The organism is Micromonospora sp. NPDC047707, from assembly GCF_040704235.1.
In the GTDB taxonomy this organism is placed as follows: Bacteria; Actinomycetota; Actinomycetes; order Mycobacteriales; family Micromonosporaceae; genus Micromonospora.
Window position 1 is genome coordinate 1 of sequence record NZ_JBEYSU010000022.1, and the last position, 57,671, is coordinate 57,671.

The following is a 57,671-nucleotide window of genomic DNA, read 5'->3' on the forward strand; positions in this document are numbered from 1 at the left end:
AGATCCGCGACGACATCCACGAAGCCTTCCTCACCCTCGCCTGCGCCATCATCTGCTGGCGACGACTCCAACGCTCAAAGAGTTAGGAGTTCTTACCCGGAACGGCATCGAGGCACGCCCGGCGGCCGGGGTGACCTCGGGTCTGCCATCCTCGGTCAGCTCGACCAGGTCCCCGGTTATCAGAGTGACCGAGCTACGTAGTCCGGCCACCGTTCTCGGCGCCTGCGCCTGCACCGGCGACGAATCAGCGAAGCTCCCCGCCATCCCGATGCCGGACAGTAGGGTCACTATCACCAAACTGGGTAACAGCTTTCGCATGTGTCTTGTCCTCCCGGGCTGGCTCAGTTGGTGACGTCGACCTTCGGCGGGTTGTAGTCGGTGGTCTTCGAGACCAGCACCAGCTGGTACGTGCTGATGGCGCCTGGCTCGATCCACGACCAGTGGCCACGCGGCTCCACCGCGCGCATCTCCTTGCCGAGGGCCTGCCCAGTGTCCGGGTTGATGATCAGCCGCACCTCAAAGCGACCGATCCCCGGGCTGTCCTCGACGTATGCGACCGCCTGTCCAGCCCTCCCACGCACGTCACGTACGGTTCCCAGCGCCCGCACCCCGGGCAACTCGGCGAGCATGCGGTATGCGGCGGCGCGGACCTCGTTGCTGACCGGCAGGTCGATCACCACACTTGCGGCGACGGTGAACAGCCACTGGTCGCGGTCGGTGGGCATGTCGCTACCTCCGCCGTCAAAGCGGCTGAGCAGTGCGCCGCGGAGGGCGGCCGGGTCGGTCGGCAACGCATCGAGCTGTGCCTGCGACACGTTTCGGTCGCCGAGGGCGAAGAGGTGCGCTGGGTCGACGGTGTTGCCGTGCACCTTCCCTGGGGTGGTCCGCAGTTCAGCCGGCTTCGGCTTGGTGACCCTGACGACGGATGGGGAACCGGCGCGCCGCCACGCGGCCTCGTCGTCAGATGTGGCCGGCGTGATACCGAGTGACTGCGTCATCACCCAGCTTTGGTCGGTACCAGAGCGGGCCAGCCAGTACTGGCTGAGGCTTCGTTCGAACATCGTGTACGACCCGGTGCCGGCCGCTACGGGTACCGCGAAGCCGAATTCCGTATGCAGGTTCAGGTAGCGTCCGCCAGTCAGCGGGGTCGCGGCGCTGCGTTCGGCCGCCGCGAGCAGGAGTTGACTGGCCGACGCTGCCTGGGGCGCAGACGTGGCAGCCGGGCCGGGCGCGGTGACGTGCGGAGCGACAGCAACACCGGCCACGACGGCGGCGGCGACCGCAGCGGTCACCCCCACCGACATGAACGCAGCCCGCCGGGTACGCCCAAGATGGGGCCGGGAGCGCACGTCGGCCGGTGTCTGACTGTCCAGGATGGTCGACACAGCCCGGGTGTAGTGATCGGTCCGATCTGGCGGGTCCAGCCGTGCAGGCCGAGAGCGGGCAAGCAAGTCGAGAACATCTCGTGGACGGCTCATCGGATCGACTCCTTTGGGGTAAGGGGGGTGATAATGGATAGGGGCATGTTCAGTTCAGTTACGGCGACCATGGCGTCCTTCAAGTGACGCCGGGCGCGATGCAGACGCACGTAGTACGTCGCCGTAGAGCAGCCGAGGACCCGTGCCGCGTGACTCGGCGCCAGCCCATGCCAGGCGACCAGCGTCAACAATTCGCGGTCGCCGTCAGACAATCGGGCCAGAGCAGTGAGCACCGCGGCCCGTTCGGCGACGCCGTCTGCCACGTCGCCGACAGACAACTCCTCGTCGGTGATCCACGCACGCATCTCGGCAGCGACGGCCTGCTGCCGCTCCTCCGCGCGGTATCGCTCACCCACGACATTGCGAGCGACCGCAAGCAGCCACGGCAACGGCGTCGCCCTCGGCAGCGCCGACAACCGCCGCCACGCCACCAGGAACGTCTCGGCCACGACCTCATCGGCCAACTGGCGACCGGCGCGCGCGACGGCATACGCATACACCTGCCGGTAGTACTCCTGGTACAGAGCGGTGAATTGATCAACGGGTTTAGGTTCTGACACTTGACCTCAGACCTTCCTGCCAGAGTTCCTCCGTCACCAAGAAATGATTCGGCCACGCCGTTTCTTACATCAGTCACGAATTTCGACCCGGCCACCGCAGGCAGGCCGCTGCGACCGGACCGAGCGACCGCCGGCCCAAAGCACTCGTGCGCGCGTGTGACCTGCCCATAATCTGGAAAACAGGTAGGGACGAGCAGCCGCAGCTACCCATACGCCAAGCCATCCCTTGACCCGAGCCTGGCTGCCGTCGACCCGCCTGCTAGGGAGCGGGCCGCCGCCCGGCCCGCCACGACGTACGGACCGTGACAGCTCGTGCGGACGCTGGCGGGGTCGGGCGGTGGTCTTCTCGGCTCGTCCCGGGTCGATGGCAGGCGGGATGGCTCCTTCCGCAACCACCCACGGACCGTGACCCGCAGGCAGAGCCCCGGCCATCCTGGAGCTGGAGCGCCCCCGCCGGAGGCGCCCTAACCGCAACCCCGCGACCGCCGCCAGCCCGCCGGCGCGCCCGGCGTCCGCTCCCCCAACGCCGCGCGGGCTGCGGGCCGCGCAGTCCGGCCGGCTGCCGGCCCACCACACCACCGTCCGGCATGTCGTTCTGCGGCGGCCCTCCGGGCTTGCCGCGCCGTCACGCCAGCCGCCGGGCATCTGGCGTGACGGCCGCAGAGCGACAGCGGCAGCGGCCGGCGCGCGCCCAGGCGGCGGCGCGTGCGGCCCGTCAAGGGCCGCTTGATGGATGTACAGAAAGTCCTTCCACACCGCCGGCAGCTGGCCGGTCCGCCTCCGTCGGTGGATTCACGGTGGGTTGACGTGTCGGTCCCCGGTGCTACTCTGGCGCTCGTCGGGCAGGCCAGCGCGGCCTTCCTGCCGGATCGCTGGGCTCGACGTCGGAGATGCCGAGCGGCCTTCCTGCCGCTGATGCGGGCCACGTCCCGCCGGCTCTCGATCACACCGGCCGCCATGCCGGTCCCCGGAATCCGCTGAACGCCCCAGCACGGCCTTTCTTGCCGTCCACGATGGCCCGGATTCGAGACTTCCACGGGTGGGGCAGCCTGCGGCAACTTGCCGGATGCCGACAGCTCAGACTCCCCACCCGTGCCGGCCCCACTCATCGGCTCGACGATCGCGAAAGGACACGAACCCATCGGCGGGACGTGGTACCACCACGATCCCGCCCTCCGGCGTCAGCCGCCCTCTCGGCGGTGCCAGGAGACACGACGAACACCACCAGCGGACATGCGTCCACGGCTGGTGGTGCTTCGTCTCCCGTCCCTGTCACCTGTTGAGGAGGAAGTCCTGTCCACCCCGCTCGACCTGTACCGGCCCGGCGTCGCCGCCGGCCGTGACGCCCAAGTCCTGCACCGCGCCGCCATGCCGGAGTTCTCCGGCTGGCTGGAGCACACCCGACCCGCCGGCGGCTGCGCCCGTCCCATCCGCCTCGCTGGCACCCTCGCCGCTGTCCAGCGACACACCGGCCGGGTTCTGGGCGAGCAGCACACCGACGAGCTGCCCGACCGCATGCTCTACAAGGCGTGCGGCAACCGCCGTGAAGTCCGGTGTCCGGACTGCGCCTGGGTCTATGCCGGAGACGCCTACCAAGTGGTGCGCTGCGGCCTGACCGGCGGCAAGGGCGTTGCCGCCTCGGTTGGCCGGCACCCGGTCGTGTTCGCCACCTTCACCGCGCCCTCGTTCGGCGCGTCCACCACCGGCACGTCCCGCGCCACACCTGCGCCAGCCGGCAGCGCTGTGACTGCCGCCCGTCCCCTTGCCGTGCCCGCAGCACGGCCGGCACCTGCCCGCACGGGCAGTCTGAGGTGTGCTTCGCCCGTCATGACGCCGACGATCCGCGGCTCGGGCAGCCGTTGTTCCTGGACTGCTACGACCACGCCCACCAGGTCGTCTGGAACTACTTCTCCGGGGAGCTGTGGCGGCGCACCAAGCAGGCCATCGAACGTCACCTCACCGCCCTGTGTGGGCCGACGAGGCATCCCCCTCGTCCGGGTCGTCACCACCTCGGGCAAGGTCCGCTGGATGCCGCCGGTTCGGGTGTCGCACGGGACGGTCGCCGAGATGCAGCGCCGGGCAGCCGTGCACTTCCACGTCCTGCTGCGCCTCGACGGTGTTGACCCAGCCGACCCGGACCTGCTCGTGCCGCCGCCGACCGGCATCACCGTCGACGGCCTGGAGGCAGCAGTCCACGCTGCCGCTTGCCAGATCACCGTCACCACGCCCTCGCACCCCGGCCGGTCCGAAGGCTGGGTGGTGGCCTGGGGCGAGCAGGTCGACGCCCGGCGCATCAACACCGCCGGTAGTGAGCTGACCGACGGCAAGGTCGCCGCCTACCTCGCCAAGTACGCCACCAAAGCAACCTAAGCCACCGGCCACTGCTCCGCCCGGCTTACCCCCGCCACCATCGACGACTACGCCGACCCCGAAGGCGATCACCTCGCCCGCCTCATCGACGCCTGCTGGCGACTCGGCCGCCCCACCCACACCGACACGACCAGCGGCGCCGAAACCGCCAACGACCGTCAAGACAGCCTTGACACCAAACCGAACGCCTACGCCCGGCTGCGCCGCTGGGCGCACATGCTCGGCTTCGGCGGCCACTTCCTCACCAAAGCCCGCCGCTACTCCGTCACCTTCGGCCAGCTCCGCGACACCCGCGCCACCCATCGGCGAACCGAGGACAACGGGGACACAGGCATCGTGACGGTCGGCGTACTCGGCTACGTCGGGTCCGGCTGGCTCAGCGAAGGCGACGCACTCCTGGCCAACACCGCCGCCAGACAACGACGCGAGAGCAGACGCACCGGCCGGGAAGAACTCGCCCACCAAGCCTGGCTCACCGGAGCCGCCGCATGAACCAAGACCTCACCCCGCGCTGGTACTCCCCCGCCGAGGTCGCCGTGCTGCTCGGCTTCGGCATCTCCAAGGTCAAGATGAAGATCGCCACCGGCGAGCTGCGCTCCATCAAGGACGGCAAGTACCGCCGCATCCTCCCCGAATGGGTCGACGACTACATCCGCGAACAGGTCGAACGCCAGGAGGCAGCCTGATGCCCGCACGCGCCCGAGCCAACGGCGAAGGCTCAATCTTCCCGTACCGCAACGGCTTCGCCGCCTACGTCTGGGTCACCAAGCCCGCCGGCAAGCGCACCCGTAAGTACGTCTACGGACAGACCCGTGAGGCCGTCCACGACAAGTGGATCAGGCTGCACCAGCAGGCCAAGGCCGGTCCAGTCGTCACCCGCCTGCCCACCGTCGCCGGCTACCTCGACTCGTGGCTCCGCGACGTCGTCGAGCCAAACCTGGCCCCCGCCACGGCGGCCAACTACGACATGTTCGTCCGTCTCTACATCGCGCCGGAGCTGGGCTCCCGCCGCCTCGACAAGCTGACGGTGCGGGACGTGCAGACCTGGCTCAATCAGCTTCGCTCCGCGTGCCAGTGCTGTCTGCAAGGCAAGGACGCCGCCCGGCCAGAGGGCAAGCGGAAGTGCTGCGCCGCCGGCCGCTGCTGCCAGCGGACCGTCTCCGACGGACCGCCCGCGATGCCTGGACGACGCTCCGCGCCGCGCTGAACAACGCCGTCCGCGACGAGTTGCTGACCCGCAACCCGGCGGCACTGCTCCGCGTGGCCAAGCCCCGCCCACGCACAGACAAGCCGTGGTCCGTCGACGAGGCCCGCCAGTTCCTGGAGTCGGCCCGCGCCGACGGCGACCCGCTCTACGCCGCGTACGTGCTGATCCTCGTACTCGGGCTGCGCCGGGGTGAGGTGCTGGGCCTGCGTTGGGAGGACGTCGACCTGCCCGCCAATGAGCTGTCGGTGGCTTACCAGCTCCAGCGCATCCGCCGGCAGCTCCTGCACCGGGAGACGAAGACCGAAACGTCGGACGCGACCCTGCCCCTGCCGGCCATCTGCACCGCTGCCCTGCGGTCCCGCCGGGAAGATCAGAAGCGGCACCAAGAGCAAGCTGGCCGTGACTGGCAGGACAACGGCCTCGTCTTCACAACCCGGCTCGGGACGCCGATCGAGCCGAGGAACTTCCACCGGGAGTTCAAGACCCGCTGCCGTAAGGCCGGCGTCCGGGAGATCTCTGTGCACACCACCCGGGGCACCTGCGCTTCCCTGCTGGTGGCGCTCGACGTCCACCCCGGGTCATGATGCGGATCTTGCGGCACAGCCAGATCGCCGTGACCATGAACATCTACGCCCAGGTCGCCTCGGAGGCGACCGAGACTGCCCTGACCCGGCTCGGCGAGCAGTTCCTGTGAGCTGCTGTACTTGACTGCTGTACAAGATCGAAAAAGGCCGTCTCCGACGAGCGGAAACGGCCTTTGAGCTGGGTGGAGCTGAGGGGATTTGAACCCCTGACCCCCTCGATGCGAACCAGAGGCTCACGTCGGTGTGCCGGTCCTGTGGCGCCCCGACCGTTTCGGTGACGGTGAGGAAGGCGGGCGCTCGCCGAAGGACGTAGCGAACACGGCCGGCAGGCCCGTTCCTCGATCACCTCTCGGCGTACCGTCTTTGTGGGGTGCTCGCCCGGCTCGACGTGGCCCCCGCTGGGCAGCCACATCCCGGCCTTGCGGTGGTCGACCAGCAGCACGCTGCCGTCCGTCTCGCCGTACAGCAGGAAGTACGCCACCAGGTGCGGTGATGGCGTGCGTGGCTTCTCCCGGCGAAAGATGTCCTCGGTCCCGGCCAGCCAGGCCAGGCACTCCGCCCGGTGCCGCGCCTCCAGCTCGTCCACCGGCGTCAGCGTCTCGACCAGTGCCCGGATCTCCCTCACCACCCGCACCAGCCGGATGCTTCCAAGTGGGTGCGACAGCGGTCAACCACGCAACCGCAACGACACACCGTCGCTGGCCCGCAATGGGCGATAGGGGAGCTGGGGATCGTCGACCACCGCACCGGGGGCGTTCCTGCCGGCGATCATGACGTATCCTGTGGCCCGCTATCTGAGGCGATAGGGGTTGTCGTGTGGCAGGTCATTCGATGCCGCGAGTCCTGACGAGGGTCCGCTGGCTGGCCCGCCAGTCAATGTACCGGTCTATGTTCCGGAGAACGGCTGGATCGGCCTGAACGTGCCACTGACCCGGGCACGCACCGGCTCGGCCAGCACCCGCACCACCCACCCGCATTTCCTGGCTCGACTCACCCAGTCCTGCCGCGCCCTCGGCCTCGACAACCCGATCATCAACCCGTATCGGCTGATGACCAAGGGAGAGATGCTGGCCGCCTGCCGCAACCCTCGGCTGCTGGCCCGCCTCGCCCCGCACAGCGTCTCGTGCGCGCACCCAGAAACCCCCAGGTGGCGGGGCCGGAAGCAGGGCAGCTGCGGTTACTGCCTGCCCTGTCTAGTTCGCCGCGCGGCGCTGGCCTGCATTCGCCGTGACCGGGCTGACCAGTACGCCTGGGACGCGCTGGGTGACGCAGTGCTTCTTGATCCGACCGAGCGCACCGGCGCCGACCTGCGCGCGCTCGTCCATGGCGTCAACCCGCACCGCGACGAATTGGCCATCATCCGCAACGCGCCTCTGCCGATGGGTGAGCACCACGACCACCTGCAGCTGTGGCGACACGGTGCCGCCGAGATCCGTACCTGGTTGGGCGGCGCCAGTGGCAAGCTGGCCCAGTTGACCGCGACCGCGTGGAGAAGCCGGTGACCAATGTCCTGCTCGACACCCACTGCCACCTCGACGCATTCCCCGATCCCAGCCAGATCTTGGCGGACGCCGCGGAAGCCGATGTGCAACTGGTGGCGGTTACCAACAGCCCAGACGACTACCGCCGGATGGCGACCCTGCTGCCCCGCAGCAGCCCGGCCCGCGCGGCCCTCGGCCTGCACCCGCTGCAGGCCCACCGGCTCGGAATGGGCGGCGTGCTGCGCTTCAGCCGGCACGCCGCTAGCGCGGCCTGGATCGGAGAGATCGGCCTCGACTTCTCCCCAGCCGGTCGCGACACCCGCAACGCGCAGCTGAAGGTCTTCGACGCACTCCTGGCCTTGCCGCAGCTCCGCGACCGGCCGGTGACCGTGCACACCCGCGGCGCCGACCGGATCGCGGTGCAGCGCCTAGCCGCGGCCGGTATCCGGGCGGTTCTGCACTGGTACACCGGGCCCCTCGGGGTGGCCGACGACGCGCTGGCAGCCGGGCTGTGCTTCTCAATCAACCCGGCGATGGTGGCCAGCGCGAAGGGACGCACATTGCTCGCCAGGCTGCCGCACGACCGGGTGCTGTGCGAAACCGACGGCCCATACACCCGCCGAGCCGGCCGCCCATCCCAGCCGGCCGACCTACCTGCGTTGGTCGAGGATCTGGCCCGGCTATGGAACGTCAGCCCGACGCAGGTACGCACGCAGATCTGCGCCAACCAGCGCCGGATCGTTGGGGATCCACTGAGTTAACCAGCCCGCCCACGCCCGCGCACGATCCGCACCGCGATCTCGTCGAGCCGCGGCCCGCCGCTGTTACGCAGTTTGCGCGCCGACTCGTCGGGCGGTGGCCACCTCGAAGACGATCACGCCCGGCCGCCCGGCCGGCCTCTCCGCCCGCACCATCCTCGGTCATTTGATCTTCGTAGTGTGGTCCATGATTTGCCCGATTCGCTGTGGGGCAACTCCAGTCCGCTCGGCGATCTCTGCGCCGGTCACCCCTTGGCGATCTAAGCTCCCCATCGCATCCCGGCGGATCGGGGAGAGTTCATCAACCGCCCGTTGATCCTGCTTGAACAGCTCGCCGGCCGGCCTAACCGCTCTGCTGGTTGGGCGATGGGGCCACGACCTTTGAGTTCATCGTCTACGTCCAAGCGCCACTACTTGGGTTCCTCGCCCAGCTCTTGCTCCAGCTTCACCACCACCAGGCCGGCGACATTACCCCGCATGGCCATACCGGTGTCGTAGGTGACCAGGCGCACGTCGCGGCCAGCGAGAACCTTCACGGCGACCGCCCGGTCCACGATCTCGTCATCGGTGATGGGCAGGCGGACGTGCCCTGGCGGGTCGAGGAGCACGTCAAGGGTCACTCGGCCTCGGGGGATGCCGCCCTCGGTGAGCGCCGAGTAGTCCTCCTCGCGCAGCAGCCCGCCCTGCCGGAGAACCCTCTCGATGACGGCTGTGCTGTACCCGGCGCGCCACCTGTTGTGCTGCTTGTGGTGCTGCTTCAGGCCATCGAGCTGGTCCACGACGGGCATGGGAACGACGATGTGGATAGGTTCATCCCGCAGACCGAGAACAGGTGCAAGGTCCATCTCCTCGAGCTTCTGGGGGTGGCGGAGGAACACTCCCGTGTCGAGTACCACCAGCACACCGGCGCGCTCAAACTGCCTGGCCGCAGCGTCGAGGCTGTCGATCGCCTGTTGCAAGGCGTCCGACCGTTGGTCGATCTGGGTCGAAACCAGGCCATTGAGAAGCCGTTCGTTCGCCAGGTCCGGGTTGCCGTGCGAGGCGACGGACACGGAGGCGCTCGATGCGATCGCAGACAGGGTCAGCTCGTACTCCTGGGTTGGCAGCAGTTGCTCCAGCTCCGCCGGCCGGAGTTGGGTCCGCAGCATACGGCGGGCCTCGTTAACCCATTCGAGGTACTGCTGGGCCCGCTCAGTGGCTCGGCCGGGGCCGGTGACGTGCACGCGGCTCAGGTAGTTGCGCAGTTGGCCAAGGGTGTTGCTCAGGTCCTTGAGGCTGACGCCGGGGAGGGGGGTGATCAGCACCTCGCGATCTTCCCCCGGGTGGCCGGCTCAGCGCTAGCAGGACGCCCGCGCGCATTCTTGTCGCGGATCTCCCGTCGGCGGGGACTGATTCTCCCCTTCGATGACCTGAGGGGGCACAAATGAGTGGCGTTCACATCCTGCGCGGACGGTGAGCCAGACCCGGCGTCGCGCCACACCGGTGTCCAGGCGCTGCGGCGGCCGGTCTCGCCGATGCTCGCCGCGCCATCGACGAGGTGCCCGTGGGCCCGGATCTCATGCACAAGCCGAAGTGGGACAAGATGTGCGCTGGCCTTATCACGGTGACGACGGCGTGCACCTCCAGTCCCTGACCGGCCGGACGAAATCACCTACTTCCCGGACATCGCCGAGCCGAAGCCTGCCCGGCGGCGGGGCAGCAGGAAGGCGACGCCGGCGCAGGCCGACACCCGTGCCCCTGCCGCCGCGGTGGCCCGCTCGGGCAAGGCGCACGGAGGCCGCCTCGGCGCGGCCGCAGCAATCCCCTCGGCCGGTCGAGGCCAAGCCTACGGCGACGCCCCCTACTGAACCAGCCAGAGATGGTGCTGGCGTTCCTTACGGCGCGCCCGGCCGCGGACCTCAACCCGCCCGGCGGTGTCCCAGGCGATCACCCGGATGAGCGAAAGCCGCTCGGGTGCGGGACTGCCTGGCGCGGATGGCGAAGCAGGGGAAGGTGACGACCACGTCGGAGAAGCCGGTGTGTACCGGCTGGGCGATTGATCCCACGGCACAGGTGCCGCCCGCCCCAGATGATCGGGGCAGGCCGCCTGCCGTTTCAGGGGACAGCGAGGATCGAGCGTGCGCCTGTGCCGTGGCATATCCCAGCGAGACGAATCGACGCACGGCCTGAACAACCTGGGTAACTGGCTGCTCCTCGCCATGGAGATCGGCCTCGCCGTCAACTTCCTGTGCACGCGGCGGCGGCTTCCGGTCGCTCGCCGAACATGTTTGACTCACTACGCAACGTGGATCGTCGCGCGGCCTTCACCGCCGTTCGAGCCTGCCGAGCAGAGAGCCCCACTCAGATCGAATGGGGCGGACCCAATCCGCTAGGTCAGGGCCCGTCCCAACGCACGTTACGCCAATGGGTGTGGCTCACCGGTGAGTGTCGCCAGCGCGGCGGCTACCTCGTGGATGGTTGCGCGGACGTAGGTAGCGGTGGTGCCGGCGTCACCACCGCTGCTCGAATGACCGGCGTACGCGCGGGCGACGGCGTAGCCGAAGTTCCGTTCCACCCACGTCAACGTGGTGTGCCGCAACCAGTGGGTGCTGATCTGCTGCGCGTGCACCCACGGCAGGTGCTCACCGATGCGCACCCACAAGTGGTCGTACCGTCGGTAGGTGATCGGCTGCCCACTGCGGTACCGGAACAACGGGCCCGTCTCGGTGGCGTGCCGCTGCTCCGCATGCCGCTGCAGATACCGCATCAGTGTCGGCGACACCGGCTGCCACCGCACCGTCTCACCCTTCTCCCGCAAAAGGACCAGACACTGATCCGGGTCCAGGTCGACCGGCCGCAACGCCAAAGCCCCACCCCGGCGGCACGCCGTCTCGGAATGCAGCCGCAGCAGCAGACTGTCCAACGCCGGATCATCACCCGTGGACGCCGCCACCTCGTTGATCTCCGCCACCCGGGTATCCGCCAACGCCCGCCGCGTACTCGGAAGCCGCCGCGGCTTCGCCACCTTCAACGCCGGGTTCTCCGACTCAAGGATGAAGCCGTCAGCGACCGCCCGCCGATACAGGCACCGCAACGCCGCGATCAGATGCTCCGCCGCGCTACGCCCGCCCCGCGCATTGCGCCGGGCCACCACATGCGTCTTGACGTACTCCGCCAACCGCTCGATCTCCGACGGCGTCGGCTCGTCCAAGCGCCTCTGGCCCCAGTGCTCCACCACACGCTTCCAGTACGAGCCATACGCCCGTCTCGTGCCGGCACTGACCGCCCCCGCCACCACCGGCACGTACTCGGCGAACGTCGGCGCCGGCGGACGAGCCGCCGCGACCTCGACGAGGTCTGCAGGCGAGATCCCCACCCGCGCCAGCAACAACCGAGCGGCATCCAGCTCGGCCTTGCCCGCCATGCCGGCGCTCATGCCTCGTCACCTTTGATGGCCTCGGCATGCACCCGGGCGACCACAACATCGAGCGAGGCCGGTGGGTGAAGCACCAGACGGCCAATGGCCGGATCCGCAGCCAGCAACACCCGATCGCCGGCCACCAGGCCACACCACTGCCGGACCACGGCCGGCAACCGGACATGCCCCTGCTTCGTCACGTGAAAGACGCCCTGCCGGTCGGCCCCGACGAAGATCAGACCACCGTGCTCCCTGATGCTGAGCCGCAGCCCGGGACCCCAGCCGAGCGCAGTCATGACAGTCCGGTCAGCGACACGGCCACGACTGTCAAGAGTCGCCAGGCCATACACCGTACCGCCATCGCGAGCAGCAGCTAGCCGTGCTAGCGGCAGCGGCGGCCGCCTGATCGCTTGCGCCGCTCGTTCACCTCGGCTGTTCGACCGGCCGGACGGGATGACTGCCGGGATCACCGAGTCGGCTGATCGTGCCGTCATGAACCACCTCGCCTGACGACGAGGCGGCCTCCGGGCACGGTCACCGTACGTGACTTCAGATGATCAAGGGCCTTCGACCACCGGTACGTCAGACGTCGCACGGATGCTACGTGGAAGTGTCCGAGGGGGGACTTGAACCCCCACGCCCTATACGGGCACTAGCACCTCAAGCTAGCGCGTCTGCCATTCCGCCACCCGGACCTGCACGTCCAGCCTACCGCGCCGGCCGAGGTGATCTTCTCACCGGTCGGCCGCCCGGCGGGCCGCACGGGGAGTTACTGTACACCGCCCCCGTGGATCATGCACATCGACTCCCGGCGGGTGGGCGGAACCGGACGGACGGGCCTCTCCGGGTAGCGTCGGAGCACATCGTGCCGGCAGCATGACGACGTGTCGCATCCCTCCCCCCTGGCCGCCGTCCAGCACCGGGCCCTCGCTCTGCGCGACGCGGGTGACCTGACCGCCGCACGCCGGTTGCTGGGCGAGGCCGTCGAGTCCGCCGGTCCGCCTTACGGCCCGGAGCACCCCGACGTGCTGAGCACCGCCCACCTGCTGGCCCGGCTCCACCGCGAGGCCGACGACCCGGCCGCCGCCCGCCGGGTCCTGGAGGAGGCGTTCGCGGCCGGCGAGCGCCGCTGGCCGCACGCCGACCCGCTGATGTTGGCGCTCTCCTTCGAGCTGGCCGCCGTGGCCGACGAACTCGGCAACCGGCACGAGGCACGCCGCAACTACCGCCGCGTCGCCACCGCCGGGCCCGCCGTGCTCGGCGCCGACCATCCGGCGGTACGCGCCGCACGCGCGTATCTCGGCGACGCCGCTCTCGCCCCGGCCGACACCGCGCCGGGTACGCCGGAGGCCATCGATCAGGCCCCCGGCCTCGCCGCGTCGACCGGTCCGACGCCCCCACCGGACGTGCACCCGGTCGGCCCGCCACCTTCGCCGGCTTCCGGCGGCGCGGGCTCCTCCGGGAGCGTGCCCGATCTCGCCGCGCTGACCGCACCGACGGTTTCCCTGGCGGTGCTCAGCACCTCCTGGCGGCCGCACGACGGCGCCACGACGGTCGCCCGGTCGACCACCACGGGCCCCGGCCCGTCCTCTGCGCCGCCACCGACCGCTCCGGCACCCGGCCGTCCCGCGCCGCCGTCGGTCACCGCTCCGCTCCACGCCCCGCCGGCGCCGTCGCCAGTCCCTTCCCCGCTCCAGGTTCCGCCAGCGCCGCGGCAGGTGGTCGCCCCGACCTCGGGCCCACCGGTGTCGCCGCAGACTGTCCCCCCGGCTGCCAGCCCATCCACCCGGCCTCCGTCCGCCGAGCCGACCAGGCCGGTCACCACCTCCGGGCCCGCCGGGCCGTCCCGGCCGGCCACCACAACCGGGCCGGTCGCGGGGCCGGCCCGGCCGGCCACCACAACCGAACCGTCCGCCGGGCCGGCCGCCGCGACGCCACAGCGGGCAGCGGCCACGACCGGCCCATCGGCGTACGTGGCACCGCCCGTCACGCACACCCCGTCGCAGGGGTCACCGCCGTCGGCGTTCCAGCCGACTCGGCCGCATCCCGAGCCGCACCCATCACCGCCCGCGCCCGACCCCGTCAAGGGCGGACCGGCGGGTCACAGACCGGCGCCCGACACCGCCACGCGACAGTCGCCCACCCGGCCTGCTCCCCGGCGGCCGGCCAGCGACACGGGCCCGGCCGACGCGGCCGACGGTCGGGGCGGCAGGCTGGCCCCCGTCTCCGGGCCGCCGACCTCGACCGGCCCGACCGCCGCGGGCTCCGCCGAAACGGTGCCCGGCGCGCGTTGGGACGCCCCGACGGTCCGGGTACGGCAGATCGAGCCGCTACTCGCCGAGGAGGCCACGCGCGGAAGCGCCCGGCCCGGCAAGCAGGCACCGCCGGTGGATCCTCGGCACGGCGCCGAAGGCGCGGCGGTTGGCGATCCGGACACCGGACCCGCCTCGAACCACCCGGTGGGCGGTCCGCCACCGGGGACGCCTCCGGCCACCGCTTCGCCGGTGAGCACTCCGCCCGGGCCGCCGTCGCAGGTCAGCGAGCCTCCCTGGCCGCACTCCCCTGTCAGCGGGCCCCCGGTGAGCGCGCCACCATGGACGCACTCTCCCGTCAGCGGGACCCCGGTGAGCCCGCCACCATGGACGCACGCTCCCATCAGCGCGCCGCCGGTGAGCGCGCCTCCCGGGCCGACGAGCGCACCGTCGGCCGGCATGCCGGAAGAGTTCGCCGGACCGTGGCGGACGGCGGCGGCACCGGCCAGCGGACCACCCTGGTCGGCCGCACCCGCCAGCGCACCCCCGGCGCCCGTGCCACCGGTCAGCGCACCGCCGGGCCCATCCGTCGCCAACGGACCGCCGGTCAGTGCGGCGCCGGTCCCGCCCTGGGTGATGGCCGAGTCGCGGTGGGACGCCGCTGCACCACCGGCGTCTGCCAGCCGGTATGACGTTCCGTCCGGCGCTGGCGAGCCGGCGATCCTGACCAGCGGCGCACCGGCCACCGGCACCGCCGGCAGCACCCAGCCCGCCTACCCGACCAGCGGCGCACCGACCGCCGGCACCGCCGGCAGCACCCAGCCCGCGTACCCGACCAGCGGTCCGCCGGGGGGTGGGCTGTCCGCGTACCCGGTCAGGGAGCCGGAGGGGCGCGGCCGGAACCGCATCGTGGTGATCGGCCTGGTCGCGGCCGTGGGCCTGGCCATCGTGGTGGCCGCCGGAGTGGGCGCGGTGGTGCTCGGCCGCGACGAGCCGGCGCCGGCCGCCGCTCCCCCGCCGGTCACGACGGCGAGCCCGAGCCCGAGCGTGGCGACCGGTGCGCCGCCGACGGACCTGGCGCTGCGGGACGACTCCGCCACGATCACCCTCACCTGGACCGACCCGTCCGGTGGGGCGGTGCCGTTCATGGTGGCCGCCGGTCGTGCGGGTCAGGGCCTGGGCGTGCTGGCCAGGGTGGACCCGGGTGTGACCAGCTACACGGTCAACGGGCTGAACTCCCGGGTGGACTACTGCTTCACGGTGCTCGCCGTGTACTCGACGGACACGTTCGCCACGTCCGGACAGGTCTGCACCGACCGGGCGGGGTGACGGCGGGATCGCACACGCTGTGTGTCCACAGGGGGACGGTACGGGTTCCCCTGGCACGGCCGGGCCCATATGATGGCACCCGGCTTTCGGGGAGGGCCGCCGCTTCCGGCCCCGTCACCTGCTCAAACGACACGGAGAGGCAGCCGGTTGTGGCCACCGCCGACGACACCGTGAACGCCCCGCCCCGCCGGTTCCGGGGCGGGCTGGTCACCGTCGCCACGGTGGCGGCCCTGCTGGCCGCGTTGGGGTTGACGGTGCTGGGTGTCGGCGCCGCCGACAACGCGGTCGCCAGCTACGACGCGAGTTCCTGGCTGTGGAGCACCGCGCGCAGCGAGCTGGCCCGGGTCAACGGGGTGACCGCCCGGGTGGACACCCGGGTGGAGGTTCCGGGCGCGCGGCGGCACCCGATGCAGGTCACCCAGACCGACCGGCTGCTGGTCCTGCGGGATCTGACGACCGGCCAGGTCAGCTCGCTGGACCTGGCCACCCTCCAGATCACGGCCACCTCGCGGACGACCCCCGGGCTGGGCGTGAACGTCGCGCTGCACGAGGACGCGGCGTTCGTGGTGGACGCGGTGCAGGGTGTCGTCCGGCAGCTCGACCCGCGCTCGCTGGCGCCGGTGGGCGAGCCGGTCCGCTACCCGCCGGGGATCACCGGGGGGTCGTTCGACGGCGAGGGTCGGTTGTGGATCGCCGTCCCGAGTGAGGGCACGGTCTCGGCGGTCACCGCCGCGCCCCTGCCGTCGGCACCGGTGTCCGCCGCACCCGCCGGGGCGGGCCTCAGCCCGAAGCGGGTCGAGACGTACGAGGTGGCCGAGCCGAGCCACGAGCTGGTCGTGTCCGCCCTGGACGACGGGGTGGCGGTGCTCGACCGGACGGCGGGCGTGCTGGTCCTGGTGCGCCGGGGCGACGTGACGCGGACGCCACTGACGACGTCCGCGCCCGCCGCGCTGCCCGCCCGCACCAGCGGGCCGGCGGTGCCGGTCACCGTGCCGGCCGAGCGGCGGGTGCACGTCGTCACCGACGGCGTGGTCCGCAGCTTCACCGTGCCGGGCAGCGGGGCCGGCCTCGGCCCGGCCGTGTCGTGGGCCGGCCGGATCTACTGCGCGGACGAGGCGACCGGCACGGTGTACGCGTTCGACGGTGCCGGCCAACTGGTCGACACCGTGAAGGGCCGGCCGGCGGGGCCGCTGGAGCTGGAGGTCCGGGAGAACCACCTCTTCATCAACGCCCCCGACTCCTCGACCGCCCGGGTGGTGGACGACCGGCACCAGGTGCGCGAGGTCGACAAGTACGCCAACGACGTGCTCGGCGGCGACCCGCCGCCCGCTCCCCCGCCGCCGCCCCCGCCGAAGAAGCCGACGGTGGGTAAGCCGGGGCCACCCCGCGCGGTCACCGCCGCGGCCGGCAACGCCCAGGCGCGGGTGAGCTGGCGGGCCGCCGCCGCCAACGGCGCCGAGATCACCAGGTACGTGGTGAGCGGGGGCGGCCAGCGCGTCGAGGTGGGCGCCAACCAGCGCGCGGTCGAGGTCAAGGGCCTGACCAACGGCGAGACGTACCGGTTCTCGGTGTTCGCCGTCAACGCCAAGGGCAACGGTCCGGCCCGTACCAGCAACCCGGTGACGCCCACGGCGGCGGTCCCGGACCCGCCGGCGAGCGTCACCGCCGAGGCGCGGCCGGACGGCACGGTGGTGGTGCGCTGGCCGGCGGCGAACGGGCAGGGCAACACGATCGCCCGGTACGCGGTCACCGCCTCCTCGGCCGGCACGAACGCCCCGGCCGGCGAGTCGACGAAGACGGAGCTGGTGGTGCCGGCGGGCGAGCTGGAGTACGGCACGCAGTACGCGTTCACGGTCGTGGCGGTGAACGACAAGGGCGCGGGTTCGGCGGCGTCCCCGGTGAGCAACACCGTCGTGCCGTACGCGGCGCCCGGGCGGCCGGTGGACCTGCGGGCGACGACGGTGGCCGACCAGCCCGGCACGGTCGCGGTGCGGTGGTCCCCGGCCGAGCCGAACGGGCGGCCGGTGACGGGTTACCTGGTCGATGTGGGCGGCCGGCGCAGCGAGGTGACCGACACCCGCACGACGGTGAACGGCCTGGGCGACGGGCAGAACGTGACGGTGACCGTCAAGGCGGTCAACGAGGCCGGGCCCGGTCCTGAGGCGACCGCCACCGCCCGGACGGTGGCTGAGCCCCGGGTGACGGTGACCGGCTCGTCGGCGACGGCCACCGCGGCGACGGTGACGTTCACCGTGGACGCCGGCGGCGGTCAGGCGACCTGCGCGCTCAGCACCGGCGGCGAGCCGGCGAAGGCCGGCCCCTGCTCCCGGATCACCATGTCCGGGTTGGCGCCGGGCACGGCGTACACGTTCACGGTCACCGCGAGCAACGCGGCCGGCCAGGGCACCGCCACGCGCGCCCAGGCGACCGCCGCGCTCTACGGGACGGCCACCTGCCGTAACGGTGACTCCGGGGCGGAGGCCACGTACTGCGACGCGGACGTCGACGGCCGCAACGGCAACGAGGTCTTCTCCGTTCCCCGGCAGGACAACAACCGGCAGGTCGGGTGGGCACGGCCGGGGACGCGGCTCAAGGCGTTCTGCAAGCGGCAGGGCGAAGAGGTGTACGCGTACATCTACAACGACCACAAGCGCAGCACCTGGTGGGTGCAGGTCGACTACAAGGGACGCAACTACATTCCCTGGGCCTGGCTGAACCTCGACGGCGGCGACGACGTCGGCGTCCTGCCCACCTGCTGACTTCGACGCCAGGCAAGGAGCACCACCGCGTGAATCCCCCCGAGCCGCTCACCCAGCCGGAGGTGCAGGGCTTCGCCGCGCTCGCCGCCCGGCTGGCCGATAACGTCAACGCGGTCGTGCTGGGCAAGCCGCAGGTGGTGCGGCTCGCCCTGACCGCCCTGTTCGCGCAGGGGCACGTGCTGCTGGAGGACGTGCCGGGGGTCGGCAAGACCACCCTGGCCCGGGCGGTGGCGGCCACGGTGAAGGGTGAGTGGCGGCGGATCCAGTTCACGCCGGACCTGCTGCCCTCCGACGTGTCCGGGGTGACCATCTTCAACCAGGCGACCCGGGGGTTCGAGTTCCACCCGGGGCCGGTGTTCGCCAACATCGTCATCGCCGACGAGATCAACCGGGCGTCGCCGAAGACCCAGTCGGCGCTGCTGGAGGTGATGGAGGAGCGCACGGTCACCGTGGACGGCGTCCGCCATCCGGTGCCGCAGCCGTTCCTGGTGGTGGCCACGCAGAACCCGGTGGAGATGGGCGGCACGTACCGGCTGCCCGAGGCCCAACTGGATCGCTTCCTGGTGAAGCTCTCCGTCGGGTACCCGGACGAGGCGGTCGAGGTGGAGGTGCTGCGCGGGGCGACGGTCCGCTCGCCGGAGGCGCTGACTCCGGTGACCGACACGGCCACCGTCGGGGAGATGGTGCGGATGGCCCGGCGGGTGCACATCGCCGAGCCGCTGTACGCGTACGCGGTCAAGCTCGCGACCGCGACCCGGAACCACCCGCAGGTCCGGGTCGGGGTGAGTCCCCGGGGGGTGATCGCGCTGACCCGGGCGGCGTGCGCGTACGCCCTGATCGACGGGCGGGGCTGGATCATGCCGGAGGACCTGAAGACCCTCGCCGAGCCGGTCTTCGCGCACCGGCTGCTGCTCACCCCGGACGCGCAGGTGCGCGGGGTGACCGCGGCGGAGGTGCTGCGCCAGGCGGTCGCCTCGGTGCCGGTGCCGCTCCCCTCCGGGCAGCCGGCCCCGGCGCGGAGCTGACCGGGGCGCTGCCGTGGGAATCACCGCCCGGGGTGTCGGGCTGCTCGTCGCCGCCGTCGTGCTGCTGGCCGTCGGCTTCCGGTTCGGGTACCCGGAACTGGCGCTGCTCGGCGCGGCGGCCGGGACCGCGGTCGGGTACGCGCTGGTCACCGCGGCGTGGCGGCCCCGGCTGGAGGTGACGCGCCACGCCGAACCGGACCGGGTGGCCCGGGGTGCGCCGGCCGCGATGACGTTGACCGTGCGGAACACGGGCCGGCTGCGCGCGGCGAGCCTGGTGGCCGAGGACCGGTGCGGCGGGGCGGGTGTGCCGGTGCCGCTGCTGCGGCTGCGTCCCGGGCGGGACACCACGGTCCGGTACGACGTGCCGACGGCACGCCGGGGTGTCGTGCCGGTGGGGCCGCTGCGGGTCACCCGGCGGGATCCGCTGGGGCTGGTGGCGCTGTCCCGCCCGTACGGCGGGACGGTTCCGGTGTGGGTGCACCCGCGGATCCACCCGCTGACGGCGGTGCCGACCGGCGCCGGCCGCAGCCTGGACGGGCGGGTGGACGCCGTGCCGCACGGTTCGATCACGTTCGACTCGCTGCGGGAGTACGTGGTCGGCGACGAGTTGCGCCGCGTGCACTGGCGGACCAGCGCCCGGGTGGGTGAGCTGATGGTCCGCGAGAACGTCGACACCAGCCTGCCCCGCCTGGTGGTGCTGCTGGACAACCGGGCGACGGCCCACCCGGATCGGGTGGAGGGGGTGGCGGAGTCGTTCGAGTCGGCGTGTGAGGCGGCGGCGTCGGTGGTCACCGCCGCCGTCCGCGCCGACCTGCCGGTGGTGCTGCTGCTGGTCGCGCCGGAAGCGACCGGCACGGCGGGGTCCAGCACGGCGGGATCCGGCACGGCGGGGTCCGGCACGGCGGGATCCGGCACGGCCCCGCTGGACCGGCTCGCGGCGGCGCAGCTCGGCGAGGATGCACTCGACGCCACCCTTACCCGGCTGCGGCGGGACCGCCCCGGCGACACGCTGGTGGTCCTCACCGGCCCCGGCGGGCAGGGTTCGCTCGGGCGGATCGGGGCGCTGCGGGGCGCGTACCCGTCGGTGGTGGTCGGTGTGTTCGGGGCCGCGCGGCCGGCGCAGGCGACCGACCTGGTGGTGATCGACGCCGTGGACGGCGCCGCGTTCGCCGCCGAGTGGAACCGGGTGCGGCGCTGGTGACCGCGACGACCCGACGCCCGTACCCGGATCCGGTGGATGCCCGGCCCGAGGTGTTAACAAGGGGCCCTTCTACTACCGCAGGCGTTGAGAGGGGGCCCTTCCTTACCGACATTCCGGTGGTGGTGGCGGTGGGGGGCATGGTGGCGCTCGCCGGGGTGGCGTTGGGGCGGGTGTACGCGGGGGGACTGCTCACCGGGTTGGTCGCGGGCGCGGCGGCCGGGTCGGTGCTGGTCGGGGTGGTGTGCCGGCGGCTGCCGTCGTGGCTGGTGGCGCCGCTGTCGGTGCTCGGCATGACGGCGTGGACACTGTGGTCGCTGCGGTGGGCCGCGGGCCGGGCCGACCTGCCCGGATCGCTGGTCGAGGTGGCCGCCGACGCCGCCCGCAACGGCATCCCCCGGCTGCTGACCGCGATGATCCCGGTCGAGCCCACGCCGGACACGGTGCTGGTCCCGGTCGTCGCCGCCTGGCTGGCCGGCCTCGCCGCCACGGAGGTGGCGCTGCGGGCGGGCCGGGTGCTGCTCGGCTACCTGCCGCCGGTGCTGCTCTACGCCGGCGCGCTCTACGTGGTCGGGCCGAACGCCGACCCGGCGGTACGGCCGACGCTGGCGTTCGTGGCGGTGGCGGTGCTGGGGCTCGCCGTCCCCCGTGCGGCCGGGACGGCCGCCGACGACCCGGCGCTCGGCCTGCCACCGGCGGCGCGCGCCGCGCTGCGGACCCGGCTCGCCGTCCCCCGTGCGGCCGGGGTGGCGGTGGTGGTCGGGCTGGCCGCGCTGCTCGGTCCGGCGCTCGCCGGGCAGGTCGAGGGGCGCCCGGTGGATCCCCGCCGGTACGTGGATCCGCCCCGGGTGGACACCCTCGACGAGAATCCGCTGATCCGCATCTCCGGCTGGGCCCTGAACCCGGACCAGAAGCTGCTGGAGGTGACGACGCGGCCGTCCTCCGGCGCGGACCCGACCGCCGCCTTAGCCGAAGCGCCCGCCGGTGGCGGCCCGGCCGCGGGTGCCGGCGGCGACGACGTGCGGATCCGGCTGGCGGTGCTCAGCGACTACGACGGTGTGACCTGGCGGGTCGGGGCGACGTACCGCAACGCCGGCCGGATCCTGCCCGCCACGGCGCCCGCCGCCGGCAGCACCGTCGACACGGTACGGCAGGACATCACCGTCGCCGACCTGACCGGGCGGCTGCTGCCCGCCGTCGCCACCCCCCGCGAGGTCACCGGAGCGCGGGTGGCGTACGACCCGGCCACCGGGACACTGATCCGCCCGGAAGGGCTGACCCCCGGGCTGCGGTACGCGGTGACCTCCGCCCGGGAGCGGCCGGACGCCAACCTCCTGGCCACGGCGAACGTCCCGGCCGGCGAGGAGGTGGCCCGCGTGCTGCGGGTGCCCGACGGGGTACCCGACCCGCTGCGGCGGCTCACCGCCCAGCTCGCCGAGTCCAACGGGGCACCGTACGCGCGGGCCGCCGCCGTCGAGCAGTTCCTCGCCGAGCACTACCGGCTCGTCGCGGACGCGCCGAGCGGGCACGCGTACCCGAATCTGGCCTTCTTCCTGTTCGGGCCCCGCGACGCGGGCGGGCAGCGCGGCACGTCCGAGCAGTTCGCGGCGGCGTTCGCGGTGCTGGGCCGCCTCGCCGGCCTGCCCACCCGGGTGGTGGTCGGCTTCCAGTCGCCGGGCAGCGGCCCGGTGCGGGCCGGTGACGCGTACGCCTGGCCGGAGGTGCTCTTCGACGGGCTCGGCTGGGTGCCGTTCGACCCGCTGCCCCGGCCGGACACCGAGCCCCGCCCGGTGGAGGAGGACTTCCGGCCGCCGCCGGAGGAGCCGCCGCCGTCGGAGGCGCCGCAGCCCACCTCCGAGCCGACGCTCCCGCCGGAGCCGGTGGCCGCGCCGGGCCGGCCGGCCGGGTCCGGCGGCCCGTCCACCCCGGTGCTGGTGGCCGGCGGCACCGGCGGCACGCTGCTGGTGGCGGTGGCGCTGCTGCTGGCCCTGCTGTGGCTGCGCCGCTCGCTCAGCCGGAACCGGTTGTCCCGGGGTGGCCCCGGCGAGCGTGTGGCGGGCGCCTGGCGGGAGGTGACCGACGCGCTGCGCCTCGCCGGTCATCCGGTCTCCGGCGACCTGGCGGCCACCGAGGTCGCCGCCCGCGCCCGCGACGTCCTCGCCGCCGCACGCCGGTCCCCCGCCGGGACCGACGACGAGGCGGCCGGGGTGGGTGTCCGGGAGCTGGCGGGCCTGCTCAACCGGGTGGCGTTCGCACCGGGCACGGTCGCCGAGGAACAGTCGACCCGGGCCGTCGTCGCCGCTCAGGGCTACGTGGCGACGCTCCGCGCCGCCCGTCCGTGGTGGCGCCGGCTTCTCTGGTCCGTGCATCCCGGTCCCCTGTTCCGGGCCCGGCGTCCCCCGCCGGCCGGGTGAGCGCCCGGGACGGACGACGCCGTGGTGAGCGAATGACGGTGGGCCGGCGTTGAGACCGCGCGTCGACCGGCGGCCGTCATCCGATCACGGCGCGCAGGCGGCCGACAGCGCGGCCAGCAGGCCGGCCGGGTCGTGCACGGCGTGGTGCCCGTCGCTGACGACGCGGCGGGTGCCGGCGTCGACCGGCCCGGTGCGCGCCCAGCTCACCGGAGCGACACCGATCTCGACCTCGAAGCCGGACGGGCGGTGTACGCGGATCTCCCGCAGCGGCCCCCACTCGGCGAGCCGGGTCACCTCGCCGCCGAGCAGACCGGTCCAGAGGTCCGCGTCGGCGTACCGCACGTCGTCGGTGAGGACCACGATGTCGATGTCGGAGTCCATCCGCGCCGCCCCGCGCGCCCAGGAGCCGACCACCAGCACGCCCCGGACGTCCTCGCGGCCGGCCGCCCACCCGGCCACCCGGTCGACCACCGACCACGCCTCCCGGGCCCGCTCCTCCGTCACCATCCGGGCTCCCGACACCTACCGTTCGCCGTCGACGCAGTTGTTGCTGGTCAGCGTGACCGAGTACTCCCGGTCGTCGGTGGTGACGCCGGACGGCGCGCCGTCGAACCAGGTCTCGACCTTCTCCCAGCCGCGCCGCTGCTCGTAGTGCAGGTGCGGCGCGCCGGAGTTGCCGGTGCTGCCGACCCGCCCGATCTGCTCGCCCTGGGCGACGCGCTGGCCGACCTCGACCAGCGGCGGTTCGAGCAGGTGCAGGTACTGCGTCTCCCACCGGCCACCGTGGTCGATCTTCACCCAGTAACCACCGCCGCGCCCGCGCGGGCCGGTCGGGTTGCCCGGGGTACGACCACCGAGCGACCCGTTGATTCCCGCGACGGTGACCTTCCCGGCGGCGGACGCGAGCACCGGCCGCCCCCACGGGTCGCCCGCCGTGGGAAACAGGTCGACGTCGTAGTCGTCGTGGCCGGGATAGGTGCCGAGTCGCCACCTCTCGCCGCAGGCGACGGGGAGTTGGAAGTGCGGGCGCGGGCCCGGCGGGAGCAGCAGCGGCACGACGAGCACGGCGACCGCGACGACGGCCGCGACCGCGGCGAGCACCAGGACCAGCCGGAGGGTGGATCTTCGGGCAATTCGGTCGGTCGTCATCGCCCCGAGCATCGCAGACGCCGGCAAGGCCGCCGGGGAGCGGTCTCGCCGCCCGGCACCCGTCAGGCGGTGAGGCGGCGGACCAGTTTCCGCAGGCCGGCCTGCCAGCCGTCGGGGTCCTCGGCGCGGCGGAGGGCGTACGCGGCCACCTCCGGGTGCGGCAGGATCAGGAAGCGCTCCTCGGCGGCGTACCGCCGCTCGGCGTCGGCGACCAGCGCGCTCACCTGCTCCTCGTCGGTGACGTCCACGCGCACCGGGTGCGCGACCGGCCCGACGGTCCCGGCGACCGCGCGGGCCGCGTCGCCGTCCAGGTCGGCCACCACGACGGCGGCGGCGCCCTCGGCGGCGAACCGCCGGGCCAGTGCCGACCCGATACCCCCGGCGCCGCCGGTGACCACCACGACCCGGTCGGTCAGGTTCACCGCGACCCACCCCCGCCCAGCGGCACCGTCATACCCCATCGCGTCGTCACCCGTCGATGATGTCGGCTCCCGACGTCGAGGAGCAAGATCCGGTGGGCGGTCTTCCGCGCGCTACCCTCCGTGGCGTGACCTTCTCGCTCGTCGCCCGCTCCGACGACGGCCGGCTGCACGGCGTCGTCGTGGCCAGCAGGTTCCTCGCCGCGGGCGCCCTGGTTCCGGCCGCCGAGGCCGAGGTCGGGGCCCTCGCCACCCAGGCCCACGTGAACCTCGCCTACCGGCCGCAGGGCCTGGCGCTGCTGCGTACCGGTGTGGCCGCCACGGACGTGGTCGCCGGCCTGGTCGCCGCCGATCCGGAGCGCGAGCACCGGCAGCTCGGCGTGGTCGGCGCGAGGGGGGCGGGCGCCTCCTGGACCGGCCCGGCGTGCCATCCCTGGGCGGGTGGCCAGGCCGGGGACGGGTGGGCAGCGCAGGGCAACATCCTCGCCGGCCCGCACGTGATCGACGCGGTGCGCGACGGCTGGCTCGGCGGGTCGACCCTGTCGTTCCCGGACCGCCTGGTCGCCGCCCTGCGCGCCGGCGACCAGGCCGGCGGCGACCGGCGGGGCCGGCAGAGCGCCGGGCTGCTGGTGGTGGAGCGCGGCGGCGGGTACGGCGGCACCGGCGACGTCCTGGTGGACCTGCGGGTGGACGACCATCCCGACCCGGTGGCCGAGCTGGGCCGGCTGCTCGCCGTGCACACGCTGCTGTTCAGCCGGCCCGACCCGGCGACCCTGCTCGACCTCACCGGCGCGGTCGCCGCCGAGGTCGCCGCCCTGCTCACCGCTCTCGGGCACCCCGCCGACCCGGCCGCTCCCGAGGAGGCGCTGTTCTCGTGGGCGGGCCTGGAGAACCTGGAGGAGCGGCTGGTGCCGGGCCGCGTCGACCCGGTCGTGCTGGACCAGCTCCGCAAGGCGGTCCCGCACGTCCCGGCGCCGCGGCCCGCCGGCGAGGCCCTGCCCGCCTCCTGACGCGGGCGCCACCGACCCGACGGCGGCACGGGCCGCCGCCGGCGCGGCGGTCAGGGCGCGAAGGAGAGCCAGCGGAAGTCGGCGGCGTCGACGGCGGCCCGCTCCGCGCCGGTCAGGGGTGTCCGGCCGGTGGCCTTGCGGATCAGCGTGAGCCGGTCCCACCCCAGGGCGTCCGGCGCCGGCCGGCCGCCGGTGAGGAGGTCGGCGACGACCGCGGCCGCGGTCGGGGTCAGCCACGGCGGCCGGTCGAGCGCCGCCGCCAGGTCCAGGCCGTGCACCCCGACCTCCACCACCCGGGTACGCAGGAACTCGACCACGGTCATCGCGTCGCCGTGCCGGGTGCGAACCAGCCGGCCGGCCGGCTCGGCGTCGACGGCGTCGAGGGTCGCCCGCCATACCCGGTCCACGTCGTCGGCGAGGTCCGCGGTGGTGAGGTCCCGGCCCTCGCGGCGGCCGGCGTCGATGCGCGCGGCGTCGACGGGCGGGGTGAACTTCGGCGCGCCGAAGTAGCCGGCGGCGTCCACCTCCGCCCGGGGCGGTGCCGGGGCGGCGAGCATGTCGGTCAGCCGCCCGAGCCCGGTGCGGACGTGCGCGAGCAGGTCCCGGACGGCCCATGGCCGGCAGTCGGTTGGCCGGTCGAGGTCGTCCTCGGTGAGGTCGCGGAGCACGTCGACGAGTCGGCCGCACTCGTCCCGGAACGCCTCGTGTACCGCTGGCACGGTCAGCCCTTGATCCGTGGGACGAGGCGGTGCACGCTGACCAGCACCAGCGCCATGACGATGCCCATGGTGCCGGCGATCCCGGCGGCGCTGCCCGCGTACCCGACGAAGAGCGGGCGGCGGCTCAGCTCGTCCGCGGCGACCCGGGGCAGGTCGGTCAGCCAGGTCAGGGCCAGGGCGCAGGCCACCACCGCCAGCGCGCCGCCGATGCCGAGCACGCCGGCGGCGACCCGGTGCGCGTCGGCGGACTCGACCTGCGCCTGCTCTCGCTGGGTGATCAGCAGCAGCAGCCCGCCCAGCGCCGCCCAGACGCCCACCACGAGGTACGCGGCCACGGCGTCGCTGGGCCGGTGCCAGCCGGCGGAGAGGGTGGCGACTCCGGCGGCCGCGGCGTACGCCGCCCCGATGAACGCGCCGGCGGCCCGCATCGTACGGGGCAGGACGAGCACAAGCGCCACCGCGACCGATGCGGCGACCGTCGTGTGCCCGCTCGGCAGGCTGTTGCCGGCGTAGATTCGCTCCGGGTCGACGCCGAAGTCCGGCCGGGCGAGCCCGTACTTGAGCGCCTGGGTGGTGGCGTTCGCGCCGACGATGAGCAGCGTGGCGGTGACCGCGAGGGCGACCCGCCCCCGGATCAGCGCGATGAAGCCGATCACGGCCGTGGCGGCCAGCAGCGACACGACCGACATGGCGTTGAGGATCCGGTCGACCGGTCCGTCGATGCGGTCCTGGCCGATCCGGTTGCCGGTCAGCGCGACCGTGTCGAGCCACTGGCCCAGCTCGGTGTGCACGGCCACGCGCCAGACGGCGAGGAAGGCGGCCGCCTGCACCAGCACGAGCACGACCAACCAGACCGCCGTCCAGCCCCTCGCCGTCGTCCGCACCCCGACAACCTACCGACACGTCACAGCCGCCGCCCGGGTGGCCCGCCGCCGCTCCACGACTAGGTTGGGACGTGTCCCGCGGGTGCCGGTCAACCGGCGCCGGGCCCGGTGACCGGCGCCTGGACGCCGCTTCGACCGGCACTCGTGGCGCGGACGGTAGGAGGTGAACGGTGACCAGCACACCGGAGCAGGGCACGACCCCGGCGAGGCCGCCGGAGTCGCTCGCCGACCTGCTCGGGGGGCGCCGCGGGGCGGTCGACGCCACGTTGCCGCCGGTGGCGTTCGCGGCGGGCTGGCTGCTCGGCGGGGAGTCGCTGCCGCTCGGTGTGGGCGCCGCGCTGGTGACCGGGGCGGCGGTGGCCGTCTGGCGGTGGCGCCGCGGGCAGCGGCCCCGGTCGGTGCTGGTCGGTCTGCTCGCCGTCTGCGTCGCCGCGCTGGTCGCGTTGCGGACCGGCCGCGCCGAGGACTTCTTCCTGGTGCAGCTGGTGGCCAACGCGGCGAGCGCGCTCGCCTGGATGGTCAGCATCGTGATCCGCTGGCCGCTGCTCGGGGTGCTCGTCGGCGTCGCCCTCCGCCAGCGTGGCCGGTGGCGGCGGGATCCGGCGCTGCTGCGGGCGTACGGGCGGGGTAGCTGGGTGTGGGCCGCCACGTACCTGCTGCGGGTGGCGGTGTTCCTGCCGCTGTGGCTCGGCGGGCAGGTCGTCGCGCTGACCGTCGCCCGGGTGGCGCTCACCTGGCCGCTGGTGGCGACCGCGCTCGCGGTGAGCTGGGTGGTCGTCCGCCGGTCGCTGCCCGCCGGCCATCCCGGCCTGCGCCACCCGTTGGACCCGGCGACGCTCGCGGCGCCGGCGACGACCGCCCACGAGCGATGACGGCCGCAAAATGAGGGAGAGGCCGCCACGGGGGGAGCGGCCTCTCCGGTGACGTACGTTACTCCGTCGCGGTCCCGTCCGTGATCCCCGACGGGCCCCTTTTTCGGGCTTTTTCGCGCCCTGTGCACAACCGGGTGATGGGGTGGGCCGGCCGATCCGCTGCGTCGGCCGGACGGCCGGCCCACCCCGGCCTGACCGTGGGGAGTCAGGCCGTCCACCGGCGGGCGTCACGATCCCCCACGCCCGGCCGGCGGTCCCGGGCGGGCGTACTCGACGCCCGCCCGGAGGTGTGCGGTCAGCCGTCGGGGAACAAATTTCCGTAGTCGGCGTACGCCATCGCGACGTCCGCCTGGGCCCAGAACCGGTGGTACCGGAACTCCGGCTCGGCACCGCCGTTCAGGTACGCCTGCACCTTCGGCCAGGCCGGGTCGTTCTTGTAGAACGACCGGATGTCGACGAAGCTCTTGCCCGGCGCGACCACGTCGCCGTTGGGCATCTCGCCGGTCCAGCCCTGCGGGACGTAGAGCCCCTGGCCGGTGCTGGCGTCGTAGACGTCGTCGAAGCGCCGGTAGTCGCCACGCTTCTCCACCGTCGACACGCCCTGGGTGTCACTGGCGGCGTGCAGCGCGTCCAGCAGGCCCTTGGCCGTGTTCTTCGCGGCCACGTTGCCCGACTTCGCCGCGTACGCGATGAGGGTCCGGGCGTACGCGGCGGCGACGCCGACGTCCTGACCCTTCACCGTGACCTCGACGTGCAGGTTGGTGTTGGGCTGCGGGTTGGTCGGGTTCCAGGTGGTGGGCTGGCCGGTCCAGCGCATGTCCGACGGGATCGACCAGTTGGTGCCGACCGTGGTGTTGGCGATGGCCCACGGCACCCACTTGTCGAGCAGCGCCTTGGCCTTCGCGTTGCCGGTGACCAGGTACAGCTCGGCGATCCGCTGCATCGACCAGGCCTGCATGCCGAACCACTGGTTGGACGGCGGGTCGTTGTAGACCGGGTCGACGTCGTAGTACATGCCGTAGAAGGTCGACGTGCCAGCCGGCGGCTGGCCGTAGTGGCCGCCCCAGCTGTTGGTCGCACCGCCGGCGATGCCGCCCTCGGCGGACTGGAGCCAGGTGTAGAACTCCAGCTGCCGCTCGAAGCTCTTCTCCCAGTCGGCCACCGCGGTCGGCGACTTCGGCTTCAGCTCGTTCACGTTGGTCAGCGCCCACGCGGCGAACGGATTCTGGTAGCCGAAGTGGTTGTGGCTGGAGCCGATCCGCCAGGACCAGTTCTGGTTCGGCTCGTACGCGCCGCCCCAGGCGTAGTACCAGGAGAGCAGGTAGTGCGCCGAGTCCTTGCCGCTGCCGGCGGGGCAGGCGGTGGGGCCGACGCAGTTGCCGATCTTCTTGAAGTACTTGTCGAACATGGCGTACCGCAGGTAGTCGCCCATCTTCGCGGCCTTGGCGACGGTGGCCGCCACGTCGGCCGCCCTGCCCTGCTCCTTGGCCCAGGTCAGGGCCCAGTACGCGGCCTGCACGGCCCGGGCGTCGGCGTCCGGCGCGTTGGTGTACTTCCACTGCTTCGCCGGGGCGTTGGACTCCTTGATGAACAGGTCGAGGTAGCCGTACTGGCCGCCGTGGGCGAAGGTGTCGCAGGACGGCTGCGGCACTGTCTCCCACACCGACTCCTGGGTGCCGCGCTGGAAGGTGTTGATGTACGCCGGCCGGGTGGTGCCGTCGCCGCAGCGACCGAAGCCGTAGACGTTGTCCACGTCGAGCAGCCAGTGCATGCCGTAGATGTCGCCGGTGCCGTACGTGGACTGCAGCTCGGAGCGCAGCGGGTCCTGGCCCACCGACACGTTGGGCTCCAGCTGCGACGGGTACTGGTTGGGCAGGTCGTGCTCGGCGGCGTACTGCGGGGTGCCGGCCGCGCCCGCGGTGGGCTGGTCGGCGTGCGACGGGATGATGTACTTCTCCATCACCGTCCAGGCGTTGTTGAACGGCGCCCAGTTCTGCGTGACCCGGCCGTAGTAGGCCTCCAGCCACAGCCAGAAGCTGAACGCCTCCGAGGTGGTCTCGTGCCCGTGGTCGGGCGCCTCGACGATCAGCGTCTCGATGGAGTGGTACGGCACCCCCTCGGGGCTGAAGTACCCCGAGTTCTTGAGCTTGCCGTACTGGGCGAGGAAGCGCTCGACGTACTCGCCGTCGCCGCCACCCGGCACGTCGTTGTCGATCTCGGTGGCGGTGATCGCCAGCGGCGCGTACCCGCTTGCGGACGCGGTGATGGTGGCGGTGCCGCCGACGGTGTCGGTGTCCTCGGCGGCCGCGACGGTGACGGTCACGCCGGTGCTCCAGTTGCTGGGCGTGAGCGTCACCGACGTCGGCGCGACGGTGACGTCGGCGTCCCCGGTGCGGGCGAGGGACACCGGGACGTTCGCCGCGGGCGCCCTGGTCAGTTTCAGGTTCACCGTGGAGGTCCCGCCCTCGGTGACGCTCACCGCGGACGGGGTGGCGACGAGCTGCGGGCCGGAGGCCGGCGTGACGGTGAACGCCTGCTCCGCGACGGCGGAGAGGTTCGCGTTGTCGTACGCCTTGGCCTGCACCGTGTAGTCACCGGCCGGCAGGTCCTCCAGGGTGTAACCGTAGGGGGCCGTCGTGTCGGTGTTGACCAGCAGGCCGTTGCGGTAGAACTCGACCTTGCTGATCGTCCCGTCCGGGTCGCTGGCGGTGGCGGTCAGCGGCACGTCGGCGGGCGCCTCGAAGGGCCCGGCCGGCACGCTCAGCGCGACCGTGGGCGGCTGCTGCTGCGCCCCGCCGCAGGTGACCCCGTTGACCGAGAAGGACGTCGGCTTCGCGTTGGTGCCGCTGTACGAGGCGTTGAAGCCGATGTTCGTCGAGGCGCCGGTGCCGAGGTTGCCGTTCCACGACTCGTTCGTGGCGGTGACCTGGTTGCCGGTCTGGCTCCACCCTGCCGACCAGCCCTGCGTGATGCGCTGGTCGCCGGGGAAGGCGAACCGCAGCGTCCACCCGTTGACGGGATCGCCGAGGTTCCTGATGGTGATGTTCGCGGTGAAGCCGGTGCTCCAGTCGTTGGTCGCGTAGACCACGTCGCAGGCCGGAGCGGCCTGCGCGACGCCGGCGGGCAGGGTGACCCCGCCGACGGCCAGCGCGGTGACGGCGACCATCGCCAACCGGCGACGTCGTGCCAGATGTCTCATGTGCGCGGTGTCTCCTCGGACCGGGCCGGGACGGGTCGGGGTCCCGGCGGGGCGCCTGGCCGGTGTCGTACCGGTGGGCGAGGCGCCCGGGATGAGGGTCTCCCCGGCGGGGCCGGGGCCGGCGGGAGCGACGGTGACCTGCCGTCCCACCTCGGGTGCCGCGCCGGACGCACCGGCTGCCCTCGGCGACCCGCGCTCACGTGACGCTGGCTCGGGCGTCAGTGTGCCATGCATGGAAGCGCTCCCACAAGCAAGTGGGCGCGTTGCAGCAGATCGATGTTTCGATCTCGTTTTGGGGCTTTCACAAAGCGGTGACGGGCGTTACAGTCGCACCATCGCCGATGGGAGCGCTTCCATCGACGAAGTTCCACCAGAAAGATCGCCCGGACCCGGTCCTGCCGGTGCCGGGAAGGCCCCGATGGCCGACGGCGGGCCAGCCCGGACGCCGCCGCCAGCCATCATCCCACCACTATGGAGGGGGGTGGATCCTCAAGCCACTCGCGTGGCCCGGCTCCCGCGCGACACGCACGACTGGACGCCCATCCCGAACGTGCGTGTGCAGCACCGGTGGGGACGGGGGTTGCCCTCCCCCGTCCCCACACTAAACCCCCGTTCACGGTGGGAGAAAGAGGCGAACGGCCGACTCCGCCGCGCCCGTGACATTCCCGTCGCCCCGGACTCCCGGCCGGGAGAGCCGGAGGCTCACCCCGCGCTGTTGCGGGAGCGCTCCCGGCGGCACGTCCAGAGGAGACTCCCATGTCGATACTCACCCGGCGCCGGCTACTCCGCCGCGCCGCGCTCTCGGCCACCGCGACGGCGGCCACCACCGCCGGACTCGCCGCCGCGACGGCGGCGGGCGGCGTACTGGCCGGCTGCGACGGGCCGCACGACCCGGAGGGCGCGGCGACGCCGGCCGCGGGCCTGCGCTTCCCACCCGGCTTCGGCTGGGGTGCGGCCACCTCCGCGTACCAGATCGAGGGGGCGGCGAAGGAGGACGGCCGCGGAGAGTCGATCTGGGACACGTTCAGCCGGACCCCGGGCCGGACCCGCAACGGCGACACCGGCGACCTCGCCGCCGACCACTACCACCGGTACGCCGAGGACCTCGACCTGATGCGCGAGCTGGGCCTGCGCAGCTACCGGTTCTCCATCTCCTGGCCCCGCGTCCAGGCGGACGGCACCGGCGCACCCAACCAGCGCGGGCTCGACTTCTACCGGCGGCTGGTGGACGGGCTCCACGAGCGGGGCATCGCGCCGATGGCCACCCTGTTCCACTGGGACCTCCCGCAGGCGCTGCAGGACGCCGGCGGCTGGGAGTCCCGGGAGGTCGCGTACCGGTTCGCGGACTACGCCGACATCGTCTTCGGCGCCCTCGACGACCGGGTGCCGGTCTGGCTCACCATCAACGAGCCGAAGACCGTCGTGCAGAACGGCTACCTCTCCGGCCACCACGCCCCCGGCCACCGGGACCCGCAGGCCGCGTACCTGGTGGCCCACCACCTTCAGCTCGCGCACGGCCTCGCCGTCCGGGCGCTGCGCGACGGCGGCGGCACCGGACGGATCGGGCCGGCGTTCAACCTGCACCCCTGCTACCCGGCCGACGACTCACCCGGCGCGGCCGAGGCCACCCGGCTGCACGACGGCTACGAGAACCGGCTGTACCTCGACTCCGCCCTCACCGGCCGCTACCCCGACGACGTGCTGGCCGACCTCGGGCCGGACAGCCGGATGGTCCGCGGCATCCGCGACGGCGACCTCGGCGTCATCTCGGCCCCGGTCGACCTGGTGGCGGTGCAGTACTACACGCCGATCTACGTCACCGCCGACGGCACCACCGTCCGGCGGTGGCCGACCTCGGAGGCCGGCTGGCAGCAGATCCACCCCGACGGGATGTACGACATCCTCACCCGGGTCACCCGCGACTACGGCCCGGTGCCGCTGACCGTCACCGAGAACGGCCTGCCCACGCCCGACACGCTCGCCGCCGACGGTACGGTCGACGACGCCGGACGGATCCGGTTCCTCCGCGACCACCTGGCCGCCGCCCACCGCGCCCTCGCCGCCGGCGTACCGCTGGAGGGCTTCCACGTCTGGTCCCTGCTGGACAACTTCGAGTGGGCCGAGGGGTACGACCAGCGATGGGGGCTGGTCTACGTGGACTACCCGACCCAGCGGCGGGTGCCCAAGCGCAGCGCGCACTGGTACCGCGAGGTGATCGCCGCCGGCGGGCTGTGACCGGCGGGCCGCCCGAAGCCGGCCCGCCGGCGGTCTCGGGCGGGGAACCGGTCAGCGCGGCAGGGCCTGCTGGAGCTCCGCGCGCAGGGCGGGGGTCAGCATCTCCCCCGCCTGCTTGGCCAGCCGCGCCATCTCGTAGCCGACCACGCCGATGTCGGCGTCGGCGCCGGCCAGGGTGGCCAGGATCGAGCCGTCGCGGACCTGCATCACCAGGAAGTAGCCGCGACCCATCTCGACCACCGTCTGCTTGACCACGTCCCCGTCGAACATCTGCGCCGCGCCGGCGGTGATGCTCATCAGGCCGGAGGTGACGGCGGCGAGCTTGTCGGCGTGGTCGCGGGGCAGGTGATCGGAGATGGCCACCAGCAGCCCGTCGGAGGAGACCACGACCGCGTGCGCCACCCCCGGCACCCGCTCCGCGAACGCGCTGACCAGCCAGCTCAGGTCACGGGCCTCCTGGCTCAACGTCGTCACTGCTGTCCCCCTTCGGTGCTCCCGCGCTCCATCGGCACGGGCAGTTCGGTGGTGTCCTCGGTCTCGGCCCGGCGGACCCCGCTGTACAGGCGGGACAGCATGCCGCCGACCGCCTCCGGATCCGGGTCGTGGCGTCGCGCCGGTTCCTCCGGCCGCGCCGACTGGGTGACGGCGGCGAGCTGCGCCATCGGCACCCGGACGGGCAGACCGCGGTCGTTGGTGCCACCGGTGACCGGCGCGGACGGCGGGGTGACGGGCGCCTCGGTGCCCCGGGTGGGACCCTGGCGCGTCCACCAGCCGCCGTCGGACGGGGCGGACGCGTCAGCCGCCGGGGCGAGCACGTCCTCGGCCCGTACCGGCGCCTCACGCGTCTGGCGCGGCACGACGGCCTCCGGGCGCCGGCCGGCCACCGGCAGCTCCACCGGCCCCCGCCGGCCCCGGGCCGGCCCGGCCGACGGCAGCCCGGCCGGCTCCGGCTCGTCGGCGGGTGCCGGGGCCAGCAGCCCCCGGGGCAGCCGGACGCGGGCCACCAGGCCGCTCTCCCCGGCGTGCAGCCGCACCTCGACGCCGAGGCGGGCGGCCAGGTGGCTGACCACGAACAGACCCATCCGCTCCACGGTGGCGACGTCGGCGGCGGGCGGCGTGGCGAGAACGGCGTTCGCCTCCGCCAACGCCGTCGGGCTCATGCCGAGACCGTGGTCGACGATCTCGATGAGCGCTCCGCGGGCCTCCCGGACGGCGACGACCTCGACCGTCGTGTCCGGACGCGAGAAGGCGGTGGCGTTCTCCAGCAGCTCGGCCAGCAGGTGGACGAGTTCGCCGATGGCGTGGCCGACGACGTGCAGGTCGGCCACCTCGTGGTGGCGGACCCGCTGGTACTGCTCGATCTCCGCGCTGGCGGCGAGGAGCACCGAGCCGAGACCGACCGGCCGGTTCCACCGGCGGGTCGACTCGGTGCCCGCCAGCACCAGCAGGCTCTCGTCGTTACGCCGCATGCGGGCGGCGAGGTGGTCCAGCTTGAACAGGTTCTCCAGCTGGTCCGGGTCGTCCTCCTCACGTTCCAGGTCGTCCAGGAGCTCCAGCTGGCGCTCGACCAGGACCTGGCTGCGGCGGGCGAGGTTGACGAACATGGCGTTGACGTTGCGCCGCATCGTGGCCTGCTCGACGGCCACGCCGACGGCGCTGCGGTGCACCGCGACGAACGCCTCGGCCAGCTCGCCCATCTCGTCGAGCGACCGGATCACCGCCGGCGCCACGTCGATGGGCGGGACTCCGCCGGTGACCGTCCGCAACCGGTCCAGGGCCTCCGGCAGCTCGATCTGGGCGATCCGCAGGGCCTGGCTGCGCAGCAGGCGCATCGACCTGGCGATGGACCGGCCGACCAGCAGCGAGATGAGCACCGCCACCAGCAGCACCGCGACGACCACGCTGACGACCAGCAGGGTGGTCCGCAGCTGCGCCCCGCTCACCTCGTCGGCCTGCCGGACCGCGTCCTCCAGTACCGACGCCTCGATCTGCCGGAGCAGCTCCTGGCGCTGCTCGCTGGCCGCCCACCACTGGGTCGCCGGCAGCACCACCGGTGCGGCGCCGTCGCGCGGCAGGCTCTGCTCCTCCAGCCGGGTCGCCGCCACGAACGCCGGGTCCACGGAGGTCTCGTCGTACCGGCGGACCTGGTCGGTGGTGGCCGCGACCCGGTACGCGCCCAACGCGGTCAGCTGCTGCGCGCGCAGGTCGGTCAGGAGGACGCGGTCCTCCAGCCCGTAGCCGCCGGCGCGGGCCGCCTCGTAGAGCTGGGCCCGGATCCGCGAGGTCAACTCCTTGACGCGGGCGAGCTGGACGTACCGCAGGACCGCGTCGCCCAGCGTGGGGCGGTCCTCGCCGGGGCTCGGCTCCGCCAGCAGGTTCAGCAGCGCGTCGACCACCCGGTTGTACGCGCCGAGGATCGTGTCGCTGCCGAGGACACCCTGCGGCACCGCCGCCCGGATGGCGACGACCTGCTCGTACGCCTCCCGCACCTCCGAGTACGCGACCCGCCACCCGGCGTCGCCGGACGCCAGCGGGTCGGCGGCCCGGGCGAGTTCGCCCATCGCCCGGTCGCTCACCTCCTGCAGCGGTGCGAGCGCGAGCACGGCGGCGTTCGGGTCGGCCGCGTCGCCCGCCCGCCGCAGCGCGCCCAACTCGCCGGCGGCCCGGTCGCGCTCCTGCTGGAGCTCGTGCACGGCGGCGGTGATCTCCCGGCCGATGCCGACCTGCTCGGCGAAGTCACCCAGCGCCGTGGTGCGCCCGACCAGGCTCTGCGTCTGCACGGCGGCCAGCACCAGGAACGCCAGCGAGGGGATCACGAGCACGGTGGCGAGCTTGGTGCGCATGCGCCAGTCGCGCGGGCGCAGCGCGGACCGCCGCCGATGGGGCACGACCCGGACGTCGAACCGGCGCCGGCGGTGGCTCGGCACCGCGCTCTGCGCCGGCTCCGGACCTGCCCCCACACGCGCCTCCCACTCTTCCGCTCCTCCGACCCGAGGAGCGGAGTCCATCCAACCAGCCCCGGGAGCTGTGTCAACGGGCCAGGCGTCGCTGCGATTCAGGAGGGTGAGGCGGTCTCGTCCGTCCGGCCGATGTCGGCGAGCCGAGCGGCGTCGCCGACCCGGCCGAGTGCGACGAGGGCCGCGCCCGTCGCGCCGATCTCCGGGTTGCGCTGGTGCCACACACGCCGCGGTGCCAGCGCCGCGCCGAAGGCCGCCCGCCACCACGGGGACGCGGCCACCGCGCCTCCACCGAGGACCACCTCGACCGGGCCGTCCACCCTGGATTCGAGCAGCGCCAGATCCGCCACCACCAGGTCGCACAGGCCACGCATCAACCCGGCGAGGATCTCCACCGAGGTCGTGCCGAAGCTCAGCCCGCGTACCTCGCCCGAGCCGGCCGGCGCCACGCCCGGCGGCCGGTCGCCACCGAACCGGACGTTCGCCGAGGAGCCGCCGTCGACGGGGACCAGCGCCAGGGCCTCGTCCAGGGCGGGTCCCGCCGGCAGGCGCAACTCCCGGTTCGCCCAGGCGAACAGGTTGCCCCCGGAGGAGTACGCGGCGCCGGTGACCACGTGGTCGTGGTCCACCCGGTACCGCCACAGCTGCGGCGACAGACGGGGTGGTGGGGCTCCCGCCGGAAGGGCCTCGATCATCCGGACCGCCGCCGAGGTGCCCACGGTCACCGCCACCCGGGTCGGGTCGACGCAGCCGGAGCCGACGTTGGACGCCGCCCCGTCGCCCACCGGGGCGGTCCAGCCCACGCCGGCGAGCTGTGGCCAGCGGCGGGCGTGCTCGGGGCGCAGCCGCCCGCGCCAGCCGGCCGGTGCCAGCTCGGGCAGCTCCCCGGCGTGCGCACCGGCCAGCGCGCACGCCTCCGGATCCCAGTCGAGGGTCCGCAGGTCGAGCAGGCCGGTGCCGGACGCCTGTGACATCGACATGGGCGCGGTGTCGAGCAGCGCGCCGAAGACGTACTCGGCCAGGCCGACGAAGCGGGCGATCCGCCCCGCGGCCCGGTCCCGCAGCCAGGGCAGCCGGACCGTCCAGTAGCAGCGGTGCCACCACGTGCCGGTGCGCTGGTGGAAGGCGTCCACGTCGGCCGGGCCGGCCGCGCCCGGCGGCGGCTCCGGTCGCGTGTCCAGCCAGGCCAGCACCGGCCCCAGCGGCGTCCCGTCGGTCCGCAGGGGAAGCACCGAGTGCCACTGCGCGGAGGCCGCCACGAGCTGGACGTCGCGGAGGTGGCCGCCGGCCGCCAGTTCGTCCAGGCACTCGACCAGACAGGCCAGGTAGCCCACGGCGTCCAGGGTGCCGGTGCCGTCCTCACCGACCGTCAGGGTGACCCGGCGCCGGGCCAGCGCCCCGGGCAGCGGCCGGGCGTCGGCGTCCAGCACGAGGCCGCGTACCGAGGAGGTGCCCAGGTCGAGTGCGAGAATCTTCATCGCCGGTCACGTTATCGGTCCCGTCGGTCCCCCGCCGCCTGACGCGTCCGCTTCCGGCCGGGGCGGGGACCGCGTAGGGTGGGCGCATGCTCGCGCACCTGTCCTGCTGGTGGCCCGCCGACCCGGCGGCCATCCCCCGCGCGTAGCTTCCCACGCGGCCGCCCGACGAGGCGGCCGCCGGTCTCATCCGGGCACCCCGACCGCCCCGCCGGGCGGCACCGGCCCCGAGGAGACCCGAATGACCGACCTTTCCGAGCTGATCGCCGCCGTCGCCGCCGGCGTCGATCCCGGCCCGTTCGCGCTGGTACGCCGCGAGGGCGCCGACCACGTGGACCTGTTCACCGGAACGGTGGACGTGGTGGAGCGACTCGCCGACATCCCGCTGCCCGACGGGGCGCCCGGACCCCGCACGCTGGCGCTGGTGCCGTACCGGCAGGTCACCGAGCGGGGCTTCGCCTGTGTCGACGACGGCACCCCGCTGGAGTGCCTGGCCGTCGGACGGCACGACCGGGTGGACCTCGCCGCGGCGGTGGACGCGCTGCCCGCCGCGCCGGTGGTCACCACCGCCGCCCGGTTCGACGTCCCGGACGACGAGTACGCCGCCACCGTGAGTCGGGTGCTGGCCGAGGAGATCGGCCGCGGGGAGGGCGCGAACTTCGTCATCCACCGCACCCTGCACGCCACCGTCCAGGGCCCGCCGCTACGGGCGGCGCTGGCGGCCCTGCGGTCGCTGCTGCTGCGGGAACGCGGCGCGTACTGGACCTTCGTCGTCCACACCGGCGCCCGCACCCTGGTCGGGGCGAGCCCGGAGCGGCACGTCAGCGTCGACGACGGGCTGGTCATGATGAACCCGATCAGCGGCACCTTCCGGCACACCGGCGCGGCGGCCGACCGCGCCGCGCTGCTGCGCTTCCTCGCCGACCCGAAGGAGGTCGAGGAGCTGTACATGGTGCTCGACGAGGAGCTGAAGATGATGGCCACCGTGGCCGACCGGGGTGGGCAGGTCGTCGGGCCTTACCTGAAGGAGATGTCGCACCTCGCGCACACCGAGTACCTGCTCGCCGGCCGCGGCTCGAAGGACGTCCGCGAGGTGCTGCGGGAGACGATGTTCGCCCCGACGGTGACCGGCAGCCCGATGGAGAACGCCTGCCGGGTCATCGCCCGGCACGAGCGCACCGGCCGGCGGTACTACGCGGGGGTGCTGGCGCTGCTCGGCCGGGACGACACCGGCCGGCAGACGCTGGACGCCCCGATCCTGATCCGTACCGCCGAGCTCTCCCCCAGCGGCGAGCTGCGGGTGCCGGTCGGGGCGACCCTGGTCCGCCACTCGACACCCGAGGGGGAGGTCGCCGAGACCCACGCGAAGGCCGCTGGTGTGCTCGCCGCGCTGGGTCTCGGACCGCAGGCGCCGGTACCGGCCCCGGGGTCGCTGAGCCGACTCGCCGACGACCCCGAGGTACGTGCGGCGCTGGCCGCCCGCAACGCGCCGCTGGCCCGGTTCTGGCTCGACCAGCGGCCGGTCGACGCCTCCGGGCGCCCCGGGTTGGCCGGCCGCCATGCGCTGATCGTCGACGGGGAGGACACGTTCACCGGCATGCTCGCCCACCAGTTGCGGGCGCTCGGCCTCACCGTGGACCTGCGCACCTGGGACGCGCCGGGCGCCGTGGACGGGTACGACCTCGTCGTCGTCGGCCCGGGTCCGGGCGACCCGACGGACCTGGCCGAGCCGAAGATGGCGGCGATGCGGGGGCTGCTGGCCGGGTTGCTCGCCGCCGGCCGGCCGACCCTGGCGGTGTGCCTGGGCCACCAACTGCTCTGCGGGCTGCTGGGGCTGCCCCTGCACCGCCGCGACGCGCCCTACCAGGGCCTGCAACGGGCGGTGCCGCTCTTCGGCTCGCGGCGACGGGTCGGCTTCTACTCCACGTTCACCGCCCGGGCGGACGCCGACCGGCTGGACACCCCGTACGGGCCGGTGGAGGTGGCCCGCGACGCCACCGACGGTGCGGTGCACGCGTTGCGCGGCGCGGGCGTGGCCGGCGTGCAGTTCCACCCGGAGTCGGTGCTCAGCGCGGACGGGGTGGACGTCCTCGCCGAACTGCTCGGCGGGCTGTTGCCGGCACCGAGCGAGCCGTCGGCGGCGACGCGCGCATAGCGTCGCCGCTCCGGGGTACAGGTGGCGGCGGCCGGCGCTGCCGGGCGGGCCGAGAGCCCCCGTCCGGCACCGCCGGTCGTCCCGGTCAGGCGGCCAGGCCTTTTTTCAGCGCGGTCCCGATCTCCACGGCGCGCCGGGCGGTGAGCGCCGCCGCGCCCAGCGCGAGGCTGTCCGGCGCGATCTCACCGTTGTTGCTGGTGTGCGACGCGCCGTACGGGTTGCCGGCGACGAACTGGCTCGGGTCGGTGTACGCGGGGGTGACCACGACGCCGCCCCAGTGGTAGAAGATCGTGAACAGCGAGGTGAGCGTCGTCTCCTGGCCACCGTGCGAAGTGGCCGTCGAGGTGAAGCCGGAATAGACCTTGTTGGCCAGTGCGCCCTGCGCCCACAACGGTCCGGTCGTGTCGATGAACTGCTTGAGCTGAGCGGCGATCATGCCGTACCGGGTGGGCGAGCCGAAGATGACCACGTCGGCCCATGCGATGTCGTCCAGTTGGGCCTCGGGCACGTTCTGGGTCTCCAGGTGGTGCGCCTGCCAGCCGGAGTTGGAGCGGATCGCCTCGTCCGGCGCCAGCTCGCGCACCTTGCGCAGCCGCACCTCGGCGCCGGCGTCACCGGCGGCCTCGCACACCGCCTGCGCCAACTGGTAGGTGATGCTGGTCGCGCTGTAATAGATCACCGCGACGTTCGTCCGGGCAGCCATCGGATGTCTTCCTCCTCAACGATCGGGCCAGCCCGGCGGTCTACCCGGTAGTTGCGGGGGCAAACGCCGCCGACCGGGACAGAATGGCATGCTCGTCCGGTGGAGATCCGCGACGCCGCACCCGACGACTGGCCCCGCATCTGGGCGTTCCTGCGTGAGATCGTGGCGGCCGGCGAGACGTACACCTGGCCCCGGGACGTGGACGAGGAACAGGCCCGCCGGCTGTGGCTGGCGCCGCCGCCGGGCCGCGTGGTGGTCGCGGTCGACACCGACGGCACCGTCCTCGGGTCCGGGAAGCTGGTTGCCAACCAGGCCGGCCCGGGCGGCCACGTGGCGAACGCCAGCTTCATGGTCGACCCGGCCGCCGGCGGGCGCGGGGTGGGGCGGGCGCTCGGCGCGTACGTGCTCGACCTCGCGCGCGCCGAGGGATACCGCGCGATGCAGTTCAACGCCGTCGTCGCCACGAACACCCGGGCGGTGGCGCTGTGGCGGTCGCTGGGCTTCGACGTCGTCGGTCGGGTGCCGGAGGGCTTCCGGCACCCGACCGAGGGGTACGTGGACCTGCTGGTCATGCACCGCTTCCTGTAAACACTCCTCAAGATTTCCGCAAGTTCCACTCCGTGCCGGCGGCATGACGGCGGGTGGGCGGGATCCTGGTCACACCGGTGCCGGCAGCCACCGCCACGCCGGTGCGCCCGAACGGGGGGATCGCGCTGCGCCGGCAGTGGACCGGCGTAGCGCGATCCGGGGGTCCTCCGCCCCTGACGGTCACTCGTTCAGGCGGTCCCGCAGGTCGTCCACCTGCTGCTGCAGCCGGTCCACCGCCGCCTCGTTGTTGACGACGGTGGTCACCCCGGCGGTGAGCGCCAACCCGATCAGGACGGCCAGGCCACTGAGCACCAGACCGCCGATCGCGACGCCCCGGCCGGTGACCTCCGGACGGCGGGCCATCCGCAGCGCGACGATGCCGAGGATGACGCCGATGATGCCGAGCACCACACCGAGCGGCGCCAGCACCGCGATCAGAACGCTGAACAGCCCGGACACCCCGAACACGAGCGCGAAGGTGGCCGCCGCGCTGGTCTTCATCCCGGCGCCGCCCCGGGTCCGGGCCGGCGCGCCGGCGCCACGGACCGGCTCACTTGACGCAGTCATGTCGCTCCTTCCCGCGCGCTGGGTGCGCGTACTCCACCCGTCGCATCCCCCCTGCGTTCCGGCTTATGCGTGCCGCGGACCGCTCCGGATCAGCCACGATCGAGGGTCGGGCTCGTCGCGTCCACCGTGCTGCGGATCAGGTCATGGCCCAGGTCGAAACGGACGCCCTCCGGGTTGGTGAGTTGTGCCTCGGCGTACCAGGACCGGTCGGCTTCGGGGTGGGGGCCGACCAGTCCCACCCGTCCGGCGCCGAACGTGGTGACGACGGCGGCGGCCGCGCCGTTGTCGTAGGTCGCGAGCACCGTGCCCGGCGCCCCCGGAGCCAGATTCAGCGTCGGACCGTCCTGGAAGTACAGGTACCGGGGGCGGCCGCGCCACCGGACCTGGATCACCGTGTCGTCGGCGTTGTCGACGCTCGCCCCTTCGGTGCGGATGTACTGGCCGACCTCCCCGTTGATCAGCCCGAAGCCGGGCCGGGCGGCGAGATACGCGCCGAGGCAGAAGCCGAGGTAGTGGCCGCCGTTGTGGACGAAGTCCCGGATGTCCTCGGCGTGGCCCCGCAGCCTTCGCCAGGCCGGGTTGACGTGGCCGCCGCCGGGTTGGGCGTAGACCACCGCCTCGGCCAGCGTCTGCCGCGAGATCTGCCGCCGCTCGTCCGGACCGCAGTACTCGGTGCGGAACCCGGCCGGTGCGCTGCGCAGGAGGGCCGCCACCGCCTCCGCGCAACCGGAGCAGGCGGCCGGGCCCCGGTAGACCAGTGCCAGCGGCCGGTCCCGGTCCCCCGTGACCGCCGACACACCGGCCCAGCCCAGCGTGGCAAGGCCGCCCGCCGCGCCCAGACCGATCACGAGTCGCCGCCGGCTGATCTTCTGCGTCCCGTCGAGCAGCAGCCCGGGTCCGGTCCGCCTCATGTCCTTCCGCTGCCGTTCACTGCCGCACCCCGCTCGCCTGCCATTCGGCCCAGACCTCGCGCCCGGTCGGCTCCGGGGCGAGGTTCGTGAGCATGCCCGTCTCCTCGCGCTGGTACATCGACATGCCGGCGCGTTGCTGGGCTGACTGGACCGTCCGGGTGGCCAGTCGGCCGCCACCACGGGCGAGGAGCGTCACGGCCCCTTCCAACGGTCCACGGCCCGCCGTGGCCCACCATGCGGTCCCGACCAGCACGATGGCGACGATCTGCCAGACGTATCCGACCATCGGGTCGAAGGAGTCGAGTCCGGAATTGATGAACACGATGTGCGCGGTGTAGAACGTCAGCGTCATGCTTCCCGCGGCGGCCAGGGGCACCAGCAGCAGGGAGAGCGCCCGTCGCGGGAAGGGGTGTGCGACACGGCTGGCGAGCAGCATGACGCCGAGCAGGGCGACGGCGCTCCCGATCGTGCCGGCCAGGTCGAGCGGCGTGCCGGTGTGCGGCGCGTCGACGGCCAGCCACCACCACGTCGAGGTGGGTGTGCTGCCGTCACCGCCGAACGCGAGCAACTCCGTCGTGTCCGCCACGGTGAGCCCGCTCGTCGGCTGGTTCAGCCAGATCTGCTGCCAGCCCGCGTACCGGTACAGCAGGACGTACGACGCCAGCGGCGCCGCTGCGGCGAGCGCGACTCCGGTGGCGAGCAGTCCGAGGATCACCGTCAGCCTGGTCAGCGTCAGCCGCCCGATCACCAGGCCGACGCACACGTACGCCAGCCACGTCACCGCCGGAAACTCCCCCGTCAGCGCTAGCTCGCTGAGCAGTGCGCCCGGATCGCCGACGAGATCCGCGAACTCCGGGTTCTCGTAGGCCGCCACCGGCAGCCGCGGCAGCAGGAGCTGCCGAAGCACGGGAGCACCGGCGGCCACGGCCACGGCGGTGACCGCCACCAACCAGGTCGGCAGGAACACCAGCGGGATCGCCAGCAGGAACATCACCGCGTAGGCGGGCAGGATCACCGACGCCAGGGACGCGTCGGTGTAGCCGAGCGCCAACCCGATCGCGCCGATCGCCAGGGCCCGGACGCCGAGCGCCGCGGCCGGGCCCGAGCCGCCGGTCGGGCGGACCCGCCGTCGGCCGGTGATGAACGCGATGCCGACCCCGGCCAACACCGCGAACAGGGCGGCCGCCCGACCACCGAAGATCGTGAACGACCAGGTCGGCCACCCCGCGGCGTCGGACACATAGAGCGAGTGCACGGCGATCATGCCGAACAGGGCGACTCCCCGGGCGGCGTCCACGCCGAGCAACCGGGGACGCCCGGCGGGCCCGGCCGGCGCGGCCGGCGCGGCCGGCGAACGGTCACCGGCCCGGCCGGCGGCGCGGCTGAGCTGGACGGTCTGGGTCACGGCCGCATCACCTCGTCCAGCAGATCGCAGCCGAGATCCACGCCGAGCCGGTCGGGGACGCGCAAGCCGGCGTCGAGGTACCAGTCGTCGGTGGCTTCGGGGTGCGGGCCGACGACACCGACCTTGCCGTCGCCGAAGCGGGTGACCACCGCGGCGACGGCACCGTTGAGGTAGGTGGCGAGGACCTCGGCGTCGGCGTCCGGCCGGAGCCGGAAGTACGGTCCGTCCTGGAAGAAGAGCGTCCGCCGCCGGCCGCACCAGGAGACTTGGACGACGGTGTCCTCCTCGGAGTCGACGGTGGCGCCGGCGGAGCCGACGTACTGGTCGGTGTCCCCGGGCAGCAGGGCGAATCCCGGGGTGGCCCCGGCGAGGTAGCCACCGAGGCAGATGCCGAGGTACCTCCCGCCGGAGTGGACGAACTGCCGGATCTCGTCGCGGTGGCGCTTCAGGTGCCGGTAGCCGCGCTTGAGACTGCCGCCCCCGGGCTGGGCGTAGAGGGCCGCTCCGGCCAGGGCCTGACGGCTCAGCGGAAGGACCTCGTCGGGGCCGACGTACCGGACGTCGAAGCCCCACCGGCTGGACTTGAGCAGCGCCGCCACGGCCTCCGGACAGCCGGGCACGGTCGCCGGCCCCCGGTAGACCAGCGCCACCGGCGGGTACGGCGAACGGGGCAGCGGCGAACGTACGGTCAGGTTGCGGCCGGCGGTCACCCTCCGCGCAGCGGCGAGCAGCCGCCCGATGCCTCCCGTCGCCATCACGACCTCGCCGGCAACGGGTTGTCGAGGGTCAGTGCCGTGCAGCGGACGCCGCCACCACCCTTGGCGAGCTCGGTCGTGTCGAGCTCGACGACCCGCAGATCGCGCTCCCGCAGCGCGGCGGCCAACCGGGGCGCCCCGCTGGTCATCGTCACGGTGGTGCCGTCGCTGATCAGGTTGAGCGCGAAACAGGCCGCCTCCTCGACGCAGACCTCGATCAGGTCCATCCCGATCCCGCGCAGCCGGTGCCGGCTCGGCTGGTCGAGGGCGTCCGGGCAGTAGGCGAGCACCCGCCCGGGCTCGACGACCCCGACCGCCAGGTCGAGGTCGTACCACTGCGGGCTCACCGTCCGCAGCGGCACCACCTCGTAGCCGAGTTCCTGCGCGAGTACGGCGTGCATCCGCCGGTCGGTGCGCTGTCCGTATCCGGCGAGCAGCAGGTCGCCGCAGGCCAGGGCGTCACCCTGGCCGCTGAACGGGTACGGCGCCTCCAGCACCTCGTAGTCGTTGTCGATCAGCCACTCCTGGAAGTAGGGCAGCTCGGCCTTGCGCTCCGGCGGCGGTGCTCCCAGCACAGCCCGACCGCCCCGCACCAGGGCCGCATTCGCGGTGAAGACCATGTCCGGGCACTCCGGCGCCGACGGCACGTACTCGATGTGGCGGCCCACCGCCCGGTGGACGGCGACGATGCGTTCGTGTTCGAGAAGCGCCGCCGCGTGGTCGGGCTGCACCGCGGTGTGCATGTACGGGTTGATCTCGTAGTCCACCCGGAAGTGCGCGGCGTCGGAGACCAGGAGTGCCTTGTTCATGGTGAGTGTCGTCCTCGGTTGGTGATGGATGGGTTCGCTGCGGGCGGTGCGCTCGCGGCCGTACGGGTGTCAGGCCGCCCGTTGCGCGGCGGCGGGTTCCCGGGTGAGCACCCCTTGGGCGGGGATCCCCCGCCATCGGGTGCCGGGAATGAGGTGCTCGCCCTTCATCAGCAGCGAGAGCGAGCCCAGGAAGACGTCGTCGCCGACCACGGAGTCGTAGAGGACGATCGCGCGCGTGCCGATGGTGGCGCCGGGACCGACGGTGACCACCGACATCTTCATCACCCGGTCCTCGAACAGGTGGGTCTGCAGGGACACCTCGGTGCCCACGGTCGCGTCGTCACCGATCTCGACCAGGTCGAACTCGGTGAGGTAGGTGGTCCCGATCCAGGTGCGTCTGCCGACCTGGACCCCGAACCAGCGCAGCACCGGTGGCAGGAACGGCGTGCCGACCAGGAGACCGACGCCGGCGGGGACCGCCGCGGCCTCGAAGAGGCCGGTGACGAACTCGGTGCGGCGGACGAAGCCGCTCCAGAGTGGTTCCACGCGGGGGCGGTAGGTGCCGATGACGTTGCGCTTGGTCGCCGCGCAGAAGGCGATCACCGCGATGCTCGACAGCATCGCGACAAAGGGTGACACCAGCGCCGGGACGAGCAGGTCGCGGCCGTTGGCGAGCCAGGAGAGCGCCCAGAGATACAGGTAGAAGCTGGCCCCGAGCACCGCCGCGGGCAGGGTGGCGCGGAAGAACTCGACCAACAGCCGGTGGGCCACCACCCTGCGCGGCGGGCGGAACGTCTGCTCCTCGGAGAAGGTTCCGCTGCTCTGGCGCACCGGCAGGTGCATCGCCGGTGAGCCCAGCCAGGAGGTGCCCTCCGGGACACCGGCGTCGGGCGGCAGGGTGCTGACGCCGATCAGGGAGCCGTCGCCCAGCACCGTGCCGGCCGGCACGAACGCGGCGTTCCCGACGAAGGCCCGGTCGCCGATCGTGGTGGGCAGGAACGCCACCCGACCGTTGGCGAACGTCGCGGCGCCGAGGCTCGCCATGTCCGCGACGAAGCTGTCCGATCCCAGGGTGAGCAGGTCCGGGTCCAGGTGCGCGGCGGTGGAGACCTCGGCGCCGGGACCGACCTTGGCACCGAGCAGTCGCAGCCAGGGTCCGGTGTAGAGGGTCGCGTACAGCGAGTTCGTGAACGTCAGGCTGGCTTCGAGCAGCTTGTCGGCCACCCACTTGCGCACGCCCAGCATCGAGTGCACCTGATGGTGGACGCCGACCGGCACCCGTCGCAGCACCAGGCGCTTGCCGGCGGCGACCAGCGCGCAGACGGTCAGCACGTAGACGATGCCGGCCGGAATGGTCGCGACCAGGCCGGCGAGCAGGCCCCGGGTCAGCAGCACCCACCAGACCAGCGCCACGCTGGGCAGGACCATCGCGATCGTCCCGAGTTCCAGGCCGATCAGTCCGATCAGACCGGCTGCGACGTGGCGCAGGCGCCAGCCATGGCGCAGGGGGTGGTAGCTGAGCATGGATTCGACGGTGGGGGCGAGCCGGGTGGTCGGGGCCGGCGGTGACCCGGCCCAGCGGGCTCCGGGCGGCACCGTCTCGCCGTGGACGAGGACGGACTGCTCACCGAGGCCGGCGTACGCCCCGACCGAGGCGCCGGGTTCGAGGACCGCGTTCGCGCCGACGAAGGCACCCGATCCGATCGTGATCGGCGCGACCACGACCCACCCGTCCTCCGCCCGCCACGGGCGTACCGACACGCCGTACCCGATCGAGGCGCCCGGCCCGACGGTGACCAGGGTCGGCAGGCTGATCGCGCTGGTGGCGATGATGGTCCGGTGGCCGACCCGGGCACCGAGCAGCCGCAGGTAGGTCGCCATCAGGGGAGAACCGCTCAGGACGGTCAGCGGCCCGATCGCCAGCAGCGTGTTCAACGCCCAGAGCCGGACGTAGGTCGGCCCCCACAACCGGTACCGGCCCGGACGGATGCCCGCGGCCAACGGCCGGGCCAGCAGCACCGGCAGCACCCAGCGCACGCCGAGGTAGCTGAGCAGGATCGCGACCATCAGCTCGGCGAGGACGCGGGCCGACACGAAGCCGTCGTTGCGGGTGTAGACGTAGGAGACGGGCAGCGTGACGGCCAGCAACAGCAGGTAGATCACCGCCCCCTGGCCGAACCCGGCCACGGCGATCCGCCGGCTGGGGTGCCGCAGCGGTTCGGGACGGGGTGGTGCGGTCGTCCCGCCAGCCCGCTCGGCGGCGCCGAGGTGTACGGCCATGCCGCGGACGGTCGGGTGCGCGTACAGGTCCCGGACCGCCGGGCTCACCCCGACCTGGCGGGCGCGCAGCAGCGACACGACCCGCGCCGCGAGCAGCGAATGCCCGCCGAGGTCGGTGAAGAAGTCCGCCTCGACCGAGAGGGCCTCGGGCTCGATGCCGAACGCCTCCGCCCACGCCGCGCGTACCTGCTCCTCCAACTCGCCGGCGGCCGCGACGACCGGGCCGGTGGAGCGGGTGAGGCGGCGGCACGGCGCGGGCAGCCGTTTCCGGTCGACCTTTCCGCTCGGCATGGTCGGCAGCGCGGTGGCGACGTCCAGGAAGGACGGGACCATGTAGCCGGGAAGCCGGGTCTGGAGGGTCTGGCAGAGCCGGCCGGTCAGTTCCTCCCAGCCGCGCTCGTCGCCGTCGAGCGGAACGACGTAGGCGGCCAGCTCGCGGGGGGCGTCCGGGCCGTCGGCGACCGGCACGAGCGCGGCCACGGCCTCGGCCACCCCGACGTCCTCCAGCAGTACGCTCTCGATCTCACCGAGGTCCACCCGGTGGCCACGGATCTTGACCTCGGAATCCGCCCGGCCGAGGTATTCGATCTCGCCGTCCTCGGTGATCCGACCCAGGTCACCGGTGCGGTAGAGGCGGCTGCCGGGCGGCGCCAAGGGGTGCTCGATGAACCGGTCGGCGGTCAGTTCCGGGCGACCGACGTACCCGCGAGCCACCCCCGGGCCGCCGATGCAGATCTCGCCGACCTCACCGTCGGCGACCGGCCGCCGCTCCTCGTCCAGCAGCACCGCCGAGTACGTCGGCAGGGGCCGTCCGATGGTGACCGTCCGTCCGGGCAGCAGTTCGCCCCAGGTGGCGGTGACCGTGGCCTCGGTCGGACCGTAGGTGTTGAGAATTCGCCGACCAGGCCTGCTCCACCGCTCGACCAGTTGTCCCGGGCACGCCTCCCCGCCGACGAGCAGGTTCCGGATCCGGGGCAGGTCCCGGGGGACCGTGGCCAGCAGCGTGGGCACACAGTAGAGGACGGTGATGCGCGCCTCGTCGAGGAAGTCGGCGAGCTCGGCGCCGAGGCGGCGGGAGTCGTTCGGCCCGGCCACCAGCGTCGCGCCGACCGACCAGGTGGGCCAGATCTCCTCGATCGCGAAGTCGAAGGCGATCGTCATGCCCTGGTAGACCCGGTCGCTCGGCCGTACGTCGTACACGCCGGGCACCACGTCCAGGAAGTTGCAGATGCTCGACTGCGCGACCTCGACACCCTTGGGCCGGCCGCTGGAGCCGGAGGTGTAGATCACGTAGGCGGTGGGGTCAGGTACGCCGTCGCGGCTGAGGTCCGGCCGATCGCTCGGCGCCGAGGCGACCTCGGCGACGTGCTCGTCGAGGACGAGAGCGCGCCGGTCCCCCACCCGGTCGGCGAGCGCCGAGGAGGTCAACACCAGGTCGACATCGGAATCCTCGGCGATGTAGGCGACCCGGTCGGCCGGGGACTCGGGGTCGATCGGTACGAACGCGGCGCCGGCCTTCCCCACGCCCAGCAACGCCACGTACGTCTCGACCGAGCGTTGCAGCAGGATGGCGACCCGGGAGCCGCTCGCGACGCCGAGGGTCCGCAGCCGGTGGGCGAGCCGGTTGGCGCGCTCGTCCAACTCGCGGTAGGTCAACGACGCGCTGCCGCACTCGAGCGCGATGGCCGCGGGCGTCCGATCGCACGCGGATTCGAACACGTGGTGCAGCCAACGCGTGCCGGCGACCGCAGGCCCGTCCGGCTGCCCGCTCGCCGAGTACCCGGTCGCCGAGTACCCGGTCGCCGAGCCCACGAGGCGGACGTCCGCCTCCGGGGGACGCTCCGGTCGCTCAGTTGACCTTGACGTGCCGAGGGACCCGAACTGCTGCACGGAACCGCCAACCTCCTGCGCCGAACACGTCTCGAACACATGTGCCGTGCAGCCACGACCGTGCCGGACTCGGCGGGTCACCCGGGGAGGTGACGCAGGAGTGCCGGCAGGCATGGAGACCACGGCGTATAACTCACGAAAGGTGAAAATCCGCCGTAAGGCCGGCAGAGCAACATGAAGGTAGCAGACACTTTCATCCCGGGCGGCGAAAAACTGATTGACGCCACAATCAGCGTTTCGCGGAGCCGGCGGGGCTGAGGCGGGCCGGCGGGTTCCGGGCAAGTGGGGTGGTCCTAGGGTGGTACCGACCCCCTGACCGAGGAGCCCCATGGCCGTGGAGCTGACCGCACGGGCCGCGCTCGCGCTGCGGATGAGCAGCCTGCTGCTACGCCCGCACCCGACCGTCCACCTCCGGACGGTCGGCGAGGTGGTCGAGTGGTTCGGCGCGATGCAGGCCCAGGACCTGGCGAGCGGCATGTGGTCGCTGGGCGTCCGGCTGCCTGAGCTGCGGCACAGCGACGTGCACGCCGCGCTGGAACGCCGGGAGGCGCTGCGCACGTGGCCGATGCGGGGCACCCTCCACCTCGTCCCGGCCCGGGACGCCCGCTGGATGCTGGAGCTGACCGGCGTCCGGGTCCGGACCGCCGAGGCCACCCGCCGCGCGCAACTCGGCCTCACCGAGGTCGAGGCCGAGCGGGCGGTGGCGGTGCTCGGGGGCGCGCTGGTTGGCGGCGGCCGGCTGACCCGCGCGCAGTGCCTGGCGACGCTGAAGGCGGCGGGCATCGGCACCACCGGGCAGCGCGGCTACCACCTGCTGTCGCACGCGAGCTTGACGGGCGTCACCTGTCTCGCCCCGAACGTCGGCGCCGAGCAGACCTTCGTCCTGCTCGACGAGTGGGCGCCGGGGCAGCACCGGCCGGAGCGGGACGAGGCCCTGGCGACGCTCGCCCACCGGTACGTCCGCTCCCACGGCCCGGTCACCGCCCGGGAGTTCGCCGGCTGGACGGGGCTGACGCTCACCGACGCCCGCCGGGGCTTCGCCGCCGCCGGTGACGCGGTCGCTCCGGTGCTGGTCGACGGCGAGACGGCGATGGTCGATCCGGTCCTGCTCGACACCGCTCCCCGCCCGGTGGACGACCTGCTGGTGCTGCCCGGCTTCGACGAGTACCTGCTGGGCTACCGGGACCGCTCACTCATGGTCGATCCCGCGCACATGAACGCGATCGTGCCCGGCGGTAACGGCGTCTTCCAGGCCACCGTCGTGCGTGGCGGCCGGGTGGTGGGCACCTGGAAGCGAACGATCGACAAGGCCCGGGTGACGGTGACCGTCGCACCGCTCGCCCCCTTGGACGACCGGGTCCGGGCACGGGTGGAGCGGGCCCTGGCCCGCTACGCCACCTTCCTCGACCGGTCACTGCGTCTCGTCTGGTCCGGATGACATCTCATCCGGGCAGCGAGGGCGGGCGCACCATGGGTCTGCGGAACGGGCCCCAGCCCACGAAGCGGTCGAACAGGTCGCGCGGGCGCGGCCCGTCGTGCGGGTTCAGGTGGTAGAGATCGTGCATCGCCTCGTACAGCAGGCCGGCGAGGTAGATCGACAGGGTCGGGTACCGCCCGTCGAACTCGGCCTTGAGCAGGAGGCGGGCCTCGGCGCACGGCCACGGCTGGCCACACGCCCGGCACGCCCACACCGGCCGCAGCGGGGTGTGCGGCGGCACGCGCTCGGTGCGGTAGCGGGGGGTGCTCCGGGTACGGCCCGAGCCTCGGCTGCGGCAGGTCGGTGAAGCTCACCACCGGCCCCCGTTCGCCCGCCACCGCTGGGCCGGGGTCAACCAGCCGGCGCGGCCGGGGCGGGGGTAGGCGGCGGTCGGCTCCGTCATCCACGCCGGCAGGTTCGCGCGCCGCACTCGTCGCGGCAGCGCCGGCGGCTCCTCGTGGCGGCAGCGGAACCAGCGGGTACGCACATCGACCTCCTCGGTGGTGGAAGGAGGCCGCTCTGCCCTGGGGGAAGCAGAGCGGCCGGCCGCAGGACCCGCCCCGTCCACCTCTTGATACCGAAGCGGGTCCGCGTAGTGACAGTCTGCTGAGGACACCGCTACGGTCGATACGTGCTCCCGCCATCCGTGCAGGTCAGGGCAGCGGTTGAGCAGGCACGGGGGACATGTCGACGAGGACGAGCAGGAGTTGGGGAATCGATGGGGACCGCTGCCGGGTACATCATCAGCGAGCTGCGCCTGTTCCGGGCCGGCCTCGGGCTCAGTCAGGAGGATTTCGGCCGGGGCATCGGGTACTCGGGCTCGCACGTCAGCTCGGTCGAGACCGGCGGCCGGGCGCCCACCAAGGAGTACATGGCGGCCGTCGACGGCGCCCACCGGACCGGGGAACGGTTCACCCGGATGCTGCGCGACCTGGGCCAGCTCGACACCGCGCCACCCTGGCTGCGGGAGTGGATCGAGTTCGAGCGGGAGGCGACCACGCTGCGCTGGTTCGAGCTGGCCTACCTCCCCGGCCTGCTGCAGACCGAACGGTACGCCCGCGCCACGCTGAGCGGCGGCCGGTTCACCGCCGAGGAGGTCGAGCGGAACGTGGCGTCCCGGCTGGACCGGCAGGCGATCCTGGACCGCGACGAGCCGCCGCAGCTCATCGCGGTGGTGGACGAGTCGGTGCTGCGCCGGCCGGTGGTCGACCAGCCGGGGCTGATGCTGGAGCAGTGCGAGCGGCTGGTGGAGCTGGCGGCGTTGGAGCACGTCCAACTGCACGTGGTGCCACCGGATGCCGGGATGTACCTGGGACTGGCCGGCCAGTTCATCATCGCCGAACTGCCCGACGGCACCCGGGTGGCCCACGCCGACAATCAGCTCAAGGCGCAGATCGTCGATGCCCCGGCGGATGTCGCTAAGCTTGCCAAGACGTGGGAGATCGTTCGCAACGAGGCGCTCCCCCGCCGGAAGTCGATCGAGCGAATCAAGGAAGCGGCGAAGTCATGGATGTACTGATCCCCCGGTGGCGCAAGTCGAGCAGGTCCGGCGGCAACGGCGGGTCGTGCGTCGAGGTGGCCGACAACCTGCCGGACGTCGTGCTGGTGCGCGACACCAAGGACCGCGACGGCGGCACCCTCACCTTCAACCCCTCGTCGTGGCAGTCCTTCGTGAATCTGGCAAAGCACGTCGGCCCGGTGGACTGACTCCCGATGGCCCGCATGGTCGGCAGTGGTGGACATCGCGACGTCGGCAGCCACCCTTAGTGCTCGTCCGGAATGCGGCTCGTGTGGTGCTCCTGCGTCGCGGCCCAGCTGGCGAGCATCCGCAGGCCGTCCTCGGAGGTGGAGCCGGCTTCGGCGGTGTAGGCCAGGAGCACGAGACCAGGATCTGAGCTGAGGTCCATGGCCTCGAACGACAGTGCGAGATCGCCGACGACGGAATGGTGCAGCCGCTTCGTGCCGGTGCGATGGAACCGGACGTGGTGCGCTGCCCACCTGGATCGGAAGTGCTCGCTGCGCGTGGACAGTTCGCCGATGAGGTCCGAGAGATCCTGGTCGTAGGGGTTGCTGCCAGCCGCGGAGCGCAGGATCGCAACGGTGTCGGCGGCGGTCGCTTCCCAGTCTGAGTAGAAGTCCCTGCTGCGGGGGTCGAGGAACGCGAAGCGCGCCAGGTTGCCCGGCTGCTCGGCCTCGCCGAGGACGTCGGAGTACAGGGCGTGTCCGAGCCGGTTGGCCGCCAGGATGTCCAAGCGGTGGTTCAGAATTCCGGCTGCGGCTTCCGTCATCGTGTCCAGCAGACGCTGCAGGCTCGGGCGGACGCTGCGGGGGCTCACGCGACGACGCTTGGCGGGTGCGGCGTTCGCGGCGCGCGCCAGGCCCCGCAGGTGCGTGTGCTCGGCTTCGTCGAGCTGCAGGACGCGTGCGACCGAGTCCAGAACGCTCTCGGACACGCCGCGGAGGTTCCCGCGCTCGAGACGGTTGTAGTAGTCGACGCTCACGCCTGCCAGCAGTGCGACCTCTTCGCGGCGCAGTCCCGCCACACGGCGTCTTCCACCGTAGGCGGGGAGACCCGCGTGCTCCGGTGTGATCTTCGCGCGCCGGGATGTCAAGAAGTCACGCACGTCGTCCGGCAAACTCATGCGCCGAGGCTAGTTCAGGAGCAACCCGGTGAGGGAGGTACTGGCGTTACACCGAACCTCAGTTGCTGTCGCGCCGAAGGGCAGCCACCCTGCGGCAACCTCCCGCAGTGCTGCTGCGCAGGGGACGCGCGCCGACGGCGAGCCCCCTGCCCAGCAGCTGCGAGGGGTGGTGTGCTTGTCACGCCTCCGGGATCGGCCAGTTGCCGATCTCCAGCGTGACGGCCTCCGGGTCGGGGCCGTTGCGAACGCCCTTGTCGAGAGCGTCGAGCGCCGCCATATCGCCGGCGCCGAGCACGATGTCGAAAACGTTGAAGTTCTCGGCGATCCGCTCGGGCTTGACCGACTTCGGGATCGCCGAGCGTCCCTGCTGCAGGTGCCAGGCGAGCATCACCTGCGCGGCGGTCTTGCCGTACGCGTCGGCGATGCCGCGAATCACCGGCTCCGTGAGCGTGCTCGTGCGGTTCTCGGGGGCCAGTCCGAGGATGTCCGGATAGAAGGTGACGCCGCCGATCGGCGACCACGCCTGGGTGAGGATGCCGTGCTCCGCGTGCGCCTGTTGCATGTCGCGCTGAACGAAGTACGGGTGCAGCTCGATCTGGTTGACGGCGGGCACGATCTCGGTGCGTTCGAGCAGGGCCTTGAGGTGGTCGGTGGTGAAGTTCGAGACACCGATCGCACGCACCTTGCCGGCGGCGAGGAGCTTCTCCAGCGCCTGGTAGGAGGCGACGGTCTTGTCGAAGGCCGAGGGCAACGGCTGGTGCAGGATCAGCAGGTCGATCTGGTCGACGCCCAGCTTTCTCGCGCTCTTGTCGAACGCGTGGAGGGTCTGCTCGTAGCCGTAGTCGCTGATCCAGACCTTCGTCTCGATGAAGACCTCGGATCGGTCGATGCCCGAACGACGGATGCCTTCCCCGACCTCGCGCTCGTTCGAGTAGACGGCCGCGGTGTCGACGTGGCGGTAACCGATGGCAAGCGCGGCCTCCACTGCCGCCGCGGTCTCCTCCGGCGCGCTCTGGAACACACCGAATCCGAGCGCCGGAAGGGTGACACCGTTGTTCAGGGTGAGCAGAGGTGCAGCGGTCATGACGCTCCTTCTTCTCTCATTCCGGAGTTGGGCCTCAGGGCAAAGGCAGAGCCCGCGTCCAGTAAGCGCCACGTCCTGACGTCGTGGGAGTTCCTGTCTTTCCAGGTACTACGAGTCCACCCCGATGCCGCGTCGATGACCGGTCAGTTGCCAGCGCCATGAAGAGCCCACCATCTCGGCGACGCGGTCAAGCACCCCGCATCACGACCACGTGTCGAGGGGGCGCCACTGGCCGGAGGTGTAGCAGTGGTCGCTGGCGTCGGTGGGGCAGTACGCGCTCTTGTAGGTGTGGCTGCCGAACGCCTGCACGAAGATGTAGTCGATCTGCCGGTTCGTCTTCGGACGGGTGGGGAACGTGTCCCCGAGGACCAGGTCCACCATGTTGCCGTACGCGCCCGGCAGCTTGTCCCGGGTCAGGTTGAAGTCGCCGGCCAGGGAGAATCGGCGTCCCGGCTCCATCCAGGCCGTCGCGTTCCAGATGTACTCGGCGGCCTGGTGAATGGTGTCGCTTTCCTTTCCGGCGCCGAGGTGCGAGGTGCACTGCCCCATGGGGCCCGCGTAGGTGCCGAGTTTCAGGCAGAGCATGGTGCGGCATTCCGTTTCCGCGTCGGTGCAGGTCTTGCCCGGGTTGGACAGGAACCAGGCCCGCCCGTCCTGGCGGACCCCGCCGGGATGGAAGATCGCGTTGCCGAACTCCTGATTCCCGCAGTTGGTCTCCCGTTGCTTGCTGACCACGAAGGTGCCGGCGCTGTTCAACCGATCCGCCAGCGTCCGGAACGAGGTCACACAGATCTCGTTGACGGAGATGAACCAGGCCCCGTCTGCCACCGCCATCCAGACGAGGACGTCCCGCGCGGTGGCGGCCTGCTCGATCGTGCACGCCTCCCGCTTGGCGTTGCAGATGTTGTAATGGTGGATCTTCGCACTCACCGCCGCCGTCGACATCACCGCCGGAGCCGGGCGGGGCGTCGCCGGACCGGCAATGGTGATCACCGGAGGCGCCGGCACCTCGGCTGCGGCGGCGGCGACACCGGTCGTCGTGACGGCGGCGCCGGTGCTCATCAGAAGGACCGCAATGGACAGGGCCAGTCCGCGTCTCATGGTCGCCACTCCAATCGTCGGTAGCCGCCATGAGCTCATACACATCGACTTATGTCAACTTGTCGATCAGCGACGCGGCGGCCCGGCCGCAGGGGCGCGCGAGGTGTCCAGGGTCAGGGGGTTGCCCTCCGCCGATTCGCGAACACGGCGAATGGCCAGCTGTCACACGCATTCGCAGACGAGGACAACTGGCCATCCGTTCGACGGAGCCGACCCCTCCCGGTCAGTCGGCCAGCGCGCCCGCCGCCCGGCCCTCGTGCAGGGTCAGGTTCCGGCCGGTGTTCGGGTCGAACAGGTGGATCTTCTCCAGGTTGAACCAGACCCGGTGGCTCGCCCCCTCGCGTACGGCCGACTCGGCCGACAGCCGGGTGACCAGGCTCGCGCCCCCGCCGGTGAAGTCGGCGCCGGCGTCGGCGGCCAGCTCCTCCAGCTCGGCGGCGCTGGCCCGCTCCCCCTCGACGCCGAAGTAGACGTACTTGTCGGAGCCCATCGACTCGACGATCTCCACCGGCGCCTCGAACTCCATGCCCCGGCGGCGGGTGTCGTCGTCGACCAGCGCCGCGTCCTCGAAGTGCTCGGGCCGGATGCCGAGGATCAGCTCGCGCGGGGCGTCCGCGTCGTCGAGCTGGCGGCGGACCCGGTCGCCGAGCGGCACGTCGCCGAGCGCCGTCCGCAGCGAGCCGTCCTGCACGGCCGCGTGGAGGAAGTTCATGGCCGGCGAGCCGATGAACCCGGCGACGAAGAGGTTGCGCGGGTGGTCGTACAGCTCCTGCGGCGGGCCGACCTGCTGCACCGCGCCGCCGCGCATGATGACCACCCGGTCGCCGAGCGTCATCGCCTCGGTCTGGTCGTGGGTCACGTACACGGTCGTGGTGCCGAGCTGCTTCTGCAGGCGGGACACGACGGTCCGCATCTGCACCCGCAGCTTGGCGTCGAGGTTGGACAGTGGCTCGTCCATGAGGAACGCCTTGGGCTGGCGGACGATCGCCCGCCCCATCGCCACCCGCTGCCGCTGGCCGCCGGAGAGGTTGGCCGGCTTGCGGTCCAGCAGCGGGGTCAGCTCCAGGACCTTCGCCGCCTCCTCGACCTTCTGGTTAATGGTCTCCTTGTCCAGCTTCTGCAGGCGGAGCGGGAACGCCATGTTCTCCCGGACGGTCATGTTCGGGTAGAGGGCGTAGGACTGGAACACCATCGCGATGTCCCGATCCCGGGGGGCCTTGTCGTTGACCCGCTGGCCGCCGATGCGCAGCTCGCCGGAGCTGATGTCCTCCAGGCCCGCGATCATGTTGAGGGTGGTGGACTTCCCGCAGCCGGACGGTCCCACCAGGATGACGAACTCGCCGTCGGCGATCTCCAGGTCGACGTCGGCCACCGCGACGGTGCCGTCCGGGAACTTCTTGCTCACCTTGTCGAGCACGATGTCAGCCACGACTACCACCTATCCCTTGACTGCGCCGGAGGTCAGGCCGGAGACGATGCGGCGCTGGAAGAAGAGCACGAACAGGATGATCGGAATGGTGATCACCACGGCGGCGGCGCAGATCGCCCCGGTGGGGTCCTCGAACTGTGACTC

General features: G+C 72.8%; 44 protein-coding genes, 1 tRNA gene and 3 pseudogenes (1 of these 48 running past the window's edge). 18 read left to right on the top strand and 30 right to left on the bottom strand.

The window, feature by feature from the left end; all coding sequences use genetic code 11:
- Positions 1–341: 341 nt before the first annotated feature.
- Both AB0873_RS21715 and AB0873_RS21720 read right to left on the bottom strand, forming a co-directional pair.
- Positions 342–1,478, bottom strand: coding sequence for a CU044_5270 family protein (locus AB0873_RS21715; protein ID WP_366601674.1), 1,137 nt, complete (start codon positions 1,476–1,478; stop codon positions 342–344).
- Positions 1,475–2,038, bottom strand: coding sequence for a sigma-70 family RNA polymerase sigma factor (locus AB0873_RS21720; RefSeq protein WP_366601675.1), 564 nt, complete (start codon positions 2,036–2,038; stop codon positions 1,475–1,477). The genes AB0873_RS21715 and AB0873_RS21720 overlap by 4 nt, the downstream gene beginning before the upstream one ends.
- Before the next feature lie 1,293 nt (positions 2,039–3,331).
- On the opposite strand from AB0873_RS21720, the pseudogene AB0873_RS21725 reads away from it, so the two are divergent.
- The 3 genes and pseudogenes from AB0873_RS21725 to AB0873_RS21735 all read left to right on the top strand — a co-directional run bounded on the left by AB0873_RS21725 (position 3,332) and on the right by AB0873_RS21735 (position 6,309).
- Positions 3,332–4,900 (top strand): annotated as a pseudogene (locus AB0873_RS21725) (replication initiator).
- Positions 4,897–5,094, top strand: coding sequence for an excisionase family DNA-binding protein (locus AB0873_RS21730; RefSeq protein ID WP_366601677.1), 198 nt, complete (start codon positions 4,897–4,899; stop codon positions 5,092–5,094). Before AB0873_RS21725 ends, AB0873_RS21730 begins: the two are co-directional and overlap by 4 nt.
- Positions 5,094–6,309 (top strand): annotated as a pseudogene (locus AB0873_RS21735) (tyrosine-type recombinase/integrase). Before AB0873_RS21730 ends, AB0873_RS21735 begins: the two are co-directional and overlap by 1 nt.
- Here the strand turns inward: AB0873_RS21735 and AB0873_RS21740 are convergent.
- Positions 6,243–6,833 (bottom strand): NUDIX domain-containing protein, encoded by a 591-nt coding sequence (locus tag AB0873_RS21740; RefSeq protein ID WP_366601679.1) that lies wholly within the window; start codon positions 6,831–6,833, stop codon positions 6,243–6,245. The pseudogene AB0873_RS21735 and the gene AB0873_RS21740 overlap by 67 nt on opposite strands.
- A 286-nt stretch (positions 6,834–7,119) precedes the next feature.
- Between AB0873_RS21740 and AB0873_RS21745 the strand changes: the two genes are divergently transcribed.
- Both AB0873_RS21745 and AB0873_RS21750 read left to right on the top strand, forming a co-directional pair.
- Positions 7,120–7,701, top strand: coding sequence for a hypothetical protein (locus tag AB0873_RS21745; RefSeq protein ID WP_366601681.1), 582 nt, complete (start codon positions 7,120–7,122; stop codon positions 7,699–7,701).
- On the top strand, positions 7,698–8,441 hold the full coding sequence (locus tag AB0873_RS21750; protein ID WP_366601683.1) for a TatD family hydrolase: 744 nt from the start codon (positions 7,698–7,700) through the stop codon (positions 8,439–8,441). The genes AB0873_RS21745 and AB0873_RS21750 overlap by 4 nt, the downstream gene beginning before the upstream one ends.
- A gap of 407 nt (positions 8,442–8,848) precedes the next feature.
- On the opposite strand, the gene AB0873_RS21755 is transcribed toward AB0873_RS21750, so the two are convergent.
- The 4 genes from AB0873_RS21755 to AB0873_RS21770 form a co-directional block, all read right to left on the bottom strand.
- Positions 8,849–9,742 (bottom strand): PIN domain-containing protein, encoded by an 894-nt coding sequence (locus AB0873_RS21755; RefSeq protein ID WP_366601685.1) that lies wholly within the window; start codon positions 9,740–9,742, stop codon positions 8,849–8,851.
- Between the two features lie 1,091 nt (positions 9,743–10,833).
- Complete coding sequence (locus AB0873_RS21760) at positions 10,834–11,853, bottom strand: tyrosine-type recombinase/integrase (protein WP_366601686.1); 1,020 nt, start codon at positions 11,851–11,853, stop codon at positions 10,834–10,836.
- On the bottom strand, positions 11,850–12,131 hold the full coding sequence (locus AB0873_RS21765) for an AbrB/MazE/SpoVT family DNA-binding domain-containing protein (protein WP_366601687.1): 282 nt from the start codon (positions 12,129–12,131) through the stop codon (positions 11,850–11,852). Before AB0873_RS21765 ends, AB0873_RS21760 begins: the two co-directional genes overlap by 4 nt.
- Positions 12,132–12,446: 315 nt before the next feature.
- Positions 12,447–12,530: transfer RNA gene (locus tag AB0873_RS21770), tRNA-Leu, on the bottom strand.
- Between the two features lie 189 nt (positions 12,531–12,719).
- Between AB0873_RS21770 and AB0873_RS21775 the strand changes: the two genes are divergently transcribed.
- The 5 genes from AB0873_RS21775 (at position 12,720) to AB0873_RS21795 (ending at position 22,812) form a co-directional block, all read left to right on the top strand.
- Positions 12,720–15,416 carry a tetratricopeptide repeat protein gene (locus AB0873_RS21775; RefSeq protein WP_366601688.1) on the top strand — a complete coding sequence of 899 codons (2,697 nt, stop codon included), beginning with the start codon at positions 12,720–12,722 and terminating at the stop codon, positions 15,414–15,416.
- A 149-nt stretch (positions 15,417–15,565) separates the two neighbouring features.
- Complete coding sequence (locus AB0873_RS21780) at positions 15,566–18,175, top strand: fibronectin type III domain-containing protein (protein WP_366601690.1); 2,610 nt, start codon at positions 15,566–15,568, stop codon at positions 18,173–18,175.
- Positions 18,176–18,204: 29 nt separating this feature from the next.
- Positions 18,205–19,200 (top strand): MoxR family ATPase, encoded by a 996-nt coding sequence (locus tag AB0873_RS21785; RefSeq protein WP_366601692.1) that lies wholly within the window; start codon positions 18,205–18,207, stop codon positions 19,198–19,200.
- A 13-nt stretch (positions 19,201–19,213) separates the two neighbouring features.
- Entirely contained in the window at positions 19,214–20,401 is a 1,188-nt protein-coding gene (locus AB0873_RS21790; RefSeq protein ID WP_366601694.1) for a DUF58 domain-containing protein, read from the top strand.
- A 50-nt stretch (positions 20,402–20,451) separates the two neighbouring features.
- Complete coding sequence (locus AB0873_RS21795) at positions 20,452–22,812, top strand: transglutaminaseTgpA domain-containing protein (protein ID WP_366601779.1); 2,361 nt, start codon at positions 20,452–20,454, stop codon at positions 22,810–22,812.
- An 84-nt stretch (positions 22,813–22,896) separates the two neighbouring features.
- Here AB0873_RS21795 and AB0873_RS21800 read toward each other — a convergent pair whose 3' ends face one another.
- The 3 genes from AB0873_RS21800 to AB0873_RS21810 all read right to left on the bottom strand — a co-directional run bounded on the left by AB0873_RS21800 (position 22,897) and on the right by AB0873_RS21810 (position 24,383).
- Entirely contained in the window at positions 22,897–23,319 is a 423-nt protein-coding gene (locus AB0873_RS21800) for a nucleotidyltransferase domain-containing protein (RefSeq protein WP_366601696.1), read from the bottom strand.
- 15 nt (positions 23,320–23,334) lie between these two features.
- The gene (locus tag AB0873_RS21805) at positions 23,335–23,961 is read right to left on the bottom strand and encodes a M23 family metallopeptidase (RefSeq protein WP_366601698.1); all 627 of its coding nucleotides are present in this window, start codon (positions 23,959–23,961) and stop codon (positions 23,335–23,337) included.
- A 62-nt stretch (positions 23,962–24,023) separates the two neighbouring features.
- Complete coding sequence (locus AB0873_RS21810) at positions 24,024–24,383, bottom strand: SDR family NAD(P)-dependent oxidoreductase (RefSeq protein ID WP_366601700.1); 360 nt, start codon at positions 24,381–24,383, stop codon at positions 24,024–24,026.
- A 125-nt stretch (positions 24,384–24,508) separates the two neighbouring features.
- Between AB0873_RS21810 and AB0873_RS21815 the strand changes: the two genes are divergently transcribed.
- Positions 24,509–25,390, top strand: a complete 882-nt coding sequence (locus AB0873_RS21815; RefSeq protein ID WP_366601702.1) for a DUF1028 domain-containing protein — start codon at positions 24,509–24,511, stop codon at positions 25,388–25,390.
- Between the two features lie 50 nt (positions 25,391–25,440).
- Here the strand turns inward: AB0873_RS21815 and AB0873_RS21820 are convergent, their stop codons facing one another.
- Both AB0873_RS21820 and AB0873_RS21825 read right to left on the bottom strand, forming a co-directional pair.
- Positions 25,441–26,115 carry a maleylpyruvate isomerase N-terminal domain-containing protein gene (locus AB0873_RS21820; protein WP_366601780.1) on the bottom strand — a complete coding sequence of 225 codons (675 nt, stop codon included), beginning with the start codon at positions 26,113–26,115 and terminating at the stop codon, positions 25,441–25,443.
- Positions 26,112–26,993, bottom strand: a complete 882-nt coding sequence (locus tag AB0873_RS21825; RefSeq protein WP_366601704.1) for a phosphatase PAP2 family protein — start codon at positions 26,991–26,993, stop codon at positions 26,112–26,114. The genes AB0873_RS21820 and AB0873_RS21825 overlap by 4 nt, the downstream gene beginning before the upstream one ends.
- A gap of 170 nt (positions 26,994–27,163) precedes the next feature.
- On the opposite strand from AB0873_RS21825, the gene AB0873_RS21830 reads away from it, so the two are divergent.
- Positions 27,164–27,865: a DUF3159 domain-containing protein gene (locus AB0873_RS21830; protein ID WP_366601706.1), complete on the top strand. Its 702-nt coding sequence runs from the start codon at positions 27,164–27,166 to the stop codon at positions 27,863–27,865.
- A 295-nt stretch (positions 27,866–28,160) separates the two neighbouring features.
- Here the strand turns inward: AB0873_RS21830 and AB0873_RS21835 are convergent, their stop codons facing one another.
- A complete protein-coding gene (locus AB0873_RS21835) occupies positions 28,161–31,055 on the bottom strand; it encodes a glycoside hydrolase family 48 protein (protein ID WP_366601782.1) in 2,895 nt (964 codons plus the stop codon).
- Positions 31,056–31,820: 765 nt separating this feature from the next.
- On the opposite strand from AB0873_RS21835, the gene AB0873_RS21840 reads away from it, so the two are divergent.
- Positions 31,821–33,299, top strand: coding sequence for a GH1 family beta-glucosidase (locus tag AB0873_RS21840; protein WP_366601708.1), 1,479 nt, complete (start codon positions 31,821–31,823; stop codon positions 33,297–33,299).
- Between the two features lie 51 nt (positions 33,300–33,350).
- Here the strand turns inward: AB0873_RS21840 and AB0873_RS21845 are convergent, their stop codons facing one another.
- The 3 genes from AB0873_RS21845 to AB0873_RS21855 form a co-directional block, all read right to left on the bottom strand.
- Positions 33,351–33,764, bottom strand: coding sequence for a roadblock/LC7 domain-containing protein (locus AB0873_RS21845; protein WP_230689074.1), 414 nt, complete (start codon positions 33,762–33,764; stop codon positions 33,351–33,353).
- Between the two features lie 5 nt (positions 33,765–33,769).
- Complete coding sequence (locus AB0873_RS21850; RefSeq protein ID WP_366601710.1) at positions 33,770–36,259, bottom strand: nitrate- and nitrite sensing domain-containing protein; 2,490 nt, start codon at positions 36,257–36,259, stop codon at positions 33,770–33,772.
- Between the two features lie 95 nt (positions 36,260–36,354).
- Positions 36,355–37,734: an FGGY family carbohydrate kinase gene (locus tag AB0873_RS21855; RefSeq protein WP_366601712.1), complete on the bottom strand. Its 1,380-nt coding sequence runs from the start codon at positions 37,732–37,734 to the stop codon at positions 36,355–36,357.
- Between the two features lie 238 nt (positions 37,735–37,972).
- Here AB0873_RS21855 and AB0873_RS21860 point away from each other — a divergent pair, with 238 nt between their 5' ends.
- Positions 37,973–39,886 carry a chorismate-binding protein gene (locus tag AB0873_RS21860; protein ID WP_366601714.1) on the top strand — a complete coding sequence of 638 codons (1,914 nt, stop codon included), beginning with the start codon at positions 37,973–37,975 and terminating at the stop codon, positions 39,884–39,886.
- 85 nt (positions 39,887–39,971) lie between these two features.
- On the opposite strand, the gene wrbA is transcribed toward AB0873_RS21860, so the two are convergent.
- Positions 39,972–40,589, bottom strand: a complete 618-nt coding sequence (gene wrbA / locus AB0873_RS21865; protein ID WP_155331357.1) for an NAD(P)H:quinone oxidoreductase — start codon at positions 40,587–40,589, stop codon at positions 39,972–39,974.
- A gap of 99 nt (positions 40,590–40,688) precedes the next feature.
- On the opposite strand from wrbA, the gene AB0873_RS21870 reads away from it, so the two are divergent.
- On the top strand, positions 40,689–41,177 hold the full coding sequence (locus AB0873_RS21870; protein WP_366601716.1) for a GNAT family N-acetyltransferase: 489 nt from the start codon (positions 40,689–40,691) through the stop codon (positions 41,175–41,177).
- A gap of 180 nt (positions 41,178–41,357) precedes the next feature.
- Here the strand turns inward: AB0873_RS21870 and AB0873_RS21875 are convergent, their stop codons facing one another.
- The 6 genes from AB0873_RS21875 to AB0873_RS21900 all read right to left on the bottom strand — a co-directional run bounded on the left by AB0873_RS21875 (position 41,358) and on the right by AB0873_RS21900 (position 49,794).
- A complete protein-coding gene (locus tag AB0873_RS21875) occupies positions 41,358–41,744 on the bottom strand; it encodes a DUF4190 domain-containing protein (RefSeq protein ID WP_155331355.1) in 387 nt (128 codons plus the stop codon).
- A gap of 89 nt (positions 41,745–41,833) precedes the next feature.
- A complete protein-coding gene (locus AB0873_RS21880; RefSeq protein ID WP_366601719.1) occupies positions 41,834–42,655 on the bottom strand; it encodes a BPL-N domain-containing protein in 822 nt (273 codons plus the stop codon).
- Positions 42,656–42,671: 16 nt separating this feature from the next.
- Positions 42,672–44,060, bottom strand: coding sequence for a heparan-alpha-glucosaminide N-acetyltransferase domain-containing protein (locus AB0873_RS21885; protein ID WP_366601721.1), 1,389 nt, complete (start codon positions 44,058–44,060; stop codon positions 42,672–42,674).
- Entirely contained in the window at positions 44,057–44,815 is a 759-nt protein-coding gene (locus AB0873_RS21890; RefSeq protein WP_366601723.1) for a BPL-N domain-containing protein, read from the bottom strand. Before AB0873_RS21890 ends, AB0873_RS21885 begins: the two co-directional genes overlap by 4 nt.
- Positions 44,815–45,624 (bottom strand): arginine deiminase-related protein, encoded by an 810-nt coding sequence (locus AB0873_RS21895; protein ID WP_366601724.1) that lies wholly within the window; start codon positions 45,622–45,624, stop codon positions 44,815–44,817. The genes AB0873_RS21890 and AB0873_RS21895 overlap by 1 nt, the downstream gene beginning before the upstream one ends.
- A gap of 69 nt (positions 45,625–45,693) precedes the next feature.
- Positions 45,694–49,794: a Pls/PosA family non-ribosomal peptide synthetase gene (locus AB0873_RS21900; RefSeq protein WP_366601726.1), complete on the bottom strand. Its 4,101-nt coding sequence runs from the start codon at positions 49,792–49,794 to the stop codon at positions 45,694–45,696.
- 328 nt (positions 49,795–50,122) lie between these two features.
- On the opposite strand from AB0873_RS21900, the gene AB0873_RS21905 reads away from it, so the two are divergent.
- Entirely contained in the window at positions 50,123–51,232 is a 1,110-nt protein-coding gene (locus tag AB0873_RS21905; RefSeq protein ID WP_366601728.1) for a winged helix DNA-binding domain-containing protein, read from the top strand.
- Positions 51,233–51,236: 4 nt separating this feature from the next.
- Here the strand turns inward: AB0873_RS21905 and AB0873_RS21910 are convergent.
- Together AB0873_RS21910 and AB0873_RS21915 are read right to left on the bottom strand one after the other, a co-directional pair.
- A pseudogene (locus tag AB0873_RS21910) lies at positions 51,237–51,585 on the bottom strand (hypothetical protein).
- Entirely contained in the window at positions 51,582–51,758 is a 177-nt protein-coding gene (locus AB0873_RS21915; RefSeq protein WP_366601729.1) for a hypothetical protein, read from the bottom strand. The pseudogene AB0873_RS21910 and the gene AB0873_RS21915 overlap by 4 nt, the downstream one beginning before the upstream one ends.
- Before the next feature lie 231 nt (positions 51,759–51,989).
- On the opposite strand from AB0873_RS21915, the gene AB0873_RS21920 reads away from it, so the two are divergent.
- Together AB0873_RS21920 and AB0873_RS21925 are read left to right on the top strand one after the other, a co-directional pair.
- The gene (locus AB0873_RS21920; RefSeq protein WP_366601730.1) at positions 51,990–52,790 is read left to right on the top strand and encodes a helix-turn-helix transcriptional regulator; all 801 of its coding nucleotides are present in this window, start codon (positions 51,990–51,992) and stop codon (positions 52,788–52,790) included.
- Positions 52,778–52,978, top strand: a complete 201-nt coding sequence (locus tag AB0873_RS21925) for a DUF397 domain-containing protein (RefSeq protein ID WP_366601731.1) — start codon at positions 52,778–52,780, stop codon at positions 52,976–52,978. Before AB0873_RS21920 ends, AB0873_RS21925 begins: the two co-directional genes overlap by 13 nt.
- Before the next feature lie 56 nt (positions 52,979–53,034).
- Here AB0873_RS21925 and AB0873_RS21930 read toward each other — a convergent pair whose 3' ends face one another.
- The 5 genes from AB0873_RS21930 to AB0873_RS21950 all read right to left on the bottom strand — a co-directional run.
- Complete coding sequence (locus tag AB0873_RS21930) at positions 53,035–53,913, bottom strand: helix-turn-helix transcriptional regulator (protein ID WP_366601733.1); 879 nt, start codon at positions 53,911–53,913, stop codon at positions 53,035–53,037.
- A 178-nt stretch (positions 53,914–54,091) separates the two neighbouring features.
- Positions 54,092–55,069: an aldo/keto reductase gene (locus AB0873_RS21935; RefSeq protein ID WP_366601735.1), complete on the bottom strand. Its 978-nt coding sequence runs from the start codon at positions 55,067–55,069 to the stop codon at positions 54,092–54,094.
- A gap of 129 nt (positions 55,070–55,198) precedes the next feature.
- The gene (locus AB0873_RS21940; RefSeq protein ID WP_366601737.1) at positions 55,199–56,059 is read right to left on the bottom strand and encodes a hypothetical protein; all 861 of its coding nucleotides are present in this window, start codon (positions 56,057–56,059) and stop codon (positions 55,199–55,201) included.
- A 262-nt stretch (positions 56,060–56,321) separates the two neighbouring features.
- Positions 56,322–57,527, bottom strand: coding sequence for a sn-glycerol-3-phosphate ABC transporter ATP-binding protein UgpC (gene ugpC, locus AB0873_RS21945; protein ID WP_366601739.1), 1,206 nt, complete (start codon positions 57,525–57,527; stop codon positions 56,322–56,324).
- A 9-nt stretch (positions 57,528–57,536) separates the two neighbouring features.
- Positions 57,537–57,671 carry the 3' end of a carbohydrate ABC transporter permease gene (locus tag AB0873_RS21950; RefSeq protein WP_366601741.1) on the bottom strand. The gene runs 699 nt beyond the window's last position, so 135 of the gene's 834 nt are visible here — the last part of the coding sequence; its start codon lies beyond the right edge, outside the window; its stop codon occupies positions 57,537–57,539.

Excerpts from the sequence above, each read along its gene's own strand:
- AB0873_RS21715 (WP_366601674.1), bottom strand. The coding sequence starts at position 1,478 with ATGAGCCGTCCACGAGATGTTCTCGACTTGCTTGCCCGCTCTCGGCCT.
- AB0873_RS21730 (WP_366601677.1), top strand. The coding sequence starts at position 4,897 with ATGAACCAAGACCTCACCCCGCGCTGGTACTCCCCCGCCGAGGTCGCC.
- AB0873_RS21760 (WP_366601686.1), bottom strand. The coding sequence starts at position 11,853 with ATGAGCGCCGGCATGGCGGGCAAGGCCGAGCTGGATGCCGCTCGGTTG.
- AB0873_RS21765 (WP_366601687.1), bottom strand. The coding sequence starts at position 12,131 with ATGACTGCGCTCGGCTGGGGTCCCGGGCTGCGGCTCAGCATCAGGGAG.
- AB0873_RS21800 (WP_366601696.1), bottom strand. The coding sequence starts at position 23,319 with ATGGTGACGGAGGAGCGGGCCCGGGAGGCGTGGTCGGTGGTCGACCGG.
- AB0873_RS21805 (WP_366601698.1), bottom strand. The coding sequence starts at position 23,961 with ATGACGACCGACCGAATTGCCCGAAGATCCACCCTCCGGCTGGTCCTG.
- AB0873_RS21840 (WP_366601708.1), top strand. The coding sequence starts at position 31,821 with ATGTCGATACTCACCCGGCGCCGGCTACTCCGCCGCGCCGCGCTCTCG.
- AB0873_RS21855 (WP_366601712.1), bottom strand. The coding sequence starts at position 37,734 with ATGAAGATTCTCGCACTCGACCTGGGCACCTCCTCGGTACGCGGCCTC.
- AB0873_RS21860 (WP_366601714.1), top strand. The coding sequence starts at position 37,973 with ATGACCGACCTTTCCGAGCTGATCGCCGCCGTCGCCGCCGGCGTCGAT.
- wrbA (WP_155331357.1), bottom strand. The coding sequence starts at position 40,589 with ATGGCTGCCCGGACGAACGTCGCGGTGATCTATTACAGCGCGACCAGC.
- AB0873_RS21875 (WP_155331355.1), bottom strand. The coding sequence starts at position 41,744 with ATGACTGCGTCAAGTGAGCCGGTCCGTGGCGCCGGCGCGCCGGCCCGG.
- AB0873_RS21880 (WP_366601719.1), bottom strand. The coding sequence starts at position 42,655 with ATGAGGCGGACCGGACCCGGGCTGCTGCTCGACGGGACGCAGAAGATC.
- AB0873_RS21890 (WP_366601723.1), bottom strand. The coding sequence starts at position 44,815 with ATGGCGACGGGAGGCATCGGGCGGCTGCTCGCCGCTGCGCGGAGGGTG.
- AB0873_RS21895 (WP_366601724.1), bottom strand. The coding sequence starts at position 45,624 with ATGAACAAGGCACTCCTGGTCTCCGACGCCGCGCACTTCCGGGTGGAC.
- AB0873_RS21905 (WP_366601728.1), top strand. The coding sequence starts at position 50,123 with ATGGCCGTGGAGCTGACCGCACGGGCCGCGCTCGCGCTGCGGATGAGC.
- AB0873_RS21920 (WP_366601730.1), top strand. The coding sequence starts at position 51,990 with ATGGGGACCGCTGCCGGGTACATCATCAGCGAGCTGCGCCTGTTCCGG.
- AB0873_RS21925 (WP_366601731.1), top strand. The coding sequence starts at position 52,778 with ATGGATGTACTGATCCCCCGGTGGCGCAAGTCGAGCAGGTCCGGCGGC.
- AB0873_RS21930 (WP_366601733.1), bottom strand. The coding sequence starts at position 53,913 with ATGAGTTTGCCGGACGACGTGCGTGACTTCTTGACATCCCGGCGCGCG.
- AB0873_RS21940 (WP_366601737.1), bottom strand. The coding sequence starts at position 56,059 with ATGAGCACCGGCGCCGCCGTCACGACGACCGGTGTCGCCGCCGCCGCA.